45 protein-coding genes, 3 tRNA genes and 2 pseudogenes (1 of these 50 running past the window's edge) are annotated in these 57,671 nt (G+C 61.5%); 16 read left to right on the top strand and 34 right to left on the bottom strand.

The features are described from left to right. A protein-coding gene (locus R4P65_RS08415; RefSeq protein ID WP_317826172.1) for a valine--tRNA ligase crosses the window boundary here: on the bottom strand, window positions 1-616 show its 5' end (the start). 2,066 nt of this gene lie to the left of the window's left edge; 616 of the gene's 2,682 nt are visible here — the first part of the coding sequence; the start codon lies at window positions 614-616; the stop codon falls past the left edge of the window. Between the two features lie 174 nt (window positions 617-790). Between R4P65_RS08415 and R4P65_RS08410 the strand changes: the two are divergent. Continuing rightward, window positions 791-1,260, top strand: a pseudogene (locus tag R4P65_RS08410) (hypothetical protein); the annotation flags it as partial. Between the two features lie 74 nt (window positions 1,261-1,334). On the opposite strand, the gene R4P65_RS08405 reads toward R4P65_RS08410, so the two are convergent. From R4P65_RS08405 to R4P65_RS08395, 3 genes are all read right to left on the bottom strand, one after another. Beyond that, window positions 1,335-3,368, bottom strand: a complete 2,034-nt coding sequence (locus R4P65_RS08405) for a S9 family peptidase (RefSeq protein WP_317826171.1) — start codon at window positions 3,366-3,368, stop codon at window positions 1,335-1,337. Window positions 3,369-3,380: 12 nt separating this feature from the next. Continuing rightward, complete coding sequence (locus R4P65_RS08400; RefSeq protein WP_317826170.1) at window positions 3,381-3,995, bottom strand: GNAT family N-acetyltransferase; 615 nt, start codon at window positions 3,993-3,995, stop codon at window positions 3,381-3,383. Between the two features lie 95 nt (window positions 3,996-4,090). Next, a complete protein-coding gene (locus R4P65_RS08395; protein ID WP_317826169.1) occupies window positions 4,091-5,098 on the bottom strand; it encodes an iron-siderophore ABC transporter substrate-binding protein in 1,008 nt (335 codons plus the stop codon). 120 nt (window positions 5,099-5,218) lie between these two features. Here R4P65_RS08395 and R4P65_RS08390 point away from each other — a divergent pair, with 120 nt between their 5' ends. Continuing rightward, entirely contained in the window at window positions 5,219-7,528 is a 2,310-nt protein-coding gene (locus R4P65_RS08390) for an FdhF/YdeP family oxidoreductase (protein ID WP_317826168.1), read from the top strand. Between the two features lies 1 nt (window position 7,529). After that, complete coding sequence (gene fdhD, locus R4P65_RS08385) at window positions 7,530-8,399, top strand: formate dehydrogenase accessory sulfurtransferase FdhD (protein ID WP_317826167.1); 870 nt, start codon at window positions 7,530-7,532, stop codon at window positions 8,397-8,399. On the opposite strand, the gene R4P65_RS08380 is transcribed toward fdhD, so the two are convergent. From R4P65_RS08380 to aroQ, 3 genes are read right to left on the bottom strand one after another with little or no spacing between them, the layout of a single operon-like run. Next, the gene (locus tag R4P65_RS08380; RefSeq protein ID WP_317826166.1) at window positions 8,350-10,263 is read right to left on the bottom strand and encodes a sugar phosphate isomerase/epimerase and 4-hydroxyphenylpyruvate domain-containing protein; all 1,914 of its coding nucleotides are present in this window, start codon (window positions 10,261-10,263) and stop codon (window positions 8,350-8,352) included. The two genes, fdhD and R4P65_RS08380, sit on opposite strands and share 50 nt — an antisense overlap. Continuing rightward, window positions 10,260-11,138, bottom strand: a complete 879-nt coding sequence (locus R4P65_RS08375; RefSeq protein ID WP_317826165.1) for a shikimate dehydrogenase — start codon at window positions 11,136-11,138, stop codon at window positions 10,260-10,262. The genes R4P65_RS08380 and R4P65_RS08375 overlap by 4 nt, the downstream gene beginning before the upstream one ends. Next, window positions 11,138-11,587: a type II 3-dehydroquinate dehydratase gene (gene aroQ, locus R4P65_RS08370; protein ID WP_317826164.1), complete on the bottom strand. Its 450-nt coding sequence runs from the start codon at window positions 11,585-11,587 to the stop codon at window positions 11,138-11,140. The genes R4P65_RS08375 and aroQ overlap by 1 nt, the downstream gene beginning before the upstream one ends. A gap of 126 nt (window positions 11,588-11,713) precedes the next feature. Here aroQ and R4P65_RS08365 point away from each other — a divergent pair, with 126 nt between their 5' ends. The 3 genes from R4P65_RS08365 (at window position 11,714) to R4P65_RS08355 (ending at window position 16,210) form a co-directional block, all read left to right on the top strand. Beyond that, the gene (locus tag R4P65_RS08365) at window positions 11,714-12,388 is read left to right on the top strand and encodes a TetR family transcriptional regulator (RefSeq protein ID WP_230814001.1); all 675 of its coding nucleotides are present in this window, start codon (window positions 11,714-11,716) and stop codon (window positions 12,386-12,388) included. Window positions 12,389-12,459: 71 nt separating this feature from the next. Next, the gene (locus R4P65_RS08360; protein WP_317826163.1) at window positions 12,460-14,682 is read left to right on the top strand and encodes a glycoside hydrolase family 3 C-terminal domain-containing protein; all 2,223 of its coding nucleotides are present in this window, start codon (window positions 12,460-12,462) and stop codon (window positions 14,680-14,682) included. Between the two features lie 190 nt (window positions 14,683-14,872). Further along, window positions 14,873-16,210, top strand: coding sequence for an MFS transporter (locus tag R4P65_RS08355; protein WP_230814005.1), 1,338 nt, complete (start codon window positions 14,873-14,875; stop codon window positions 16,208-16,210). 100 nt (window positions 16,211-16,310) lie between these two features. Here R4P65_RS08355 and clpX read toward each other — a convergent pair whose 3' ends face one another. From clpX to R4P65_RS08330, 5 genes are all read right to left on the bottom strand, one after another. Continuing rightward, window positions 16,311-17,591 carry an ATP-dependent Clp protease ATP-binding subunit ClpX gene (gene clpX, locus R4P65_RS08350; RefSeq protein ID WP_003944582.1) on the bottom strand — a complete coding sequence of 427 codons (1,281 nt, stop codon included), beginning with the start codon at window positions 17,589-17,591 and terminating at the stop codon, window positions 16,311-16,313. Window positions 17,592-17,935: 344 nt separating this feature from the next. Continuing rightward, window positions 17,936-18,598 carry an ATP-dependent Clp protease proteolytic subunit gene (locus R4P65_RS08345; RefSeq protein ID WP_296555113.1) on the bottom strand — a complete coding sequence of 221 codons (663 nt, stop codon included), beginning with the start codon at window positions 18,596-18,598 and terminating at the stop codon, window positions 17,936-17,938. Between the two features lie 48 nt (window positions 18,599-18,646). Further along, on the bottom strand, window positions 18,647-19,234 hold the full coding sequence (locus R4P65_RS08340) for an ATP-dependent Clp protease proteolytic subunit (RefSeq protein WP_007730960.1): 588 nt from the start codon (window positions 19,232-19,234) through the stop codon (window positions 18,647-18,649). Window positions 19,235-19,450: 216 nt separating this feature from the next. Beyond that, complete coding sequence (gene tig, locus R4P65_RS08335; RefSeq protein WP_317826162.1) at window positions 19,451-20,824, bottom strand: trigger factor; 1,374 nt, start codon at window positions 20,822-20,824, stop codon at window positions 19,451-19,453. 115 nt (window positions 20,825-20,939) lie between these two features. After that, window positions 20,940-21,013, bottom strand: a tRNA-Pro gene (locus tag R4P65_RS08330). A gap of 411 nt (window positions 21,014-21,424) precedes the next feature. Between R4P65_RS08330 and R4P65_RS08325 the strand changes: the two genes are divergently transcribed. Together R4P65_RS08325 and R4P65_RS08320 are read left to right on the top strand one after the other, a co-directional pair. Next, a tRNA-Gly gene (locus tag R4P65_RS08325) sits at window positions 21,425-21,498 on the top strand. A gap of 192 nt (window positions 21,499-21,690) precedes the next feature. After that, the gene (locus R4P65_RS08320) at window positions 21,691-22,461 is read left to right on the top strand and encodes a DUF1542 domain-containing protein (protein WP_317826478.1); all 771 of its coding nucleotides are present in this window, start codon (window positions 21,691-21,693) and stop codon (window positions 22,459-22,461) included. Here R4P65_RS08320 and R4P65_RS08315 read toward each other — a convergent pair. Next, entirely contained in the window at window positions 22,458-23,255 is a 798-nt protein-coding gene (locus tag R4P65_RS08315) for an Fpg/Nei family DNA glycosylase (protein ID WP_317826161.1), read from the bottom strand. The genes R4P65_RS08320 and R4P65_RS08315 overlap by 4 nt on opposite strands. A gap of 15 nt (window positions 23,256-23,270) precedes the next feature. After that, entirely contained in the window at window positions 23,271-23,744 is a 474-nt protein-coding gene (locus tag R4P65_RS08310; protein WP_003944571.1) for a ribose-5-phosphate isomerase, read from the bottom strand. Between the two features lie 100 nt (window positions 23,745-23,844). On the opposite strand from R4P65_RS08310, the pseudogene R4P65_RS08305 reads away from it, so the two are divergent. Beyond that, a pseudogene (locus tag R4P65_RS08305) lies at window positions 23,845-24,683 on the top strand (M48 family metallopeptidase). Here the strand turns inward: R4P65_RS08305 and R4P65_RS08300 are convergent. After that, a complete protein-coding gene (locus tag R4P65_RS08300) occupies window positions 24,671-25,294 on the bottom strand; it encodes a DsbA family protein (RefSeq protein ID WP_007730951.1) in 624 nt (207 codons plus the stop codon). The pseudogene R4P65_RS08305 and the gene R4P65_RS08300 sit on opposite strands and share 13 nt — an antisense overlap. A gap of 167 nt (window positions 25,295-25,461) precedes the next feature. On the opposite strand from R4P65_RS08300, the gene R4P65_RS08295 reads away from it, so the two are divergent. Both R4P65_RS08295 and pepN read left to right on the top strand, forming a co-directional pair. Beyond that, complete coding sequence (locus R4P65_RS08295) at window positions 25,462-26,697, top strand: NAD(P)/FAD-dependent oxidoreductase (RefSeq protein WP_317826160.1); 1,236 nt, start codon at window positions 25,462-25,464, stop codon at window positions 26,695-26,697. A gap of 65 nt (window positions 26,698-26,762) precedes the next feature. Continuing rightward, a complete protein-coding gene (gene pepN, locus R4P65_RS08290; protein ID WP_317826159.1) occupies window positions 26,763-29,342 on the top strand; it encodes an aminopeptidase N in 2,580 nt (859 codons plus the stop codon). 68 nt (window positions 29,343-29,410) lie between these two features. Here the strand turns inward: pepN and R4P65_RS08285 are convergent, their stop codons facing one another. From R4P65_RS08285 to R4P65_RS08275, 3 genes are all read right to left on the bottom strand, one after another. Next, window positions 29,411-29,890, bottom strand: coding sequence for a DUF5130 domain-containing protein (locus R4P65_RS08285; protein ID WP_019749092.1), 480 nt, complete (start codon window positions 29,888-29,890; stop codon window positions 29,411-29,413). After that, on the bottom strand, window positions 29,877-30,140 hold the full coding sequence (locus tag R4P65_RS08280; RefSeq protein WP_007730943.1) for a hypothetical protein: 264 nt from the start codon (window positions 30,138-30,140) through the stop codon (window positions 29,877-29,879). Before R4P65_RS08280 ends, R4P65_RS08285 begins: the two co-directional genes overlap by 14 nt. Window positions 30,141-30,230: 90 nt before the next feature. Then, a complete protein-coding gene (locus R4P65_RS08275; RefSeq protein WP_172436519.1) occupies window positions 30,231-30,929 on the bottom strand; it encodes an HNH endonuclease in 699 nt (232 codons plus the stop codon). Between the two features lie 182 nt (window positions 30,930-31,111). Here R4P65_RS08275 and R4P65_RS08270 point away from each other — a divergent pair, with 182 nt between their 5' ends. Then, the gene (locus tag R4P65_RS08270) at window positions 31,112-31,519 is read left to right on the top strand and encodes a globin (RefSeq protein ID WP_317826158.1); all 408 of its coding nucleotides are present in this window, start codon (window positions 31,112-31,114) and stop codon (window positions 31,517-31,519) included. 4 nt (window positions 31,520-31,523) lie between these two features. Here the strand turns inward: R4P65_RS08270 and R4P65_RS08265 are convergent, their stop codons facing one another. Further along, complete coding sequence (locus tag R4P65_RS08265) at window positions 31,524-31,952, bottom strand: cupin domain-containing protein (RefSeq protein ID WP_411742525.1); 429 nt, start codon at window positions 31,950-31,952, stop codon at window positions 31,524-31,526. A gap of 170 nt (window positions 31,953-32,122) precedes the next feature. Between R4P65_RS08265 and R4P65_RS08260 the strand changes: the two genes are divergently transcribed. Continuing rightward, window positions 32,123-33,721, top strand: coding sequence for a glycoside hydrolase family 13 protein (locus R4P65_RS08260; protein ID WP_317826156.1), 1,599 nt, complete (start codon window positions 32,123-32,125; stop codon window positions 33,719-33,721). Between the two features lie 64 nt (window positions 33,722-33,785). Here R4P65_RS08260 and R4P65_RS08255 read toward each other — a convergent pair whose 3' ends face one another. The 7 genes from R4P65_RS08255 to R4P65_RS08225 form a co-directional block, all read right to left on the bottom strand. After that, on the bottom strand, window positions 33,786-34,472 hold the full coding sequence (locus tag R4P65_RS08255) for a hypothetical protein (protein ID WP_317826155.1): 687 nt from the start codon (window positions 34,470-34,472) through the stop codon (window positions 33,786-33,788). Beyond that, the gene (locus R4P65_RS08250; protein WP_003944573.1) at window positions 34,465-34,884 is read right to left on the bottom strand and encodes an acyl-CoA thioesterase; all 420 of its coding nucleotides are present in this window, start codon (window positions 34,882-34,884) and stop codon (window positions 34,465-34,467) included. Before R4P65_RS08250 ends, R4P65_RS08255 begins: the two co-directional genes overlap by 8 nt. Beyond that, complete coding sequence (locus R4P65_RS08245) at window positions 34,881-39,728, bottom strand: NAD-glutamate dehydrogenase (RefSeq protein ID WP_317826154.1); 4,848 nt, start codon at window positions 39,726-39,728, stop codon at window positions 34,881-34,883. The genes R4P65_RS08250 and R4P65_RS08245 overlap by 4 nt, the downstream gene beginning before the upstream one ends. A 99-nt stretch (window positions 39,729-39,827) precedes the next feature. Then, the gene (locus R4P65_RS08240; RefSeq protein WP_019749099.1) at window positions 39,828-40,247 is read right to left on the bottom strand and encodes an acyl-CoA thioesterase; all 420 of its coding nucleotides are present in this window, start codon (window positions 40,245-40,247) and stop codon (window positions 39,828-39,830) included. A gap of 4 nt (window positions 40,248-40,251) precedes the next feature. Then, the gene (gene ettA, locus R4P65_RS08235; protein ID WP_007730925.1) at window positions 40,252-41,931 is read right to left on the bottom strand and encodes an energy-dependent translational throttle protein EttA; all 1,680 of its coding nucleotides are present in this window, start codon (window positions 41,929-41,931) and stop codon (window positions 40,252-40,254) included. Between the two features lie 166 nt (window positions 41,932-42,097). After that, entirely contained in the window at window positions 42,098-43,276 is a 1,179-nt protein-coding gene (locus tag R4P65_RS08230; protein ID WP_317826153.1) for an acyl-CoA dehydrogenase family protein, read from the bottom strand. 95 nt (window positions 43,277-43,371) lie between these two features. Beyond that, on the bottom strand, window positions 43,372-45,189 hold the full coding sequence (locus R4P65_RS08225; RefSeq protein ID WP_317826477.1) for an ABC transporter ATP-binding protein: 1,818 nt from the start codon (window positions 45,187-45,189) through the stop codon (window positions 43,372-43,374). Window positions 45,190-45,294: 105 nt separating this feature from the next. Between R4P65_RS08225 and R4P65_RS08220 the strand changes: the two genes are divergently transcribed. Continuing rightward, window positions 45,295-45,756, top strand: a complete 462-nt coding sequence (locus R4P65_RS08220) for a MarR family winged helix-turn-helix transcriptional regulator (protein ID WP_230814024.1) — start codon at window positions 45,295-45,297, stop codon at window positions 45,754-45,756. Window positions 45,757-45,760: 4 nt separating this feature from the next. On the opposite strand, the gene ssb is transcribed toward R4P65_RS08220, so the two are convergent. Continuing rightward, window positions 45,761-46,183: a single-stranded DNA-binding protein gene (gene ssb / locus R4P65_RS08215; protein ID WP_230814026.1), complete on the bottom strand. Its 423-nt coding sequence runs from the start codon at window positions 46,181-46,183 to the stop codon at window positions 45,761-45,763. Window positions 46,184-46,363: 180 nt separating this feature from the next. Continuing rightward, window positions 46,364-48,499, bottom strand: a complete 2,136-nt coding sequence (locus R4P65_RS08210) for a cytochrome c oxidase assembly protein (protein ID WP_317826152.1) — start codon at window positions 48,497-48,499, stop codon at window positions 46,364-46,366. Between the two features lie 97 nt (window positions 48,500-48,596). Between R4P65_RS08210 and R4P65_RS08205 the strand changes: the two genes are divergently transcribed. Further along, window positions 48,597-48,672, top strand: a tRNA-Arg gene (locus R4P65_RS08205). A 144-nt stretch (window positions 48,673-48,816) separates the two neighbouring features. Here R4P65_RS08205 and R4P65_RS08200 read toward each other — a convergent pair. The 5 genes from R4P65_RS08200 to R4P65_RS08180 all read right to left on the bottom strand — a co-directional run bounded on the left by R4P65_RS08200 (window position 48,817) and on the right by R4P65_RS08180 (window position 52,912). After that, window positions 48,817-49,308: a hypothetical protein gene (locus R4P65_RS08200; protein WP_317826151.1), complete on the bottom strand. Its 492-nt coding sequence runs from the start codon at window positions 49,306-49,308 to the stop codon at window positions 48,817-48,819. A 242-nt stretch (window positions 49,309-49,550) separates the two neighbouring features. Further along, a complete protein-coding gene (locus R4P65_RS08195; protein WP_317826150.1) occupies window positions 49,551-49,724 on the bottom strand; it encodes a hypothetical protein in 174 nt (57 codons plus the stop codon). A 775-nt stretch (window positions 49,725-50,499) separates the two neighbouring features. Next, window positions 50,500-51,543 carry an HTTM domain-containing protein gene (locus tag R4P65_RS08190; protein WP_317826149.1) on the bottom strand — a complete coding sequence of 348 codons (1,044 nt, stop codon included), beginning with the start codon at window positions 51,541-51,543 and terminating at the stop codon, window positions 50,500-50,502. Between the two features lie 10 nt (window positions 51,544-51,553). Then, window positions 51,554-52,219, bottom strand: coding sequence for a DUF5819 family protein (locus R4P65_RS08185; protein ID WP_317826148.1), 666 nt, complete (start codon window positions 52,217-52,219; stop codon window positions 51,554-51,556). Between the two features lie 285 nt (window positions 52,220-52,504). Next, window positions 52,505-52,912 carry a hypothetical protein gene (locus tag R4P65_RS08180; RefSeq protein WP_317826147.1) on the bottom strand — a complete coding sequence of 136 codons (408 nt, stop codon included), beginning with the start codon at window positions 52,910-52,912 and terminating at the stop codon, window positions 52,505-52,507. A gap of 403 nt (window positions 52,913-53,315) precedes the next feature. Between R4P65_RS08180 and R4P65_RS08175 the strand changes: the two genes are divergently transcribed. Then, window positions 53,316-57,224, top strand: coding sequence for a hypothetical protein (locus tag R4P65_RS08175; protein ID WP_411742524.1), 3,909 nt, complete (start codon window positions 53,316-53,318; stop codon window positions 57,222-57,224). A gap of 246 nt (window positions 57,225-57,470) precedes the next feature. On the opposite strand, the gene R4P65_RS08170 is transcribed toward R4P65_RS08175, so the two are convergent. After that, the coding region (locus R4P65_RS08170) for an IS3 family transposase (RefSeq protein WP_317826145.1) at window positions 57,471-57,671 on the bottom strand (201 nt) is incomplete at its 5' end.

Here is a 57,671-nt window from a genome sequence, read left to right as displayed (position 1 = left end):
CCTCGAACTTCACCTCGATGTCGGAGATCGCGGTCTGCAACACCGGCGACCAGTTCACGAGGCGCTCGGCGCGGTAGATCAGGCCTTCATCGAACATGCGCTTGAAGACGGTCTGGACGGCGCGCGAGAGGCCCTCGTCCATCGTGAAACGATCGCGGCTCCAGTCGACGCCGTCACCGATGCGCCGCATCTGGCCACCGATGGTTCCGCCGGATTCGCGCTTCCAGTCCCAGACCTTGTCGATGAACAGCTCGCGGCCGAAATCTTCCTTGGTCTTGCCGTCGGCAGCAAGTTGCTTCTCGACGACGGACTGCGTGGCGATTCCGGCGTGGTCCATGCCCGGCAGCCACAGAACCTCGTAGCCCTGCATCCGCTTGCGGCGGCTGAGCACGTCCATGAGTGTGTGATCGAGGGCATGACCCATGTGCAGGCTGCCGGTTACGTTCGGGGGCGGCAGCACGATGGAGTAGCCGGGCTTGTCGCTGGTCGCGTCGGCCTGGAAGTACCCGGCGTCTACCCAGCCTTGATACAGATCGGCCTCTACCGCGCTGGGGTCCCAGCTCTTGGGTAGGGCGTCGGCGGGGGTCTGGGGGTTCTCTGGAGCTGCACTGGTCACCACTTGATCCTAATGACTCCCCCGTCGTGAACGAATTCGCCCGTCAGGCGTCGCGGTGGCCACGAACGACGGTCCTCGCAGTCCGGGGGTCAGCCGAACAAACGATATTCACCGATCCGCTCCGCTGACAGGATCGCTCTGAAGGACGACCGACTAACGACCGGTGGAGCAAATATGTTGAACAACTGGAGTTCTCGCCATCCCGGCGTTCGAACCTTGGCGGCTGCCGCTTCGTTCGGAGCGGGGGTTGCCCTGGTGCTTCCGGCGACTGCGTCCGCTGCACCCGGCATCGAAGGAAGCGTGCAGGGAAGCGTCGACAGCGGCAGCGCCACGATCAACGGGAGCGTGGGCGACATCGTCGGCGGTCTCCGGCGGCGCAGGAATCACCAGCACCAAGCACGAGCTCGGCCGCAGCGGCCCGACGTCTTTCGTACTCGGCTACGAGACCGAGGACATCCCGGACCTGATCGAGGTGTACTACGAAGGACGATTGATCCACAGCACCGGATACATCGGCGACGACATCAACGAGGGAACCGGTTCAGCGGTCGTCAACGTGCCCGCCGGCGGGGCCTCGTCCGTCCTGGTCCGCGTTACCGGCCCCGACCACAGCGTGGGCTTACACCGTTCGCTGCCCCGGCGCCCGATTCCTGTCCGGATCCGCGCGAAGAAGATCGTGCCTCGTTCGGCCATTTCGGCCGAACGAGGCATGCGCAGTTCAGCCCAGAATTTCCGGCAGCGCGACATCTTCCCCGAGAATGTGCTCGGAGAGGAACGCGGTGACCACCTCGTACCAGATCTTGGTGTGCTGAGGCTTGAGCACCCAGTGATTTTCGTCCGGGAAGTACAGGAAGCGATGGTCTGTTTTCCCGTCGTCGTCGGCGGGCAGGCCTGACTCTGCAAGCAGTTCGTACCAGAGCCGCAAGCCCTCACCGATCGGAACCCGATAGTCCTTGTCGCCGTGGATCACCAGCATCGGCGTCGTGATGTCTGCGACGTACAGATGCGGTGAGTTCTCGACGGCCATCTCGGGCGACATCTCGCGCTGCCAGTACCAGGCAGCGTCCGTGGTCGGGCCGAATTGGTCCAGTGCCCAGAGACTTGCGTGAGTGACGATCGCGTCGAAACGGTTGGTATGGCCGGCGATCCAGTTGGCCATGTAACCGCCGAACGAACCACCCATCGCGCCCGTTCGCTTGGGGTCGATCTCGGGCTGCGCGACGGCAGCATCGGTGATCGTCATCAGATCGGTGAAAGGCGCCTTGCCCCACTGCCCCCACCCGCGCTGAACGAAATCCTGGCCGTATCCGGTCGAGAGCGCGGGATCAGGCAGCAGTACTGCATAGCCCTTGGCGACGAGCAGCCACGGATTCCACCGCCAGGACCAGGTGTTCCACGAACCGAGGGGCCCGCCGTGGACCCAGAGAAGCAATGGCACCGGTGCATGCGGCGCGGCGCCGGTCGGCAGCGCCAACCAGCTGCGCACTGTCGAACCGTCCTCGGCGCGCGCGGTGATCTCGGTCAGCGTTCCCGGCAGCTCCGGCAACGGGTCGGGTCCACGAAGTGCGGTGATCTCACCTGATCGAAGATCCACCCGCACCACGTGCGGGGGCGCTTCGTACGAAGCCCGCAACGCGTAAATCGACTCGCTGTCCGGCGCCACTCGAACGTCGGTGTACGCCGCGTCGTCGGCTGTCAGGCGAACCGGTTGGCCCCACAGGTCGATCGTGAAGATCGGACCCCGGCCGCCGTCGTCAGCGGTGACCACCAGCCCGGATCCGTCGGGTAGCCAGGCCAGGGAGGTAGGCCAGCGATCCCAGCCGTCGGCGACGCCGGTCACGGCACCGGATCCGAAGTCGTAGAGCTTCAGAGTCATTCGCGGCGCGAACTCCGGCGTGGTGAGAGTCTCCCGGATGAACGCGAGCTTGGTTCCGTCCGGCGAGAGCACCGGGTTGTAGACGTCCGCGTCAGCCTCGTCGACAAGCGTGGTTCGGTCGCCGGTCACCGTGTCGATCCGAACCAACGTCGATCGGCGGGCGGCACTCGGATCGCCGACAGTCCACGTCGTCACTACGAAGAGACCGTCGTCGGAGATCGTGGTCGACGTCTCTCGCAGCGCCGCGCCTGCAGTTGGCGTGATGTCCCGCAATTCGACGGGTTCCTTCGAATCCGTCTCAGCCACAACCAGATGCGGATGATCGGGGCCCAGGTCGTGGTCCCAGTGCCGCACCGGATACCCGGTGTGCAGCATCGCCGTGACCTTCTTGTCCTTGCGCGCCGATCGCACCTGATCGTCCTGGTCGAGACTGATCGCCGAAGCCATGACCGACGTCTGGGCCACGAACGTCGGCGCCGCCTTGGCCGCTGATACCGACGAGACGCCACCGGGACGTGAGATCAGCAGCTGAGCTTCTCCGCCCGCCGCAGGTAGACGCCACAGTGCGGGTTGCGGATCACTCTCGCCCGGCACCGCTCGCGTGGCGGTGAAGAGCACGTCGCCGTCGAACGCGAAGGCAGCACCGGACTCGCTGGTCGAACCCCAGGTCAACCGACGCGCAGGACGTCGACCTTCCGGGTCGATCTCCCACAACGAAGACACGTATTCGGCGCTCTTGTCGTCGAGAACTGCGCGCGCGCAGATGAGCAGCGAGCCGTCGGGTGACAACACCAGGCCGGACAACCTGGCCAGAGCGACGTAGTCGTCGAGTTCGTCGAACGGTGTGCCTGCGTGGAGCTCGGGAATCTGGGTCACCACTAGTTGGTATCACGCGCCCCGCGGTTGACGCATCATTGCGTAGATCGTCGGCCCGCCGCCTGGCATGACGATGTCGCGGGTCACTTCGAAACCGAAGCGGTTGTAGTACGGGATGTTCGATTCCTTGCTGCTCTCGAGGTAAGCGTCGACGTGTTCACGATCGCAACGATCCAACCGGGAGTTCAGTAGGGCTTTGCCGTATCCCCCACCGCGAGCCGCGCTGCCGGTCCCGACCGTCGCGAGATACCAGTGCGGCGAATTCGGATGTGCTCCTTCGAGAACGGAGCTGACCTCGGCCGCATGTCGCAGCCCGCTGCCGAAGACACGCACCATTGCCGGCAGGCTCATGAGCCCGGAGATCCACGACTGCTTCCATCGCCCTGGCGGATCCCACAGAGTTGCCCCGCCGATCACGCCGGAGTCATCGGCGGCCACCTCGACACCGCCACCGGCGAGGTGGTGGTAACGAGCTTCTGCGGCAAACAGTTTCGTCAGGCGATCAGCCCTGGTGACCTCGTCCGGCAACATCCACGCCATCAGGGGATCGTCCTCGAACGCCTCGGCCAACACTGCCGACAGTGCCGGGACATCGGATCGGACAGCCGGCCGCACGTGTACACCCATGAGGCGAGAGTACCGCCGACTGTCCGAATTCTTGGACCTTGAACAGCGCTGTCCTTGAACCCACCTGTCCGTGAACCGACCTGTCGGTGAACCGATCAGACGAGCAAGCCCGCAATCCGCGGCGGAATCTGTTCGAGCGCGTACGGCAGGCTCAGTACGGTGCTCCACGTCATGGCTTCGGCAGCAGCGTCTTCCAGAATGATCGCGCGGCCGTCCTTCACGACGTCGAGTTCCTGGTAGATCGGGGTCTTGTCCAATTCCGCGCGAAGCTTGTCACCGTAACCACCACCGGCGTACCAGACGAGTACGTCGACGTCGGCAAGAGAGAGTTGCTCGGTGCTGATCTCGGCGAAGTTACCCGTGATCTGATCGGTGACAGGCGGATTCACGAATCCGAGTTCGGTGAAGAACCGCACCTTGGGGTCTTCCGGTCCGTAGACCCCGAACTGCCCCGGCCCCTTCAACGCGCCGACCAGAACAGTCTTGCCGGCAAACGCTGGATTGGCCGTCTTCACGTCGGCGAACTTCTCCTCGACGCCGGCGATCAGTTCGGTGGCCTTTCCCTGCTGCCCCAATGCCTCGCCGATGATGGTCGTCTGGTTCTGCCAGGGGATTCCGTAATCCGCGAATTCCTTCGGCTGTGCCACTGTCGGCGCGATGGCACTGAGTTTGTCGTACTGCGCCTGAGTGAGCCCGGAGTAGGTCCCCACAATGAGGTCGGGTGTCACGGAGGCGACCTTCTCGATCTGAATGGTGGTGCCCGCGGTTCCGATGATCTCCGGAGTCGACCCGTTCAGCAGGGGTTGCGCCCACGGCCACACACCCGAGGGGTAGTCGCCGTACCAGTCGAAGGTTCCGACCAAGGTCCCGCCGAGCGCGAGAATCGCATCCTGATCGTTGTACCCGACACTGACGATCCGCTGCGGATCCTTGGGCAGTTCGGTGGTACCGAACTTGTGGGTGATCGACCCCGCAGTGTCGCCGCTCGAGGGTGTGTCCTCGTCGTTCGAACTGGAGCAGGCTGCGGCGAATGCCAGCAACGCTCCCGACGTGCCGATCAGAAATCCGCGCCGGGTCAGCCGACCTGCGTCCGTTCGATCCATGTTCTTACCCCTTAAGTCCGCTAGTTCGGTAGGTAAGGCTAGCCGATGATTGTCGCATTCCGGCGACTTCGACCGGCCCGTTCGATGGCAGTACCGGCTCGTTCGGGCCACTATGGAGACATGACGCGCCAGGGCCCCTCGAAAGACATCGACGAATCGGATCTCGAAGTCACGCACCCCAAGGACTACGCCGCCGGAGTGCCGGCCGTTCTGGTGTCGCTGCAACGAGGAATCGAGCAGATGGGAGCCTTGCGGACTGCCCGAACGCTCACCAGGCTCAACCAGCGTCACGGCTTCGACTGCCCGGGGTGTGCGTGGCCGGAGACTCCCGGACATCGCAAGCCCGCCGAGTTCTGCGAGAACGGAGCGAAAGCCGTTGCCGAGGAAGCAACGCTTCGCACGGTCACACCCGAATTCTTCGCGGAGCACTCGATCGCCGACCTCGAAGGCAAGACCGATTACTGGCTCGGCCAACAGGGCCGACTGACGCACCCGATGGTCCTGACCCCGGGAGCAACCCATTACCAGCCGATCGACTGGGACGGCGCGTACGCTCTGATCGCCGAACATCTCAACGGCCTCGCGTCGCCGGACGAAGCGGTGTTCTACACCTCGGGTCGCACGTCCAACGAAGCGGCGTTTCTCTACCAGCTGATGATTCGTAGCTACGGCACCAACAACATGCCCGACTGTTCCAACATGTGTCACGAGTCGTCCGGAAGCGCACTGACTGAATCCATCGGCATCGGCAAAGGCTCGGTGACGGTTCCCGACCTCGAGAACGCCGATCTCATCCTCATCGCCGGACAGAATCCCGGCACCAACCACCCTCGAATGCTCTCGACACTCGAGAAGGCAAAGGGCAACGGCGCCAAGATCATTGCCATCAATCCCCTACCCGAGGCTGGATTGCGACGGTTCAAGGATCCGCAGAAGGTGTCCGGCGTGATCGGGCACGGAGTCGAGATCGCGGACGAGTTCCTGCAGATCCGGCTGGGCGGAGACATGGCGCTGTTCCAGGGCCTGGGGAAGCTGCTGCTCGAGCAGGAAGATCGCGCTCCCGGCACCGTCGTCGATCGCGCATTCGTCGACCGGTACTGCGCCGGTTGGGACGAATACGAGAAGCACATCCGCGCGGTCGATCTCGGCACTGTACTCGAGGCGACGGGCCTGTCGATGGCGCAGCTCGAGGAAACGGCTGCCGCGCTTGCCCGATCCGAGCGAACCGTCACTTGCTGGGCCATGGGCATCACTCAGCACACACACGGAGTCGCCACCATCGAAGAAGCGGTCAACCTGCTGCTCATGCGTGGAATGATGGGCAAACCCGGTGCCGGGGTCTGTCCGGTGCGAGGACACTCCAATGTCCAGGGTGACCGCACGATGGGCATCTGGGAGAAGATGCCGGAAGAGTTCCTGGCCGCGCTCGACACCGAGTTCTCGATCTCGAGTCCCCGCAAGCACGGATGGGACACCGTCGACGCGATCCGCGCCATGAACGCCGGCAAGGCAAGCTTCTTCATGGCGATGGGAGGCAACTTCATCCAGGCCAGCCCGGACACCGCAGCCACCGAAACCGCGCTGCGCCAATGCGAACTCACCGTTCAGGTTTCCACCAAACTGAACCGAAGCCACGTCGTTCACGGGCAGACTGCAATCATCCTCCCCACCCTCGGACGCACCGACCTCGACGTCCAGGCCGGCGGAAAGCAGCTTGTCTCCGTGGAGGATTCGATGTCCATGGTGCACCTGTCGCGCGGACGCCTCACGCCGGTCAGCCCCTACCTGCGTAGCGAAGTCGCCATCATCTGCCAACTCGCCCGCGAACTACTCGGCAGCGATCACACCGTCCGCTGGCCGGCCTTCGAGGGCAGCTACGACCTGATTCGCGACTCCATCTCACGAGTGGTGCCCGGATGCGAAAACTACAACACCCGGGTTCGCCAGCCGGATGGATTCCAGCTCCCACACCCACCACGCGACTCGCGCGAATTCCGCACGCACACCGGCAAAGCCAACTTCGGCGTGAACGAACTGCACTGGATACCCACTCCCCGTGGCCGTCTGATTCTGCAGACCATGCGAAGCCACGACCAGTACAACACCACGATCTACGGCCTCGACGACAGATACCGCGGCATCAAGGGTGGACGCAAAGTCATCCTCGTCAATGCCGAAGACATCACCGCACTCGGATTCCGCGATGGCGATCTGGTCGACATCGTGTCCGAGTGGACAACCCCAGACGGCACTCTCGAAGAGCGTCGGGTCACGGAGTTCCGCATCGTCTCCTACGACACCCCCCGCGGTAATGCGGCGGCTTACTACCCCGAGACAAATCCCCTCGTTCCCCTCGAACACGTTGCAGCCAAGTCGAACACACCGGTCTCGAAGGCCGTCACCGTTCGACTCGAAGCATCAGGCGCCTGAGATGGGACGAGTCACCGCACGAACACCGGTCGTTCGAATCTCGGGTGATCGGGTCGTCACACGCCCCGACACCCTGGCCGTCGAGGAACCACTCGAAATGAGGGTCGGCGGCCAGGTGCTGGCCGTGACGATGCGAACACCCGGCAACGACGTCGACCTCGCACACGGATTCCTTCTCAGCGAAGGCGTCATCGCCACCCGCGACGACGTGAGCGTCGTCCGCTACTGCGACGGCGTCGACGAAACCGGCGCGAACACGTACAACGTCCTCGACATCGCTCTCGCTCCCGGAGTGCCGGTGCCCGATCACACTACCGACCGCAACACCGTGGTCAGTTCCGCGTGCGGAGTGTGCGGCAAGACCTCACTCGACGCCGTCCGGACCACGACGCGTCATCCGTTGGTCGGTGACACCACTTCCGTCACGTCAACCATCCTGGCGGCCATGCCGATCACACTGCGGGAGAGCCAACGGATCTTCGAGCGCACCGGCGGCCTGCACGCGGCCGGATTGTTCACTGCCACCGGCGAACTCTTGGCACTGCGCGAGGACGTCGGCCGTCACAACGCCGTCGACAAGGTGATCGGGTGGGCAATCACCGACGGCCGAGTGCCCCTCTACGACACGATCTTGATCGTCAGTGGACGGGCATCGTTCGAACTCGTCCAGAAGGCCGTCATGGCCGGCATTCCGATCCTCGGAGCCGTCTCCGCGCCGTCCTCCTTGGCCGTGGAACTAGCGCAGGAGTCCGGGCTGACTCTCGCCGGTTTCATCCGCGGCGATTCGATGAACGTCTACTCGCACCCGCACCGTGTCGAGGTCACGTCGAACTCGCACGCAGCTGAGCCGACAGTCGCACAGCGGAGTTGACCTCCCCGTAACCCTCGTACCCACCCACTCGCTGCACGACCTCGAAGAACAGGTCTCCCCCGACGGTCGGGGTGAACAGGTGGAAGAACTCACCGTGAGCATCCGCGTCGTAAAGGATTCCGGCGCCACGCATACGGTCGAGCAGTTCGGCATTCAGTCCGAAACGCGCGTCGAGATCGTCGTAGTAATTCGGGGAAATGGGTAGCGGCACAAAGCCCCAGTCCTGCATAGACGCCGCAGCACCGAAGATGTTCTCACACGCGAAGGCGACGTGACTGACGCCGCCGCGGCGAACCGTCGGCAGCCCGCTTCGACTGCCCTCCACCATGTTCAGCGAGATGCGCAGGGCATGTCCGTCGCCGTCTTGAACGAGCGTGAGCGCCTGGCTCCGCATGAGGCCGACGGAATCGGTGACGTCCTGCCCCTCGTGCGGTTGCATCTCGAACACCGACCGCAGGAGCAGCATGATGCCGTCCCAGCTCTCGGCCGGAACTGCAAGCGCCACATGGTCGATCCCGGTGAACACTACGCCCTGTTCACGATTGCGCTCGGCGGGTAGCGGATAGATCTCGAAAGCCGATTCCCACGCCGCAGCACTGCCGGGGCCCCGCAGATCGATCGACGTCGCGTCGGTGACCTTCAGACGTACGACGTCCGGTACCTCGGAGTTCTCGTCGCTCGATCCCGGCAACTGCACTCGCGTCGCCGGTACTTCGAGAGCCAGCGCTCGCTCACCCCACACTTCGGGTTCGGTTGCGCGGATGCCGATCTGAGTGAGAACCGGTAAATCCGCAGGCAGCCCGGGCGCCGTCCACACCGTGCCCGCAGTCGCGTCCACGGCAACGGTGAGCGATCCGTGCCGCCACAACTGTAAATCGTGGTCGTGGTGCCGTCCGAGAAGATGAAAACCGACGCGGGAGAGCATCGTGTGCACCTGGTCCTGCTTAGCTGGTCCCGCCGCGATTCGCAGAGACACGATTCCTTCGAGCGGCGTGCGCTCCGGGGCGGTGAACAGCGTGGGTCCACCGGCGGCCGGGTTCGCGGCAGCGACCTGTTCTTCGAGGTGGAGCAGCGACCGATGAGCGTCGATTGCCGTTCGCTGGGTGTCGGCGCGACGGAATACGTCATTGAAGATCTCGAGCGACCATGGTCCGTCGTAGCCCGTGGCGTAGACGTGCTGAGCGAAAGCACTCAGATCGAAACTGCCCTGCCCCGGGAAGTTTCGGTGGTGCCGGCTCCACTGCAGGATGTCCATCGCCAAGAACGGTGCGTCCGCCAACTGGAGGAAGAAAATCTTCTCGCCCGGAATCTCGCGAATTCCGGCGGGATCGTCACCGCGCGAGAGGATGTGGAAGCTGTCCAGACAGGTTCCGAGTGAAGGATGGTCGACCCCTTCGACGATCTTCCATGCGTGGCTGTAGGTGTTGACGTGGGCACCCCACGCGAGTGCCTCGTACGCAACTTTCTTGCCGTGCTCGGACGCCAATTCGGCGAGGGCTCCGAACTGCTCCGTCAACTGACCGTCGTCGTGACTCGCGGTCGGTAGAGGCGAGGAGCACACCAGGAGCGTCTCGCATCCCAGCTGTTCCATCAGCTCGAATTTGCGTTGCACTCGAACAAGATTCCGAACAAATTGACGTTCCTCCACCGTGTCGAAGTCACGGAACGGCTGATACAGATCGAGGGTGAGCCCCAGATCCACTGCCCTCGTTCGTAATTCCTTCGGGGACCACGGCGAAGCAACAAAATCCGGCTCGAACACCTCGAAGCCGTCGAAGCCAGCGGCCGCGATGGCGTTGAGCTTCTCCTCGAGAGTGCCGCTCAGCGATACCGTCGCGATCGACGTCCGAACCGGGGCACTCACAGCGCTGCCGCAGCCTGTTCGCCGTGCACCAGTTCGGTCATGTGAGCGAGCATCCGCTTGCTGTCGGGCTCGATGCCCGTGAAGATACGGAATGCGTCGACGGCCTGGAAGACAGTCATTCCGCCTCCGCTGAGCGTCGGCGCGCCGATCAACCTGGCCTGACGCAACAGTTCCGTTTCGAGCGGGCGGTAGACGATTTCCGCCACCCACAGATCGGGGCGGAGCAGATCCGGGGAGAAGGCCATTCCGGGATGGGCCGCCATTCCCATCGGTGTCGCGTGGATCAATCCGTTCGCGTTGCCGAGCGCTTCTGCGAGGTCGCTCGTGTGCCGCGCCTCGACTACCTGCGCGGGAAACTGCCGCGAGAAGGCATGCGCGAGTTCTTCCGCGCGAGCCAGGCTCGAATCGACCAACGTCAGCGTCCCGACGCCGCGGGTGAGCGCGGCATAGGCAACCGCCGCGCCTGCTCCGCCCGCACCGAGCTGCACGACGCGAGCGAGCTGCGCACCGGGTAGCCCCTCGTCGAAATTCCGGCCGAAGCCCGACCAATCGGTGTTGTGTCCGATCGCCTTGCCGGAGTCGAAGAGGACCGTGTTCACTGCGCCGAGCTTGTCTGCGTCCGGCGAAAGCTCGTCGAGGTGCTCGATCACCAACTGCTTGCACGGGTGAGTGATGTTGAGGCCGCGGAACCCGAAACGTCGTGCATACGTCAGAAGTTCACCGATGTCCGAAGGCGCCATCCCCATCGCGTCGAGATCGAGGATGCGGTAAACGTACGGCAGGCCCTGTCTGCGGCCTTCTTCCTCGTGCATGATCGGAGTCAAGGAGGCTCCGATGCCGGTGCCGATCAGACCGCAGAGGATCGAATCACTCATCAGTTCTTCCCTTCTCGAATGCAGACGAATTCGACTGCGGCGCTGTAACCGCCGATCCCTAACCCGCAGATGACCGCGTCGGCGATCCCGGAAACGTAGGAGTGGTGACGGAATTCTTCGCGGCCGTGGATGTTGCTGATGTGCACCTCCACCACGGGGGCGTCGAGTGTGACCAGTGCGTCTCGCAAGGCAACGGAGGTATGCGAATACCCACCGGGATTGATGACGATGCCCGCGACTCTTCCCCTGGCCTCGTGGATCCAATCGATCAGTTGACCCTCGTGGTTCGACTGCTTTGCTTCGACCACCGCTCCGAACTTCTCGGCCGCAACTTCGCAGCGGGAAATGACGTCGTCCAGAGTGCCTCTCCCGTAGAACTCCGGTTGGCGCTGGCCCAACAAATTCAAGTTGGGCCCGTTGAGAACCAGAACCGGTAGAGATGGAGTCATCAGGGCACCTCGGTGTCGACGTTCGAAGTTAATGTACGAACTAGTGAGTTAGTTCACTGGACGTTACTCCCCCGACGCGAACTCGACAAGCAAAGTCGACAAACTGCTGACAGATAGAGTGAGCACATGGTTTCCGAGCAGTCAGTGAACTCTGTGGCGTCGAAGCCGGAGAAGCGACGCCGAAACAGTGACCTGACCAGGGTGAACATCATCGCCGTCGCCACCGAAGAGTTTGCCGACAAGGGCTTCGCCGGCGCCCGGGTGGACGAGATTGCAACCAAGACGCACACCACCAAACGGATGATCTACTACTACTTCACCGACAAGGAAGGGCTGTACAAATCAGTCCTCGAACACGCGTACAGCGTGATTCGTGCGCAGGAGCGCGAACTCGACCTCGAGGGATTGAACCCCACCGCAGCAGTGCGCGCCTTGGCCGAACTGACCTTCGACCACCACGAACAGCACCCGAACTTCATTCGGCTGGTGGCAAACGAGAACATGCTCCGCGGCGAGCACATCGAGAAATCCGAACTACTCAGCGGCCTCGGCGCACCCGCCGCCGACCTGGTCTCCCAGATCCTCCACGACGGGCAGCAGGCGGGGGTATTCCGCTCCGACGTCGATGCCCTCGATATTCACATGTTGATCAGCAGTTACTGCGTCTTCCGCATCGCCAACCGGTACACGTTCAAAGCGCTCTTCGACCGCGATCTGACCGACTCGACTCATCGCGAACATCTACGAACGATGCTCGGCGACATGGTTGTTGCGTTCCTGACCTCACCGACGCCGTCCTGACCCACCCCGAAGTCCTAAAAATCCCCCTACGGTGGTGAGTAGAACTCACAGCTGCCACCGGGAGGAATGACGTGACCGAGAATTACGTAGACGGGCTTTCACTCGAGGAGAAAGCGTCGTTGACGTCCGGCTCGGATTTCTGGCACAGCCAGTCCGTTGCCGGAATCGAATCGATATTACTGACCGACGGTCCGCACGGAGTCCGGAAACAACCCGAGGGTGGCGACGCACTCGGACTCGGCCACAGCATTCCCGCGACGTGTTTTCCGCCGGCAGTCGGGTTGGGCTCGTCGTGGAACCTCGACCTCATCCGCCAGGTCGGTGAGGCTCTGGGCGACGAAGCCAAAGCCGAACAGGTCTCGGTTCTCCTCGGTCCCGGTATCAACATCAAACGATCCCCGTTGTGCGGCCGGAATTTCGAATACGTCTCCGAGGACCCATTCCTCTCCGGCCGCGTCGCGGCAGCACTGATCACCGGCATCCAGTCTCGCGGCGTCGGAACCTCGCTCAAGCACTTCGCTGCCAACAACCAAGAGCACGACCGGATGAGAGTCAGCGCCGACGTCGACGAACGGACGCTGCGCGAGATCTATCTGGCCGGATTCGAGTACGCCGTCAAGACCGCGGTCCCGACGACGGTCATGTGCTCGTACAACAAGATCAACGGTGTGTACTCGAGCCAGAACCGTTGGCTGCTCACCGAGGTACTCCGCGAGCAGTGGGGCTTCGACGGCCTCGTCGTTTCGGACTGGGGAGCGGTCAACGATCGCGTGGCGGCACTCGCCGCCGGCCTCGATCTGGAAATGCCGTCGACCGGAACCGACACCCAGATCGTCGACGCCGTGCGCGGCGGAGACCTTGACGAATCCGTACTCAACACTGCAGCCGAACGACTGTCGACGCTGGTGAAACGCACCGCCGCCGCGCGCACCGAAGGCCACACGTACGACGTCGAGCGTCACCACGAACTGGCTCGGATCGCGGCAACGGAGTCCGCTGTATTGCTGGCCAACGACGGAGAACTACTGCCGCTGACCCCCGGCGGGCAAACTGTCGCGGTGATCGGAGAATTCGCGTGCAGCCCGCGGTACCAGGGGGCCGGCAGTTCACAGGTGGTTCCAACCAAGCTCGACAATGCTTTGGACGCGATCCTCGACCTCGAAGGCGCCGACCGCGTCACCTTCGCACCGGGCTTCACCTTCGACAGCACTCCGGACGACGACATGGTCACCGAGGCTGTCGACGCTGCGCGCCGCGCTGACGTCGCTGTGCTCTTCCTCGGACTACCGTCCGCCACCGAATCCGAAGGGTTCGACCGAACCCACATCGATCTGCCCGCCGATCAGATTGCCCTGCTGGAAGCGGTGCACGGTGCGAACCCGAACACCGTGGTCGTGCTCTCCAACGGTGGCGTGATTTCGATCGAGCCTTGGAAGGATCATGCCGCCGCAATCCTCGAGGGTTGGCTACTCGGCCAGGCCGGCGGCTCGGCGATTGCCGACCTTCTGTTCGGCATCACGAATCCGTCCGGGCGTCTGACGGAGACCATTCCGCTTCGCCTCCAAGACAATCCGTCGTATCTGCATTTCCCGGGAGCCCAGCAGCACGTCCGCTACGGCGAAGGCCTGTACGTGGGATACCGCTACTACGACTCCGTGCTGCGCGAAGTGGCGTACCCGTTCGGGTTCGGGCTGAGCTACACCACCTTCGACATCACCGATACGTCTGTCGAGGCCGGTGAGAATTCCGCCGAAGTGACCGTCACCGTGCGCAACAGCGGTGACCGATCGGGCAGCACCGTCATTCAGGTCTACGTCCACGACGCCTCGGAAAGCATCGACCGTCCCGTGCAGGAATTGAAGGGCTTTGCCAAGGTCCACCTCCACCCCGACGAATCTGAGACCGTGAACATCACGCTCGACACCAGGGCATTTGCCTATTGGTCCGTCGCGGCGCAGGACTGGGCGATCGAACCTGGCGACTACGAGATCCGCGTCGGTTTCTCGTCTCGGGACATCGCGAGAACCGACACGATCACCCTGGCCGGGAACGTCGGCGTCGGCACACTCGACGCAATGTCGACCATCGGTGAATGGCTCGCCCATCCCGTCGGTAGTGCCGTTCTCGGCGCCGCCATGTCCGCCGCAGCAGGCGAAGGTGCGCAGTCGGTCAGTCCCGAGATGATGGCGCTCGCCGGTTCTATGCCGCTCGGAAAACTCGCCACCTTCGGCCTCGGCATCACCGAGGAACAGGTGGAGCAGTTGGTGGCGGCCGCAGCACAGCCGGCCTACTAGCTCACTGAACTGCGGTTTCGACGAGTGGTGTGACCGCCAGTAGATTTTTATGAACTATTTGGTTAATAATCTTGTGTAGTTGCTGTGACGTCGGTTACATTCCTTGTATCGCTCTCCGCACAGACGTTCTCAATACGAACACAATCAGCGGATGTAGAGCCTCCACGACGCTTCCACCCAGGAGATGAGCATGTCAGCTAGTACGGTTACACCGTCCGGCCCCGAGGCGGGATCCTTGGCCAGGCCGGACACGACCAAGGTCAAGCGCGCCGCAACGTCGTCGTTTCTCGGCAGCATGCTCGAGTACTACGACTTCTACATCTACGCCTCTGCCGCTGCGCTCATCTTCCCCACCGTGTTCTTCCCGGACAGCGGACATGCGGCTCTGCTTTCGCTGGCCACTTTCGGTGTCGCGTACGTCGCGCGCCCCCTCGGCGCTGTAGTCCTCGGCCATTTCGGTGACCGCGTCGGCCGCAAGAAGATCATGCTGCTCACGCTCATTCTGATGGGCGCAGCCACCTTCCTCATCGGATGTATTCCCAGCGCCGATTCGATCGGAGTTTTTGCACCGATACTTCTTGTCCTGATGAGAATCGCCCAGGGCATCTCCGCCGCCGGTGAACAGAGCGGTGCCAGCTCACTGACGCTCGAACACGCCCCCGAAGGCCGACGCGCGTTCTTCTGCAGTTGGACCCTCAACGGCACCCAGGCCGGCTTCATCCTCGCCAGCCTCGTATTCCTGCCCATTGCCGCACTCCCCGACGACATCCTTTACACGTGGGGCTGGCGAATCCCGTTCTGGGGCAGCCTGATCGTTCTGGTCGCGGCATACATCATGCGTCTCAAGCTCGAAGAACCCGAAGAGTTCACCGAGCAGCAGGAATCCAAGACCGTCGCCAAATTGCCTGTTGCCGATCTTCTTCGCACCCACAGCGCAAATCTGATTCGCGTGATCTGCTGCGCTTTCATCGCCGTCGTCTCGACCATCTTCTCCGTCTTCGGTCTCGCTTTCGCCACCACCGAAGAAGTGGGGATTCCGAAGTCGACCATGCTCTGGGTTGCCATCGCAGCCAACGCCGTAGCCCTGCTCAGTCAGCCCGCCTGGGCGATGCTCTCCGACCGGATCGGTCGCAGGCCGCTGTTCATCGGTGGCGCCCTCGGTAGCGCGGTGTTCATCTACGTGTACTTCGGCGCAATCGCCAGCGGCAACGTTCCCCTGATCTTCCTCGCCGCAATCGGATTGATGTCCGTCTTCTACGCTGCCCCGAATGCCATCTGGCCGTCGTTCTACTCCGAGATGTTCAACACCAAGGTCCGCTACTCGGGCATTGCGATCGGCACCCAGGTCGGCTTCGCCCTCGCAGGCTTTGCCCCCGCCATCGGCAACGCCCTCATGGGAGGCGACAAGACACACTGGATGCCCGTTGCCATTCTGACTTCGGTGGCCTGCGTCATCTGCGCGATCTCGGCGTTCACCGCCAAGGAGACGTTCCGCACTCCCCTCAAGGAGCTCGGCAACCCGATCTAGCCGACCACCCCACAGACACCCTGCACGAACGACTGTGTTGCGCGAACGACTGTGGCCCGGCATCTCGCGAGAGATGCCGGGCCACAGTCGTTTTGAAGTTCTACGCCGTCTTGTCGCGACGCTCGCCACGTTCCGGCTTACGCGGAACGATGGTCGGAAGTACGTTGTCGTTGACGGTCTCCGCGGTGACGACCACCTTTTCGACGTCGTCACGGCTGGGGATGTCGTACATCACGGGAAGAAGAACTTCTTCCATGATGGCGCGCAGGCCACGCGCACCGGTTCCACGCAAGATCGCCTGATCGGCAATAGCGTCGAGCGCTTCTTCGGTGAACTCGAGTTCGACGCCGTCCATGTCGAACAGACGACGATACTGCTTGACGAGAGCATTCTTGGGCTCCGACAAGATCTGAACGAGCGATTCCTTGTCGAGGTTGGTCACCGACGCGATCATCGGCAGTCGGCCGATGAACTCCGGAATCAGACCGAACTTGATCAAATCCTCCGGCATGACCTCGGCGAAACGATCGACCGTATCCAGTTCGGCCTTCGACCGAACCTCGGCACCGAAACCGATACCGCGCTTGCCGACACGATCGGAGACGATCCGCTCGAGACCTGCGAACGCGCCGGCGACGATGAACAGCACGTTCGTGGTGTCGATCTGGATGAATTCCTGGTGTGGATGCTTGCGGCCACCCTGCGGCGGGACACTCGCCTGCGTGCCTTCGAGAATCTTCAGCAACGCCTGCTGAACGCCTTCGCCGGACACGTCACGCGTGATCGACGGGTTCTCGCTCTTACGCGCGATCTTGTCGACCTCGTCGATGTAGATGATTCCGGTCTCGGCGCGCTTGACGTCGTAGTCGGCAGCCTGAATCAGCTTGAGCAGAATGTTCTCGACGTCCTCACCGACGTAGCCGGCCTCGGTCAACGCCGTCGCATCGGCGATGGCGAACGGGACGTTGAGCATCTTCGCAAGTGTCTGGGCGAGATACGTCTTGCCACAACCGGTGGGGCCGAGCATCAAGATGTTGGATTTTGCGAGCTCAACCGTCTCACCCCGCGCATCACGGCCCTTGTCGCCGGCCTGAATGCGCTTGTAGTGGTTGTAGACGGCCACGGCCAACGTCCGCTTCGCGGAGTCCTGACCGATGACGTAGTTCTCGAGGAATTCTCGGATCTCCGCAGGCTTGGGAAGCTCGTCGAGCTTGACCTCGCTCGATTCGGCCAATTCCTCTTCGATGATCTCGTTGCAGAGGTCGATGCACTCGTCGCAGATGTACACCCCGGGTCCTGCAATGAGCTTTTTGACCTGCTTCTGACTCTTACCGCAGAAAGAGCACTTGAGCAGATCCCCGCCGTCGCCGATGCGTGCCATCTCGTGAGGTCCCTACTTTCCATCATGTACGTGCACTCGCCGCCACTCGATCGGTCGAGACGCTCCGCAGTACGTCGGTAGTTGTCAGATCAGACAAACTGATCAACAAACTGATCGAACAAATCTGGTCGAACAAACGCAGAACGCCGGTCGAGAACCAGCCCGTGAAGTGACGGTACCCGCAGATCCCGAACGGGGTCGACCTGTTCTCGGCGTTTCGCCTGCGGATAAAAAAGAAAAGAGTCGAGATTTCAGCCTGGCGAGCGCTCCACCAGGCACTTCTCGACGTGTCCGCCTCGTGTCGGGAATCGGGATACCGATCCTCGACACGAGGCGGAAATCGACTACTTCTGTGCGCTGAGCTTCCGGTAAGCGAGCACGTCGTCGATGATGCCGTATTCCTTGGCCTGCTCGGCCGTGAGGATCTTGTCGCGATCGGTGTCGACTCGGATGGTCTCCGGATCCTTGCCCGTGTGCAGCGACAGCGTGCTCTCCATGAGCCGACGCATACGCTCGATCTCCGCAGCCTGGATCTCCAGATCGGAAACCTGACCCTGGATGCCGCCCGTGGCCGGCTGGTGGATCAGAATGCGCGAGTTGGGGAGCGCGAAGCGCTTGCCCGGCGTACCACCGGCGAGAAGCACGGCAGCTGCCGAAGCAGCCTGACCGAGGCAGACGGTGGAAATGTCGGCACGGACGTACTGCATCGTGTCGTAGATCGCCATCAGCGCGGTGAACGAACCACCGGGCGAGTTGATGTACATGGTGATGTCGCGGTCCGGATCCTGCGATTCGAGAACCAACAACTGCGCCATGAGGTCATTGGCGGAGACGTCGTCGACCTGCGAGCCGAGGAAGATGATGCGCTCCTCGAACAGCTTGTTGTACGGGTCGGACGTCTTGACGCCGTAGCTGGTCTGCTCCGTGAACTGGGGCAGGATGTAGCGCGATTGGGGGCCTGACGGCGTCTGGCCGCCCAGCGAGTTAGCTCCGAAAAGATTGGTCATCAGTTCTCCAAAGTATGAATTGGGCAGCGAAGGGATGGACGAACCGGCTCAGTTGCCGGTGCCGCCGGCCTGATTCGCACGGGAGACGACGTGGTCGACGAAGCCGTACTCGAGAGCTTCCTTCGCCGTGAACCAACGGTCACGGTCGGAGTCCGCGGTGATCTGCTCGACCGTCTGACCGGTGTGCTGAGCGATCAGCTCGGCCATTTCGCGCTTGGTGTGCTTGAACTGCTCAGCCATGATCGCGATGTCGCTGGCGGAACCACCGATACCGGCGGACGGCTGGTGCATCATGATGCGGGCGTGAGGCAGTGCGTATCGCTTGCCTTTGGTGCCGGCCGAGAGGAGGAACTGACCCATCGACGCTGCAAGGCCCATGCCGAAGGTTGCGATGTCGCACTCGGCGAACTGCATGGTGTCGAAGATCGCCATACCTGCGGTCACGGATCCACCGGGCGAGTTGATGTAGAGCGAGATGTCTCGCGTCGGGTCCTCGGCCGAGAGCAGCAGGATCTGTGCGCACAGCTTGTTGGCGATGTCGTCGTCGACCTGGGTACCGAGGAAAATGATGCGCTCTCGCAGCAAGCGCTCGTACACCGAGTCGCTGAGGTTCAACCCAGCGGTCGCTGAAGTCATGGCGGGACTCTGCAAAGTCTCCAGGTGATTGGAAGTCACGGTACCTGCCTTCTATGTGGATCTACTTGTGCGGTGGATCGTCTGTGCGAAACACTTCTACTGACACAGACAGTAACGAAGTAGGGCGGCACCGGAGTCCCGGTGCCGCCCTACTTCGCTCAAAGCGGAAAACTCAGTGCAGTCGATCGTGGTGAAAACACCCGTCCGCCTGCGTTTTTACTTGTCTTCGCTCTCGGCGGAATCAGACGCATCCGCTGCGGTTTCGTCTTCGCTGCTGCCGAACAGCTCTGCGGTGTCGACAACGGCACCGGAGGTGTCCTTGACACCGGCCGACTCGACGACGGACGCGAGAGCCTTGCCGCGACGAACGTCTGCGAAGACGGCGCCGAGCTGGTTGGCCTGCTGGATCTGCTGGATGAACTGCTCCGGAGCCATGCCGTAACGCTGCGCCTGGAACAGGATGCGCTCAGTGAGCTCGTCCTGACCGACGGTGACGTTGCCCGCATCGGCGATCGAGTCGAGCAAGAGCTGCGTCTTGACGGAGCGCTCAGCGGCTTCCTGTGCATCCTTGTCGAACTCTTCGCGGCTGCTGCCCTGCTCTTCGAGGAGCTTGTTCAGTGCCTCTTCATCGTGATCGAGACCGTGAACGGCGTCGTGCAGTGCAGCGTCGATCTCAGCCTTGACGACGGCCTCCGGCAACGGAACCTCGACGGTCTCGAGCAGCTGCTCGAGAACCTTGTCGCGGATCTGACCGGCCTGCTCGACCTTCCGGACGCGTGCGACGCGCTCACGAAGGTCTGCCTTCAGTTCTTCAAGGGTGTCGAACTCGCTGGCGAGCTGAGCGAACTCGTCGTCCTCAGCCGGAAGCTCGCGCTCCTTGACCGTCTGCACGGTCACGGTGACAACAGCTTCCTTGCCCGCGTACTCGCCGGCGACCAGCGTCGACGTGAAGTCCTTGGACTCCCCCGCCTTGAGGCCGATGATGGCTTCGTCGAGGCCCTCGATGAGCTGGCCCGATCCGACCTCGTGCGACAGTCCGCTCGCGGTTGCCTCGGCAACGTTCTCGCCGTCGACGGTGGCCGACAGGTCGATCGAGACGAAGTCGCCGTCCTCGACTGCGCGGTCGACGCCGGTGAGGGTGCCGAAACGCTGACGCAGCGAAAGCATCTGCTCTTCGATGGCTTCGTCGGTGATCTCGATCGGATCGACCTCGACGTTGATGGAGCTGAAGTCGGGAAGCTCGATCTCGGGGCGCACGTCGACCTCGGCGGTGAACTCGAGGAGCTCGCCGTCTTCGATCTTGGTGACCTCGATCTCGGGCTGGCCGATGGCCTTCACGCCGGCGCTGGTGACAGCCTCGGAGTAACGCGACGGCAGAGCGTCGTTAACGACCTGCTCGAGCACAGCGCCGCGACCGACACGTGCTTCGAGAAGGCGGGCCGGAGCCTTGCCGGGACGGAAGCCGGGGAGACGAATCTGCTGCGCGAGGGCCTTGTAGGCCTTGTCGAAATCAGACTTGAGTTCCGCGAAGGGCACCTCAACGTTGATACGGACTCGCGTCGGGCTGAGCTGCTCGACGGTGCTCTTCACGAAACTTCGCTCCTTCGTCTGGTCTTGCTCACAACTTGTGTTGAATCGGTACTGCTGTCTGGCGCGGCACTTCACTCCCGTACGAGCTGGAGGTGAAGTGCCATGTACGTACTTGTCGGGATGACAGGATTTGAACCTGCGACCCTCCGCTCCCAAAGCGGATGCGCTACCAAGCTGCGCTACATCCCGTTTCCGATCACATGAAACACCGAACACATGAAACACACGATACGGCCATCCGAGGCCACTAAGACAGCGGGCCACAAAGGCAGCCACCATCGGTGACCGCGCACAACCCTATCGCGCTCACTACTCTCTCACGAACCCGACCGCCATTTGTACACGGCCCGGCTGTCGACCCCGTCAGTATGTCATCCGACGGCAGCCACATACAGCCTTGCCTCAATTGCCATTCAGAGCCGGAATCAGAAGCCGCGCCTGCGGCCGAGACACCCCGACTCGCCGAGCAATTCGGCAATTCCCCAGGTGAACGCCGGTATCGAACTTCTCCGACCCCCCGATTATGAAATCCGGTGGGGCATTGGGTACAGTTTCGTATCGCAGACGACGAACACGGCGATCCCGAGTTGTCGTATGCACGGGGATGTAGCTCAATGGTAGAGCCTCAGTCTTCCAAACTGATCACGCGGGTTCGATTCCCGTCATCCCCTCCATCAGGAGGGAAACTCCGCAAAAATCCGCACCGGCCCAGCCGGTGCGGATTTTTGCGTTAAGACTTTGTGTACTCCGACCACTCCCCGGCGGTCCGTATCCTGGAGTTGTCCGGATCGATTCTGCTCGGGAGGCCACTCGTGACCACGATTCTTCTCATACTCGTCGTTCTGGCCGTAGTCGTATTTCTGGTCATGAAAAGCCAGCAACGCGGTTCCGGCCACAGCGCAACACAACTCGACGATGCGAAAGCCGATGCCCGGCAGGCGATCGAACGCCTCGGCGGTCAGGTCTACAACCTGACCGGCAGTGACGACGCGTCGCGCCAAGCCCTCGCCGACGCAGGCGAACGGTACAACGCCGCAGGATCGCAGATCGACCAGGCCGCAACGCCGGTTCAGGCTCGTCTCGCGAAACAGACTGCCCTGGAAGGGCTTTACTACATCCGCGCGGCACGGGTGGCGATGGGCATGGATCCGGGGCCGGAAGTCCCTTCCATCGACGGACAGAAGGCTGCCGGTTCGGTCACCGAAGACCGTGAGGTCGAATTCGAGGGCCGCAAGGTCGCGGCATCACCCAATCCGTCGTCGCACACACCCAACTACTACCCCGGTGGCCGAGTCGCCGGACGCCCGGTCCCGGCCGGCTGGTACTCCGAACCCTGGTGGAAGCCTGCACTCGTCGCCGGCGCCTGGGGCCTGGGTTCGATGATGCTGTTCTCGACCATGTTCTCCGGCATGGCCGGGGTTCCTTACGGCGCAGAGGCTTTCGCCCAGGGTGGCGATACCGGAGCCGGCGACTCGGGAGACCAGGGCGACTCGGGAGATCTGGGCGACTCGGGAGATCAGGGCATGGACGCCGGCGCGGATCAAGGAAGTATCGACAACACCGATTTCACCGCAGACGGTGGAGGCAGCGACTACGGGGACTTCGGTGGCGGAGACTTCGGAGGCTTCGACTTCTAAGCCGACTGACACACCGGGCACCAGAACAAGTTTCGTGCCTTCATAACGGAATGCAGGATCGGTGTGCCGCACACGCGGCACGGCGATCCTGCTCTTCTGTAGACATAGGTACGCGGACGATCCTTCGCATACGCCGGATCTCCGTTGTCGTGCTCGGCGCGAACGACGTGCATCTTCCCGCGTCTGACGCCGACTTTCATCAATTCGACAAGGTCTGCCCACATGGCGGTCCACTCGCCGTGGGAGACGAGATTCCCCGGTCGTTCAGGGTTGATTCCGTGACGAAAGAGAAGTTCGGCGCGATAAACGTTGCCGACACCCGCCAGGACCGCCTGGTCCATCAGCAGGGCGCCGATTGCCGTCTTGGACTTGGAGATTCGCATCCAAGCCTTCTGCGGATCCGCGTCGCGGCGCAGTGGGTCCGGCCCGAGCCGGGCTTCTATCGCGGCGACCTGAGGCGGTAGCAGGACTTCGCAGGCGGTGGGACCACGAAGGTCGGTGCCGAAATCGGCACCGACCATTCGCATCCGGACCTGGCCTACCGGTTCTTCCATCGGCAGGGTGGCGTCGGTGAACTTTCCGTACAAACCGAGGTGTACGTGAACTGTCAATCCATTGTCGTACGTGTGCCAGAGGTGCTTTCCCCAGGCATCCGAGGACGTGAGTACGTGTCCGTCCACCAGGCGCGCGTCCTCGGCGAATCTGCCTTGCGGACTGAGCACGCGGACCGGTGAACCGACGAACTTGCGGGCATGCAACCGTGCCAGCCGGTGCAGGGTATGACCTTCAGGCACGGAACAACTTTCGGATCAGGCTTGCGGCAGAGCCGGTGCGACGCCGGTCTTCTCGTACTCGGACAAGATGTCGATACGACGCTGGTGGCGCTCTTCACCCGACCATGCGGTGGCGAGGAAAGCGTCGACGATGGCAAGCGACTCCTCGAGGGAATGCATACGTCCGCCGATGCCGATCAGCTGAGCGTTGTTGTGCTCGCGGGCCAGCTTCGCCGTTTCGACGCTCCAGGCGAGGGCGCACCGTGCGCCGGGAACCTTGTTCGCTGCGATCTGCTCGCCGTTGCCACTGCCACCGAGGACGATTCCCAGGCTGCCCTCGTCGGCGACGACACGCTTTGCGGCTTCGATGCAGAAGGCCGGGTAGTCGTCCACGGCGTCGTACTCGTGAGCACCACAGTCGATGGCCTCGTGGCCGTTCGCTTTCAGGTGTTCGATGATCTCGTTCTTACGTTCGAATCCGGCATGGTCGGCACCCAGGTATACGCGCATGGCGACAATTCTCTCAGGCCCGACCAGCCGGGCGCACCCGGGTCGACGTCACACTTTCAGGAGCGCGCATCACCGTGCGAGCGCACCTATCGTGGTGCCCATGTACCCCGCCAACGCTCAGGCCGCTGCACCCGCCATTCGCGTGTCACCGGGCAGTGACGCGGTTCGCCACCCGTGGGAAATCCCGCTACTCGTGCTCGCGGTTCTGACGACGGTCGTCACTTATGTGGTGGCGATCGTTCTGATCGCTGCGGGTGATCTGTCGACGTGGATCCTCGTGGTGCTCGCGGCTCCGATCTTGCTGTTCCTCGCGCGAGGTCAGCTGTACGGATCGCAGCAGGTCAACGGAATCAAGATGACGCCTTCACAATTTCCGGAGGGGTATCAGCTGGTTGCCGAGGCTGCCGCACGGTTCGGCATGAAAACTCCGCCGGATGCCTACGTCGTGCTGGGGAACGGGCGGATCAACGCGTTTGCGTCAGGGCACGGATTTCGCCGTTTTGTCGTCGTCTACAGCGACCTGTTCGAAGTCGGTGGGCAGGCACGCGAGCCCGATGCGCTCGCATTCATCATCGGCCACGAGGTCGGCCACATCGCTGCTGGGCATGCGTCGTACTGGCGCCAGTGGGGACAGTTCGCGTCGAACTACATTCCGGTGATCGGATCTTCGCTGTCGCGTTCCATGGAGTACACGGCAGACAACTTCGGTTTTCACATGCCGGAAAGTATCTCGTGGGTCTGGTCGGGTTCGACGAACTCGCCGATCGCGCGACACTCGAATCCGGTTTCTTCCCGTGGTTCGTCAACATCTTGTCGTCGCATCCGGTGCTGACCTGGCGTGCGGCCGCGCTTCGCAACCGCACGCACTCAGGGCATCTGTTCTTCCGGCCGGGTCAGCTCTACCGAAATCCGGCGCTCACTGCCGCTCAGTCGAACTGAGGATCCTCGTTGCGGGTCCGCTTGAGCTCGAAGAAGTGGGGGTAGCCGGCCAGCGCGACGGCGCCGTCCCACACCTTGCCTGCGTCCTCGCCTCGCGGGATGCGCGAAAGCACGGGACCGAAGAAAGCCACACCGTTGACATGGATCGTCGGGGTTCCGACGTCGGGTCCGACGGCGTCCATGCCCTTGTGATGGCTCTCGCGCAGAGCCTCGTCGTACTTGTCGGTGTCGGCGGCCTCGGCCAGTTCAGGTGGCAGGCCGACCTCGGCGAGGGACGACTTGATGACGTCGGCGAAGTCCTTGTTTCCCTCGTTATGAATCTTCGTGCCCATCGCCGTGTACAGCGGCAGGAGGATATCGTCACCCTTCAGCTGCGCTGCAGCGATAGCGACGCGGACCGGTCCCCAGGCCTTGGTCATCATCTCGCGGTACTCGTCTGGCAGGTCGCGGCCCTCGTTGAGAACCGCAAGGCTCATCACGTGGAACTTGGCCTCGATGTCGCGTACCTGCTGGGCCTCGAGAATCCAGCGCGAGGTGATCCAGCACCACGGGCAGAGCGGGTCGAACCAGAAGTCAGCAGTGTCCGTGGTCTTGCTCGAGGTTGCGCTCACGAAGAAACTCCCTATCAGTTCATGTCGGTCAGGTCATATCAGTTCGGGGACATATCTCCCGTCCTGCCAACAATCATGAACCCGCAATCCTTCCCGCGCTTTCCCTCGAACCACCTTCCGATCGCAGTAGTGTCGAAAAGAAACGAGTGCGAAGGAGTGGTTCGGTAATGAGCACCAACCGGAGATTCGTGATCGTCGGCGGCGGGCTCGCGGGCGCAAAGATGGCAGAAGCCCTGCGTGACAGAGATTTCGACGGTGAAATCACCGTCTTGAGCGAAGAAGACCACCTTCCGTACGAGCGTCCGCCGCTGTCGAAAGAGTTCTTCGCGGGAAAGAAAACACTCCCCGAATTCACCGTCCACGACGGCGAGTGGTTCCGCGACCATCGCGTCGATCTTCGACCGGGAACCACGGCAACGGCGATCGACACCGCTGCGCACACCGTCTCACTTCCGGACGGTTCCACGATCGGCTACGACAAGCTCGCCCTGGCCACCGGTTCACGTTCGCGGCGCCTCGACATCCCGGGGGCCGACGCCGAAGGCGTTCACTACGTGCGAACAGTCGATCAAGCCGCTGCGCTGCTGCGCACCCTGGCCGCCGACAAGAAACTCGTCGTGATCGGTGCCGGCTGGATCGGTCTCGAAATTGCCGCGTCGGCTCGCGGTTTCGACGTCGACGTCACCGTGCTCGAACATGCCGACCTCCCGCTCGAATCGACGCTCGGCCCGGAAATGGGTGAGGTCTTCGCCGCACTGCACCGCCAGAACGGCGTCGACTTGCGCACCGGCACGGACGTCAGCGCAATCTCCGTCGACGGCGATCAAGCCTCGGGTGTCACCTTGAGCGATGGAACCGTGATTCCCGCCGACGCCGTGTTGATCGCTGTCGGAGCATTGCCCAACACCGAGTTGGCGTCGGAGGCGGGTATCGACGTCGACAACGGAGTTCTCGTCGACGCCGGTCTGCAGAGCAGCGACGCCGACGTCGTCGCGGTAGGAGACATCGCGGCCGCACAGCATCCGATTCTGAATGCACGAATTCGGGTGGAGCACTGGGCAAACGCGCTCAACCAACCCGAGACGGCTGCAGACACCATGTTGGGGCGGCCCGCCGAGTACGTGCGCATGCCGTATTTCTTCACCGATCAGTACGACCTCGGTATGGAATACGTGGGCCACGCACCGCATGGCGCTTATTCCCGTGTGGTCACTCGCGGTGACGTCGACAAGCGCGAGTTCCTGGCGTTCTGGCTCGATTCCGCGAACAAGGTACTCGCCGGCATGAACGTGAACATCTGGGATGCCGGTGACGCCATCAAGGAACTGGTCGCATCTTCGCGCCCCGTCGATCCGGATCGGTTGGCCGATCCACAGATTCCGCTGGCAGAAGCGTCCGCTTGAGTAAAGCCGTTCTCTTCGTGATGGGATGGACGTAATAGATCCGCACCATCAACGAGGAGATCTTTGTGGTCGCACCGAACCTGACACGCGAAACCGCAGCGCAACGGTCAGCAATCCTGAGCGTCGAGAACTACCTGATCGAACTCGATCTCACCGACGGCAACGACGCACCCGGCGAGGAGACGTTCTCTTCGAAGACCACTGTCACGTTCACGGCTACGGCCGGGGCAAGCAGCTTCATCGACATCGTCGCTGCCCGAGTCCATTCCGCAGTCCTCAACGGAACGGCACTCGACGTCACCGGTTACGACGAGTCGACAGGCATCAGCCTGCCCGACCTCGCTGCCGACAACGAGTTGGTCATCGAGGCCGATTGCATCTACTCCCACACCGGCGAAGGACTGCACCGATTCGTCGACCCGACCGATGACGCCGTCTACCTCTATTCACAATTCGAGACGGCTGACGCCAAGCGCATGTTCGCGTGCTTCGATCAGCCCGATCTGAAGGCCACGTTCGACGTCCGCGTCACCGCCCCCACGTCGTGGAAGGTCATCTCCAACTCCGCGGTCGTCGAGACCCTCGCCGCTGATCCCGGCCAGCACGTCTTCCGGACCACCCCGAAGATGAGCACGTACCTGGTGGCGCTCATCGCCGGTCCGTACACCCAGTGGACCGACATCTACTCCGACGAGCACGGCGACATCCCCCTCGGAATCTTCTGCCGCGCTTCGCTGGCCGAGTTCATGGACGAGGAGCGGCTCTTCACCGAGACCAAGCAGGGATTCGACTTCTACCACCGCAACTTCGGTGTTCCCTATGCCTTCGGCAAGTACGACCAGCTCTTCGTCCCCGAATTCAATGCGGGCGCGATGGAGAATGCCGGCGCCGTGACCTTCGTCGAGGACTACGTCTTCCGCTCCAAAGTGACCCGCTACTCGTACGAGCGTCGTGCCGAGACGGTGCTGCACGAAATGGCGCACATGTGGTTCGGCGACCTCGTCACGATGGCGTGGTGGGACGACCTGTGGCTCAACGAGTCGTTCGCGACCTTCGCTTCGGTCCTGTGCCAGACCGAGGCCACGGAGTACACGAATGCCTGGACGACGTTCGCCAACGTCGAGAAGTCGTGGGCATACCGCCAGGATCAGTTGCCGTCGACGCACCCGATTGCCGCGGACATTCCGGACCTGGCCGCAGTCGAGGTCAACTTCGACGGCATCACCTACGCCAAGGGCGCCAGCGTCCTCAAGCAGTTGGTCGCCTACGTCGGACTCGAGCCGTTCCTCGCCGGACTGCGTGAGTACTTCCGTGAGCACGCATTCGGAAACGCAACCTTCGACGATCTGCTGGGTTCACTCGAAAAGTCTTCGGGCCGTGACCTTTCCGACTGGGGCCGGCAGTGGCTCAAGACCACCGGTTTGAACATCCTGCGCCCCGACTTCGACGTCGACGCAGACGGAAAGTTCACCCGCTTCGCCGTCCTGCAGGACGGTGCTGCACCAGGCGCCGGCGAGCGGCGAATCCACCGGATCGCCATCGGCATCTACGACGACGTCGACGGCAAGTTGGTGCGAAGCCATCGCGTCGAACTCGACCTCGATGCTGTGGAAAGCACGGATGTCCCCGAACTTGTCGGCGTCGCCCGCGGTGCACTCGTGTTGGTCAACGACGACGATCTCACCTACGGCTCCGTGCGACTCGATCCCGAATCGTTGGCGACGGCGATCGAGCGGGTCGGCGACATCACCGACTCACTCCCCCGCACCCTGGTCTGGTCGGCGGCGTGGGAAATGACCCGTCAGGCCGAACTGAAGGCACGCGACTTCGTCGCACTGGTCGAGCGCGGTATCAGTTCGGAGACCGAAGTCGGTGTGGTGCAACGTCTCTTGCTCCAAGCCCAAACCGCCATCGGCTCCTACGCAGATCCGGCCTGGGCCGAGGCCGAAGGCGCGGCGAGCTTCGCCAATCGGTTGCTCGAACTCGCACGTGAGGCAGAGGCCGGGTCCGACCACCAGCTGGCATTCGTCAACGCACTCACCGGTGCAGCACTCTCCCCGTGGCACACCGAGGTACTGCGCGAATTGCTCGACGCCGATCCCTCCACAGTTGGGCTCGACGGCCTGATCGTCGACACGGACCTGCGCTGGCGCATCGTCGGGGCACTCGCAGCTGCCGGTGAGATCGACGCCGAAGGAACTGCAACTCCGTTCATCGACGCCGAAGCCCAGCATGACCCGACCGCTGCGGGCGCTCGTCAAGCCGCCGCGGCCGCGGCCGGACGTCCGCAGGCCGCTGTCAAGGAAGAGGTCTGGGCGAAGGTCGTCGGCGACGACTCGCTGCCCAACATCACCGCGCGATCGATCATCGGCGGGTTCGCTCGCGAAGGCCAGGACGAATTGCTCGAACCCTTCGTCTCCCGCTACTTTGCCGACATCGCGGCAGTGTGGGAACGACGCTCGAGCGAAGTGGCACAGACGGTTGTCATCGGGCTGTACCCGTCGTGGTCGATCTCTGCAGAATCCGTCGCGGCCGCAGACCGATTCCTCGAAGGCGACATCCCTCCCGCGTTGCGCCGTCTGGTCGTCGAAGGCCAGGCCGGTGTGGTTCGTTCACTCGCAGCACGAAAGTTCGACGCGAGCTGACATGCGAAAGGCCGGTGCCCGCGTCGATTCTCACGAATCGACGCGGGCACCGGCCTGTGTCTTGCAAGTCAGGGCGCTGAAATTGCGGCTGCCATAACGCGGATTGCGCTGATCAGTCCGTCGATCAGATTGCCTTCGCTGAACGATGCAACAGCTGCCGTTGCGCCGAGCTGGGTAACGCGATCAGTGACCCGATCGGCGATTGCCCGCCCGCTGCGTACCTCGACGGTGCGCTGGTTGGGCGAGACGGCGATCAGCACGGAACGCTCGGCTTCGGGCGTGGTCGGGAACAGTGCGTCGGCACCCGCTGCCGGATCGGAACCGAGATCACCGATGTACGCGTTGAATCGCACCTTGGTGGCCCGCGTCGCTTCGGTCATCGCGACGTCGAGCGCGACCAGATCCATGGTCTCGAACGGAAGATCGTCGGTGAACGGCTCGCCGATGCGATGCACACCGGATACGCGTCCACTGGACGTGACGACGCTGCCGACGGGCAGGTCCTCGGGCGCTACTGCGAGCGCGGTCGAATGATCACCACTTGCCACTTGCGGACCCTCCGATCAGATCAGCCGAACCGGCTTCGATTGCGTGTGCACTGCCGTGATGGCCACCGCGAACGGTGACCTCGTCGACAGCACTCCACAGCACGGGAGCGTGATCCCACGACTCACCGAGATGGAACGCCGGCGGAACCGGTCCCGGCGTCTTCTTCCCGAGGAAGGACGCAGCCGCGAAGAACGCGGTGATCAAGGCCGGAATCCCAACGTATATCAGTACTACCTCGAGAATGCTCACACCAGATAACGTAGCCCAGAACGCCAGGAAGGAAAGCGTCAGGGCCACAAATTCTCGGGCAATTTCGTTTCGGTGAAGACAGAACGCGCCTCAGGCTGCGCCCACGCCGAGATAAGGCATCCACGCCGGATGCAATTCCTTGGTCGCCGCGAGTAGACGCCAGTGCGGGCCGGACGGCGGAACCAGTTCCGCACGGAGCGTCCATCCGAGTTCGCTGAGCATCTTGTCGGCCTTGCGGTGATTGCAGGGGGCACAGCACGCGACGCAGTTCTCCCACGAATGCCCGCCACCTCTGCTGCGAGGAACGACGTGGTCGATGGTTTCGGCTTTGGCTCCGCAGTACGCACATCGGAAGTGGTCACGATGCATCAGTGCGGCACGAGTCATGGGGATACGGGCGCGATACGGAACGCGCACGTAGGTGCGCAATCGAATGACCGAGGGAACCTGCACCGACCAGTCCGCAGAATGGACTACCGGGCCTTGTTCGTCCTCGTGGACGGTATCGGCCTTGCCGCAGGCCATCAGTACGACCGCGCGCCGGGCAGGAAGGGCGGTCAGCGGTTCGTACGTGACGTTGAGCAGTAGCACCCGACGTTTCACCCACTCGGGCACGACGCGATCGGGAGGGAACATCTCGAGGTGAGAACGTTCTTCGGAAAAGAGTGGGTCGGCAGTGTGCGCGAACCCGTCAGGAACAACTTCCAGAACAGCCCCTAACGCGTGGTCGTTCCGCGCGCTAGTGGGCTGGAGTTGTCGGTGATTGCGTGCAGCATGTCGGTTCTTCATACGACCTCCGGGAGACTGCCCCCAAGTTGACCACGGATGATCGCGTTACGCACTCCCATTTCGAACAAAATTGCCAGGACGGCCGGTGAATTTCCGGTGAATGGGTACGCAGTCCGACCCGATACCACCGTCGTCGACCCGGAAACCGACCACTACGGCCGTCAGGCACAATGGAAGTTGCCATGAATGACGTACAGCACGACGTGCAGCAGACCTTCTACGACGCCATCGGCGGAGCCGAGACGTTTCACAAGCTCACCGCGCGATTCTACGAAGAAGTCGCGAAGGACGAGGTTGTGCGCCCGCTCTACCCCGAGGCCGATCTCGGCCCGGCCGAGCGGCGGATGCGGATGTTCCTCGAGCAGTACTGGGGCGGGCCGCACACGTACTCGGAAGAGCGTGGGCACCCGCGTCTGCGGATGCGCCACAATCCGTTCGTGATCGGCCCGATCGAGCGCGATGCGTGGCTTCGGTGCATGCACGTCGCCATCGCGTCCATCGACGATAAGACTCTGAGCCCGGTGCACCGCAAGCAGTTGATCGACTACATGGAGATGGCAGCTGCGTCCATGGTGAACTCCGCCATCTGACCGTTTACTTCGCCTTCGGCCTGAACACGCGCGCGACCCGGCGGGCTGCGCGCACCCCGAACGACACCGTGGGATGCAGGGGCGAGCTCAGGATTGCATGCTTGCGCACGTACTCTTCGACCTCCCACTCCGACCAGCTGCCCGCACGGAAGAGTGCGGCATCGCCGACGCCCAGGGTTCGCTTGGCGATTCCGTCGGCCTGAACGGTGACCGACCCTTCGATGATGTGCACGATTTCGTCCGCGTGGAAGTACCAGCGGAAGCGCCCCTTCGTGCAATCCCAGACGTGTGTAGTCGTGGTCCCGTCTTTACTCGCCGACCATTGCGCCGAGCGCGCAACCGGTGTGCCGAAGATTATCCAGTCGCGGTTGATCGGATCATCGTCGAGCAGTACATGATCCAAACTGACCGCTTCGATTGCCGACAAAGTCAAGGCCAAGCCCCCTTGGTTGAATTCCCAATAGTTCTCCCCCCCGCAGTAACACCAAAGTTGCCACATGGTGTCACCGCGTGAATGCAAAGTACACCAAGGCTAGGTAAAGAGTCACGCTTTGGCCGTGTCCAAGTCGTGAGATTGCCAGACGTTTGGCACTATGAACTGCTGTGAGCACCCCCGCGGATTCGTCCTCTGTAAGCCGGCCCGAAGCCCCGTGGTGGAACGAGGCGGTCTTCTATCAGATCTATCCGCGTTCCTTTGCCGATTCGGGCAGCGACGGTATCGGTGACCTCGGCGGAGTCGAGGAGAAACTCGGCTACCTCGAACTGCTCGGCATCGACGCAATCTGGTTGAGCCCGGTGATGAAGTCACCGATGGCAGACCACGGCTACGACGTCGCGGATCCTCGCGACATCGATCCCTTGTTCGGTGATCTGGCAACGATGGATTCGCTGATCACGTCAGCCCACGAACGCGGAATCAAGGTCACGATGGACCTGGTGCCGAACCACACGAGTGATCAGCACGAGTGGTTCAAGGCAGCCCTGGCGTCGGCGCCCGGTTCGGCAGAGCGATCCCGTTACATCTTCCGAGACGGCAAAGGTGAGAACGGCAACGAACCGCCGAACAACTGGCCGAGCATCTTCGGCGGCCCGGCGTGGACCCGCGTCACCGAAGAAGACGGAACACCTGGCCAGTGGTACCTGCACATCTTCGCCAAGGAACAGCCCGACCTGAACTGGGACAACCCGGAGGTCTTCGACGACCTCGCCAAGACTCTGCGCTTCTGGCTCGAGCGCGGAATCGACGGATTCCGCATCGACGTGGCCCACGGAATGGCCAAGCCCGACGGTTTGCCGGACCACGACTGGGAGCTCAACGAGCTCATGCGCAATTCCGACGACGACCCGCGATTCAACAACCCGGCCGTTCACGAAATCCACCGCGGGATCCGCAAGGTCATGGACGAGTTCCCGGAGGCCATGACCGTCGGAGAGATCTGGGTGAAGGACAACCAGAAGTTCGGCGAATACATCCGGCCAGACGAACTGCATCTCGGATTCAACTTCCGGCTTGCAGAAACCGAATTCTCCGCCGAGTCCGTCCGAGAGGCCGTGGAGAACTCCCTCGCGGCCGTCGCCGAGGTCGGGGGTGTGCCCACGTGGACATTGTCGAATCACGACGTCGAACGTGAAGTCACGCGCTACGGCGGGGGCGAGATCGGAACGCAACGCGCACGGGCGATGATCCTCGTCGAGTTGGCGCTTCCGGGCGCGAGCTTCATATACAACGGAGCCGAACTCGGCCTGCCGAACGTCGACCTGCCCGACGAGGCACTACAGGACCCGGTCTGGGAACGATCCGGACATGCCGAGCGAGGACGCGACGGCTGCCGAGTGCCCCTTCCCTGGGAAGGAACCGAGCCGCCCTTCGGATTCACCACCGGTGCGAGCACCTGGTTGCCGATGCCAAGCGAGTGGTCGGCGCTCACGGTGGAGGCGCAGATCGAGGACGTGGACTCGATGCTCTCGCTTTATCGCGCCGCCCTCGAACTTCGTAGCGCCAGGCCGGAGTTTTCCGGCACCGACATCGATTGGTACGGCAGTCCCCCCGGCTGCCTCGCTTTCCGTCGACGCGGTGGTCTGATCTGTGCTCTCAACACCACGGAGGTGCCGATCGCACTGCCGAGCGGGCAGCTGCTGTTGAGCAGCGCACCACTCGTCGACGGTCAGCTGCCCGTCAACGCTGCGGCGTGGCTGATCTGACAGAACACTCGCACGTCGTCAGGCGGCGGCCCCATCGCGCTGGTGGTGCCCGTCGCCTGAACTCCTACCGCGCAACCATCAGCGGTATCGAACCACCGCGGTGACGGTAGATCGAACCAAACCGTGCATCGAGGCGCACCCACGATCTACTCGCCCGCACCCGAACCAGTTCCGACGCGTCGATCTGTTCGAGATCGATGTCCGCAGTCATCGCTTCGGATCCGGCGTGCGGAACGAATCCCATTGCGGTTAAGGCAAAAATAACTCGCATCGAGATCCCGACCGTGCCTGACGGACCACTGACTTCGAGCACGTCCTGATCGAGCAACGACGCCGGCGGGCCGTGGCTACTTCCATGCTCGAGCGCCAAGGCGTTGCCCCGCTGCGCCAGTTCGATCAGCACCCGGGCGGGTACGTCGTCCAGGTGCTCGAAGCCGTCCATCGGCGGCAACGCCCCACGCCACGCCGAATCCATGGCGAACCCCGGATCGATCAGCTCACCCGCTGCCTGCTCCACCGCAGAAAGCAACTGATCGCCGGCTGCCGAGGTGTCGTCAGGGTTGATGGTGCCCGCCACGGTTCGCGTAGCGAGAGCGTCGAAACCCGTTGACGCCCAGACGCTCAGGTGCGCATCGCCGCGTCGACGCATTCGGATGACCGCGGACTCGTCCAAACGCAAGGCGTGACCGATGAAGCCGGCCAAGTTCTTGCGCTCGGCCTCCTCGGGCACGGTCAGCACACGTTCATGCACGTTGCCAGCTCTCCAGGTACTCGCGCTCGGGCCCGCTGAGGCGACGCAGACGTTGAGTGTCGATATCGAAGGCCGCAATCTGAGTCGATGCCACGATGGACGGCGGGACACTGAGATCCGCGCCGCGCGGGCGAACCTCGTACGCGATCGTGAAGTCCACCGCGCGAACCTTTTCCACCCACATGAAGACATCGAGAGGTGAATCGTCATGCCGCAGTTGCCCGCGGTACCGCACATGCAGATCGGCAATCACAGCCCCGTCACGCAAAGTGACCGTCGGACGCGAGTCTTCGAACAACCAAGGAATCCGCGCCTCTTCGAGCAACGTCACCATCCGTGCGTGGTTGATGTGCTGGAAGGCATCCATGTCGGACCACCGAACCACAACTTCGGCGTGGAATCCTTCGCTCAACGTCCTACCTCCGATCGGGTGCCCATGCTGCGCACCATGCTGCGAACCTGACGCGCCGCCACCGAGAGCGTCGCGAGGTCAAGCGTCCCAGACTCGAAGATCTCGACGAGCGCTGCCCTCGCCCGGCTCAGCCGCGAGGCGTTGGTCGATTCCCATTCGTCGATCTTTTCCTGCGGTGACTCCCCCGGCTCTCCGCCGGCCAGAACCTCCATCGTCAGCTGCCGAAGCGAACTGTAGAGGTCGTCTCGCAACGCGAGCCGCGCGAGCGAGTGCCAGCGATCGCCGCGCTCGAGTCCCGAAACGGCGCTCAGCAACCAGTCGATTCCCAGATGCGCATCCAAGGCGTAGTACAGCTCCGCAACTTCGGTGATGTCGTGATCTGCGATGTCGGCGATATCCGCGATGTCCAGTAGGCAGTAGACGTCGAGCAGCCGGAACACGTCCAGCGCCAACGCTTCCGGAGCCCCACGGTCGATCACGGATTGAGCCCGCACCAGCAGATCGTCGAGCTGATGGCCGGCAAGCAGTCCGGGAACCAGAGGTGCTGTCGCCCGATACGCCGCCGAGTAGCGCGCTACCTCGGCGCCGACGGCGATCGGCTGGGGCCGATTGGCCAGGAACCACCGTGACGCGCGGTCGAGCAAGCGGCAGGACTCCACGATCAGTTCGTTTTCGATCTCCGCACTGACGCCGGCCGAGCGGATTCGCGACCACACCTCGTCCAGCGCAAAGACCTCTCGCACAGCGGCGTAGGCACGGATCGAGTCCGTACTGCTCGCTCCGGTCTCCTCGGCCAAGCGGTAGGCGTAGGTGATTCCGCCGTTGTCGATCACTTCGTTGACGAGCATCGTCGCGACGATCTGCCGCCGCAATGGGTGTGCTTTGATCTCCGTTTCGAACCGATCACGAACAGCGGTCGGGAAGTACTGCGGGATCTGCTGGGCGAAGAAATCGTTGTCCGGCAACTCGGTTGCGAGCAGATCGTCCTTGAGTGAAAGCTTGACGTGCGCCGTCAACGTCGCCAATTCCGGCGATGTCAGACCCACACCGGACTCGAGTCGACGCTCGATCTCCTTGTCGGTCGGCAACGCCTCCAGCTTGCGGTCCAGGCCACGTGCCTTGGTCAGATCCGTCAACTGACGGCGGTGAACACCGAGCATCTGCGACGCGGTCACGCGGGAGATTCCGAGCAGCGCATTCTGGGCGATGTTGTCCGCCAACACCAGCGCAGCCACGTCGTCGGTCATCGACGCCAGCAACGGATTCCGTTCCTGCGTCGGCAGCAACTGTGAGCGCACGAGCGAATCGAGAAGAATCTTGATGTTCACTTCGTGATCGGAGCAGTCGACGCCTGCCGAGTTGTCGATGGCGTCGGTGTTGATGTGACCACCGTTGGCGCTGAACTCGATTCGTCCCAGAGCAGTCACGCCGAGGTTGCCGCCCTCACCGATCACCTTGACTCGTAGGTCTTGACCGTCGACTCGCACCGCGTCGTTGCTCTTGTCTCCGACCTGCGCGTTAGTCTCGGTCGAAGCCTTCACGTATGTACCGATTCCGCCGTTCCACAGCAGATCCACCGGCGCCGACAGAATCGCCTGCATCAACTCCGGCGGCGACAGCTTCGTGACACCCTCGGCGAGACCCAGTGCAATCCGGACGCTTTCGGCGATCGGAACCGACTTGACCGTGCGATCCCAGACTCCGCCGCCTTCACTGATCAGGCTGGTGTCATAGTCGGCCCACGACGACCGAGGCAACTCGAAGAGCCGTTGACGTTCCACGAACGAACTCGCTGCGTCCGGGTTCGGGTCGAGGAAAATATGTCGATGGTCGAACGCGCCCACCAGTCGGATGTGCCGACTGAGGAGCATTCCGTTGCCGAACACGTCACCGCTCATATCGCCGACGCCTACCGTCGTGAAATCCTCGGTCTGCGTGTCGACACCGAGTTCGCGGAAGTGCCGCTTGACGCTTTCCCAGGCGCCGCGAGCGGTGATACCCATGCCCTTGTGGTCGTATCCCACGGAGCCGCCGGAGGCAAACGCGTCTCCGAGCCAGAAGTCGTACTTGGCGGCAACCGAATTCGCGAGATCGGAGAACGTCGCCGTGCCCTTGTCTGCGGCGACCACCAGATAGCGATCCTGATCGTCCTTGCGCACCACGCGATCCGGCGTCACAACTTCGCCGGTGTCTGCGTGCACATTGTCGGTGATGTCGAGCAATCCGGAGATGAACGTGGTGTAGCAGGCCTTGCCGGTTTCCAGCGTCGCCGTTCGATCAGCGGCTGGATCACCCGTCGGCAGAGGCGGATTCTTCACGACGAAGCCGCCCTTGGCGCCGACCGGGACGATCACCGCGTTCTTGACGGCCTGAGCCTTCACCAAGCCGAGCACCTCGGTGCGGAAATCCTCGCGCCGGTCGGACCAGCGGAGTCCGCCGCGCGCGACTGCGCCGAATCGTAGGTGGACGCCTTCAACCTCGGGTGAGTACACGTAGATCTCGAAAGCCGGCCGCGGCTTGGGCAACTCGCTGATCCTCGAGGGATCGAGCTTGACCGACAGGTAGTCGCGAGAGCGGCCGTCGGCGTCGACGACGTAGAAATTGGTACGCAAGGTCGCCTTGACCAAGGAGAACATTCCACGCAGAATGCGATCGGCATCCAAGCTGAGTACCTCGTCGATGGACGCACGCAACTGCTCGTCCAATTCGGCGACGCGGATGTCGTCCTGCTTCTCGGGGTCGAACATCGCCTCGAACAACTGCACCAATGCAAACGCGGTCTGCGGGTGTGTAAGCGCGATTCCTTCGATGTGGAACTGACTGTACGGAAATGTGGCCTGGCGCAAATACTTTGCGTAAGCACGCAGCACCACTGCTTGCCGCCAGGACATTCCGGCCCGCAGCACCAGCTCGTTGAATCGGTCCGCCTCTGCCCGGCCGAACCAGACTGCACCGAATGCAGCCGTGAATCGCTTCTGGACCTCGGTCAGCGGGGCGGTACTGGTCTCGAGTGGCACCTGCGCATCGAGGTCGATCTCGACCGACGCCCGAAGATCCGCCGGTACCGACAATCCGAAATCGTAGATCCAGCACTGAACGCCGTCGAGTCGCTGCACGACGTGCGGCCGCTCGTCGAGAACTTCGACGCCGAGTGACTGCAGCACCGGTAGCACCTGACTCAACGAGATACCGTCGCCGCCGACGAAGAGCGTGAAGCGCCAGGCACCGGGCGCGGAGTCCACGGCGCGATAGAGCAGTACGTCGATCGCGCCCGGTGCCAACGCCTCGAGCCTGGCGATGTCGGCCAACGCGCGTGACGGTTCGAAGTCCTCCTTGTATCCATCGGGTAGTACCCGCGAATACCGTTGCACCAGTTCCGGATCCACACCCGGAATGTCGCGAACAAGGTCGTTGATGCGGTCGTCCCAGCTACGACTGACTTCGGTCAGCAGGCCCTGAACTCGCTCGCGGTTGGCCTCGGAGACATCCAGATGAACCGGCTCACTGTCCGGGTCGCGCCGGATCGTCACGTGCAACAGTGCAAGATCGTTCTCGGTAACGCGGGCGGTGTAATCGACTGTACCTGGGCCGAATTCGCGCCACAACAGGTTTTGCATCGCCAGTCGCACCCGCGTCGTATACCGGTCGCGAGGCAGATACACCAGGCAGGATACGAAGCGGCCGAACGTGTCCTCACGAACGAAGAGTCGCACCTGGCGGCGGAGCCCGATGCTGTGCACGGCGTGCACGGTCTCGAACAGGGTCTCTGCATCGCTCGAGAACAACTCGGTGCGCGGGAAGGACTGGATGACCTCGAGCATCGCCTGCCCGGAGTACGAATGCAGGTCGACACCGGCACGCGCGATGACTTCGCGGACGCGGCGCTCGATCAGGGGAATCGCGAGCACGTTCTCGTGGAGTGCGACCACGGTGAACACTCCCAGGAATCTGTGCTCCCCCACGATGTTTCCGTTGTCGTCGAGGATCGAGACGCCCACGAAGTACGGGTAGACAGCGCGGTGCACCGTGGCGGGGAACGATCCCTGTGTCAGGACCAGAAGCGGTCGATCCGGGAGATCTGCGACGGGAGGCAAGCTCATCGGGCCTTCGGTGATCGCGTCGGAACGCAGCACGCCGAGTCCGCTGCCGGCGACCGTGCGTGAGCCGTCCTTCGTGCCCTCGAATCGCCGGTATCCGAGTACGGCGTAGTTCCCGTCCGCCATCCACCGGAGCAGTCGAGCGGTATCGAAGAATTCTTCGGGGGTGATCCTCCCGGAGGCAATTTCTGCAGCACTCTCCAACTCGTCGGCAACGCGCAGTTGCAGTGCCTTCATATCCGGGGTGTCACCAACGACCTGACGGACGTCCGCGAGCACTTTGCCGAGGTGGGCTTCGATCGCGTCGAGCGCGGAATCCTCGACTTCGAAATCCAACTGGACGTGCATCCAGGATTCTTGGATACCACTGTCGCCCAAGGAAATCAGATTGCCCGTGTCGTCGCGTTCGACCGTCAGAATCGGGTGGGCGAATTGACTGATTCCCACACCTTGTCGGTTGAGCATCGCGGTGACGGACTCGACGAGCAACGACATGTCGTCGGTGACGATCTGGACGGCAGCGCCGAGACCCTCGGATCCTGACGGGCGGTACACACGCCATACGGCCGTGCCTGGCGTCCGCTGCCTCCCGAGCGCGAGATGTGCGAGCAGGACTCGATCCGATCGACCGTTGATGACGTCGTCGCTGTCACCCTCGTCGATGTGCGTGAAAAAGGCCTCGCGAAGACGCGTCAACAACGTCGCTTCGTCGAGGCCTGTGCCCTGCTGCCGTACACGGTCTGTCATTCCTGGCTCACATCCTTGTGGGTTCTGATCGCCGCGACCAATCTCTGACTCGAGACTAGCCGCGGCAACCAGTACCTAGGGTGAACTGAGAAACGAAATCTACGATGTCGTCATCTGAACAAGCGATGCTTCGAGCACCGCACGTTCGCTGTCTGCCAGCGGTCTGGACTTTTCGGACACGGTGTCGAATCCGACCATCAACGCGTCGCCGAAGGCGCATTCGACACCCGCGTTGTCACGGATGACGTGCCGAACCGTGAACGAGGAAGTCCCGACGTGAGTCGTGAAGATCTCCACGTTCAAGGGACCGGAACGATCGGTGACCGGCTTGAGGAACTCGATGGTCATCTTTCGAACCACGAGGTATCCCGGCCGGCCGCCGAGCGGCGCCAGTTTCGCTTCCAGGAACTGGATGCGAGCTTCCTGCATGTACTCGACGTATCGCGTGTTGTTGACGTGACCCAACCGGTCGGAATCGCCCCACCGGACCTGGATCTGCGCTGTGTATACGTCGGACACCGGATCAGTCCCTGGTGAGCTTGCGGTGAGTGACGCGGTGCGGGCGGGCGGCGTCGGGGCCGAGTCGCTCGACCTTGTTCGCCTCGTAGCCCTCGAAGTTGCCTTCGTACCAGTACCAAGCAGCCTCGTTGTCGCCGAAGCCACCTTCCCACGCGAGGATGTGGGTACAGGTGCGGTCCAGGAACCAGCGATCGTGCGAGATCACGACGGCGCAGCCGGGGAACTCTTCGAGAGCGTTCTCCAGCGAGCCGAGGGTTTCGACGTCGAGGTCGTTGGTGGGCTCATCGAGCAGGATCAGGTTGCCGCCCTGCTTGAGCGTCATCGCTAGGTTCAGGCGGTTGCGCTCACCACCGGAGAGAACGCCGGCCGGCTTCTGCTGATCGTGGCCCTTGAAACCGAACGAGCTGATGTACGCGCGCGACGGGAACTCGGTCTGGCCGACGACGATGAAATCGAGCCCGTCGGACACGGTCTCCCAGACCGTCTTCTTGGGGTCGATGCCGGAACGGTTCTGGTCGACGTAGCTCAGCTTGACCGTCTGACCGATCTTGACCTCACCGGCATCAGGCTCCTCGAGACCGACGATGGTCTTGAACAGCGTCGTCTTACCGACACCGTTGGGGCCGATGACGCCGACAATTCCGTTGCGCGGCAACGTGAACGAGAGGTCCTTGATCAGAACGCGACCGTCGAAGCCCTTGTCGAGGTTCGAGACCTCCACGACCACGTCACCCAGACGCGGCGGTGCCGGGATCTGGATCTCGTCGAAGTCGAGCTTGCGGGTCTTCTCGGCTTCGTTCGCCATTTCTTCATAGCGATCGAGACGAGCCTTGTTCTTGGCCTGACGGGCCTTGGCGCCGGAACGAACCCAGGCGAGTTCGTCCTTGAGACGCTTCTGCAGCTTCTGATCCTTCTTGCCTGCAACTTCGAGGCGTGCAGCCTTCTGCTCCAGGTAGGTGGAGTAGTTGCCCTCGTACGGGTACAGGCGTCCGCGGTCGACTTCACAGATCCATTGCGCGACGTGATCGAGGAAGTAACGATCGTGGGTCACGGCGAGGATTGCGCCGGGGTAAGCAGCGAGGTGCTGCTCGAGCCACAGAACCGATTCTGCGTCGAGGTGGTTGGTGGGCTCATCGAGGAGCAGGAGATCGGGCTTGCTCAGCAGCAGCTTGCAGAGTGCAACGCGTCGCTTCTCACCACCGGAGAGATGGGTGACCATCTCTTCCGGCGGGGGGCAGCGCAGGGCATCCATAGCCTGCTCGAGCTGCGAGTCGATCTCCCACGCGTCTGCGTGATCGAGCTTCTCCTGCAGTTCGCCCATCTCTTCCATGAGCTCGTCGGAGTAATCCGTGGCCATCAGCTCGGCGATCTCGTTGTACCGCTTGAGCTGGACCATCGTCTCACCGAGGCCGTCCTCGACGTTCTCGCGAACGGTCTTGGTCTCGTCGAGCTCCGGCTCCTGCATGAGGATGCCGACGGTCGCGCCCGGAGCCAGGAATGCCTCGCCGTTGCCCGGCTGGTCCAGTCCGGCCATGATCTTGAGGATGCTGGATTTACCAGCGCCGTTCGGTCCGACGACACCGATCTTCGCGCCGGGGTAAAAGCTCATCGTGACGTCATCGAGGATGACCTTGTCACCGTGCGCCTTGCGCACCTTCTTCATCGTGTAAATGAACTCAGCCATGGCCGCCAGCCTATCGGTGTTTGTCCTATAACCCACATTGCGCGTTGGCGCTCACACCGATGCGGGTTCTGCGGACAGTCCGAGGTCATCGACCAGATTCGTCGACATGCTTCTCGACCCCCATCAAAACCGCGATTGGGCGACTTCCGAGTGCCCCGCGGACGGCTCAGATCATTGCCCGGTGGATGCCCTTTGGTTCGCCGCCAAGCTGCGAGAGCGTCGACGAATGGAAAATCGAACCGGGTACGTGGATCGCATGCGCCAAACCGGCATGCGCATCACGCCAGAACCGCTGCATCGGCGTGTTCAACTGCAAAGCGCCACCACCGGAACGAGCAAAGATCTCATCCACCGCCCGCACCGCCCGCCACGCAGCAGCAGTCTGCGTACGCCGACCGATCGCACGAAGCTCGAACGAAACCTCCTGCCCCTTCTCGGTCATGTCCCAGAAACGATCCACCGTCTCCAAGATCGCAGCCCGAGAAGCAGCGATCTCGGCCGCCGCCTCACCGATCGCGAACAGCACGTACGGATCTTCCTTGATCGGAACACCACTGACCGTCACACGCTCACGCTGCGCAGCCATGTTGCACGCCAACGCACCTTCGGCGATACCGATCAACGACGAGGTAATACCCAGCGGGAAAATGCACGAGAACGGGAACTTGTACAACGTCTCCGTACGGCCCGCTTCCTTCCACGCCGTCCCGTCGAACACCTTTCCGGCGTCGATCGTGCGGTAGGTGGGCAAGAACGCGTCCTTGACGATCAGGTCCTTCGACCCGGTTCCGCGCAGACCCACGACATTCCAGCTGTCCTGGTCGATGTCGTAATCGGAGCGCGGCAGCAGTACGTGCAGAATCTTCGGGGGCATCAACGGCTTACCGGACTCGTCACCGACCATCGCGCCGATCATGATCCAGTCACAATGATCGGTACCCGAGGAGAACGACCAGCGACCATTGAGGATGTAGCCACCCTCGACCGGCCTCGCCACGCCCATCGGCGCATACGGTGACGCCATCCACGTATCGGGATCGGTTCCCCACACCTCTTCCTGAGCCTTGCGGTCGAAGAACGCAAGCTCCCACGGATGAACACCGACGATGCCGCTGACCCAGCCGGTGGCACCGTCCATCGCGCCGATAGCCATTGCCGTCTCGGCGAATTCACGCGGATGCGCCTCGAGGCCTCCGAACTCCTTCGGCTGGAACATCCGGATGACGCCGGAGTCGCGCAGGCGCTTCGCGCTGCCGTCCGTCAAGCGCATCAGCTTGTCGCCCTCGACTCCGTCGGCGCGGATCTCGTCGGCGAACTGTGAGATGTTGTCCAGAACCTGACCCATGATTTTTCCGCCTCCACTGATAGTCGACCCACGACCATTAAAGTAGAACACGTTCTAGAAATTTGCGGAAGTGAAATGGCCGATATTTCTTGCACTCACACGGTCTGCAGTTCCGACGGGAGTTCGACTGCGTCATTACCCGAGGCCGCAAGCAGCTGTGCGTACCGCCCGCCTTGTTGCACCAGTTCGTCGTGAGTGCCCTTTTCCACAACCACGCCCCGGTCGAGGACCGCAATGAGGTCCGCATCTCGAACCGTGGAAAGCCTGTGCGCTACAACAAGAGTGGTGCGTCCGACCATCAGCTCGTCGAGCGCGTCCTGCAACGCACGTTCGGTGCGATTGTCCAGGGCGCTCGTCGCCTCGTCGAGGACGAGGATCGGCGGATTCCGCAGAACTGTGCGCGCGATCGCGATGCGCTGTTTCTCACCGCCGGAGAATCGGTAGCCGCGCTCGCCGACCATGGTGTCGTACCCGTCGTCGAGACCGGAAATGAACTCGTGAATCTGAGCGATGCGCGCTGCCAGCTCGATCTCGGCGTCGGTGGCGTCGGGTTTCGCGAACCGCAGGTTCTCACGAATCGTCGTGTGGAAGAGGTATGTCTCCTGCGACACCACGCCCACCAGGTCGGAGACCGTCGCCAGATCGAGGTCCCGCAGATCGACGTCGTCGATTCTCACCGATCCCGCAGTCGGGTCGTACAGACGTGCGGCCAAGTATCCGAGAGTGGTCTTGCCCGAACCGGTGGAGCCGACCAGCGCCAAGGTTCCGCCGGCTGGGACCGTGAGGTCGATGTTGTCGAGAGTCTTGCTGTCGGTTCCTGGATACGAGAAGTCGACGTGGTCGAACCGAAGTTCGCCGGACATCTTGGTGCGATCGAAGCTCTTCGGCTCTTCCGGATCCGCGATGTCGATCGGCAGATCCAGGTACTCGAACACGCGACTGAACAGTGCCATCGAGCTCTGCACCTCGACACCCGTGTTGAGCAGCATCATGGTGGGTCGGAACAATTGTGTTTGCAGTGTGGTGAATGCGACGAGGGTGCCGACGGTGATGGTATTGCCGTGATCGAGAGTGAAACCGGCAAACCAGTAGACCAGTGCGGGCATGGCCGCGAAGGTGATCGACATGGTCGCCATGCGCCACTTGCCGGCCATCATGGCCCGGAGTTCGACGTCCGCGACTTCCACTGAACGCTCGGTGAATCGATCCGTCAGAGCCGACTTCGCGCCGGTCGTCTTGCCGAGGAGAATGCCGCTGACGGAGAGAGATTCCTCAACCTGGACCGACAAATCACTGAGCAGCTTCTGCCGCTTGCCCGAGATCTTGCGACGCTCGTCACCGATCTTGCGTGCGATACGGATGAACACCGGCAAGATCGCCAGCGAGAAGATGGCGAGTCGCCAATCCAGAAGGAACAGAGCAACAATCGTGGCCGCTACTGTCGTAGCATTCTGCGCGATGGACGTTGCCGTGTTGGTGACCACCGACTGCATACCGCCGATGTCGTTGGCAATGCGCGACTGAACTTCGCCGGTTCGGGTTCGAGCGAAGAATCCGAGGGACTGATTCTGCAGGTGCGAGTAGACCCGCACGCGCAGTTGGTGCATCAGTTTCTGGCCGATGCTGTTGGACATCCAGGTTTGCGCCACGCCGAGACAGCTCGTGATCACGGCAATGGCGATCATGCCGATGGCCAGAACACTGACGAGTCCGAGGTTCTTGTCCGGGATCGCCTTGTCGAGCATTTCGCGTAGGAGCAGCGGACTGCCCAACGCGACGATCGCGCTGAGTGTGATGACCGCGGTGACGATGGCGATCTGAGTTCGGTACGGCGCGAACAGTCCGAGTACGCGCTTTGCCGGTACGGATTCCGCCGGAGCGATCTCGACAGCGGTTCGCTCGATGTTTCGCATGTGATCTGGTTTCACGTTTACCTCCTGGAGGCTTTCTCACCCTAGTTTCATATTGATGAGGTTACCTCACTATGAGGCTGACACCAATAACGCTAGACTGGCGCCATGCATTCCCGAGAGCGCGAACTCACCGACGTCGTGATGTCCGTGGCACGGCTCATCCGCCGACGCCAAGTGGCAGCGCTGGAACCATTCAGCCTCTCGCCGTCGCAAAGCCGAGCGCTGCGAGTGCTGACCCGAGTGGGCGAACCGGTTCGACTCGGTTTTCTTGCCGAGCGATTGCGCATAGTTCCGCGGTCGGCGACCGACGTCGTGGATTCCCTCGAAGATGCCGGATGGGTGCGCCGCACTCCCGACCCGAACGATCGGCGAGCAGTGCTGCTCGAGTTGACCGACGCCGGCGCTGCCCTGGCTGCGGACGTCGCGAAAGCTCAACGACGCGAATCCTCGGATGTGTTCGACGACCTCGACGAGTCGGAGCGAGCCACTCTCACAGAACTCCTCGAGCGAGTGGACGCGGGGCACGATTGCTCTCGGCCCCGCGACTGCCCGACACCCTCGGCCTGAGTCCTCACGCAGCGACGGTGTCGACTGCGTCCTCCGTGTTCTCCGTGTTCTCCGCTGACGTCGACTTGCTCTGACGCTCGATCTTCGAGATGCAACGAGCAAGGTCGGCGCCTACTGCCGTCGCCCGCAGTTCGAGATCGGAACGAGGCACACCCTCCTTGGTCGTGTACTCGTTGGTGCGCAACTCCCCCGCCACCATTACCGGATCACCCTTCATGATCGATGCGCCGACGCCGGTGACCAACCGTCGCCAGCAGCTGACTGTGAGATACAGGGTCGCTCCGTCCGTCCACTCTCCCGTCACCGCGTCTTTGCGGCGTGTGTTGCTCGCCATCCGAAAGCTCAGCACTTCTTCACCATTGGTGGTCTGCCGCTTCACCGGATTCGTGATGACGGTTCCGACAACGGTTGCATGCGTTTCGTACATATCCGATCCCCCTTCGAACTCCAGAACCCGCCAACTGCCACGGGGCCGATCATTGCGTCGGCAGCTTCGATTGTGGAACGGCAAAGGCGTAGAGCGAGAGATCGACTTCGACCTGTGTACAGGCGGGACAGCTGTGGAAAACAGCACTACCCGGACCGAATGGCCCGGGCAGTGTCGGAGCTAAGTGCTAGTGGTGGATTCGTCGGATTTCTTCTCGCTAGACGCCCCGTCGGCAGTGTCCTCGCCGGCAGTCTCCGCGTCAGCAGCCTCACGGGGTTTCCACCCTTCGCGGTCTCGCCTGGCCAATTCGGCGAACATCGCGTTGTGTGCGGCGAGGTCGGCGTCGTGGTCACGTTCAGCCGCACGGTCGGTTCGGCGCGCCGTCCTGCCGTCACTGCGCGACCACTGAACCAGAAGCGCGAGCATGACCACCATGAGCGGGATCTCGCCGGTCGCCCAGGCGATGCTGCCGCCCAACTGCTGATCGCCGATCAGGTCGTTGTTCCAGCCCAGGCCGAGCGAACGGAAGTACGCACCGCCCATTACGGCCGTGGTGCTCATCAATGCCACACCGAAGAAAGCATGGAACGGAAGTGAGCCGAAGACCATTGCCAGCTTGGTCACCGGCTGCAATTGACGCGGTGACGGGTCGATTCCGATCGCCACCCAGTAGAAGAGATAGCCACTGAGGATGAAGTGCAGGTTCATCAGCAGGTGAGCGCTGTGCGAGTCGACCGTCGCACCGTAGATTCCGCCGAGGTACAGCGCGTAGAAACCGCCGACAAAGAGAACTGCCGCCACGATCGGGTGGGTGATGAAACGCGAGAACGGGCTGTGCAGCGCGGTCAGAATCCACTCGCGAATGCCTGGCACGCCGTCCTTGCCTGCCGGATCGAGGGCCCGCAGAGCTAAAGTGATCGGCGCACCCAGAACCAGCAGGACTGGGCCCAACATCGACAGCGCCATATGCGCGCCCATGTGAACGCTGAAGACTGCCGGCGCGTACTTGCCGACACCGGACGACGTAGCGATCAGGAGCACCGCGCAACCGCTCATCCAGGCGATGGTTCGGCCGACGGGCCAGGAATCTCCACGCTTGGCCAGCTTGCGCAGGCCGATGCCGTACAGAATCGCCGCAGCAACGGCGGCGGTGCCGAACATGAGGTCGAATCGCCAGTCCGTCACGAACGCCATGAACGACGGCGGGTCCGGAAGGTTGTAGCCGAGTTCGACCTCAGGGATCGAGGGAATCGAGAGCGGCGGGGGCGGCGGAGTACGACCGAGGCCGATCGCGAGACCGATGGTCGCGGCCATCACAATGCCTTCAGCGCCGGCAAATCGAATCAGAGCAGAGCGGCTCTTCGGGTTCTCGGCCAATGCCGGCAGCGCCCGACTCCGTTGAGCCCAACCGAAGAACCCGAGGATGATCAGTGCAACGGTTTTGGCGACGATCAGTCGTCCGTACGTCGTGGTGAATACGTCGTCGAGAGGCAGGCGGACGATCGCATTGATCACGCCACTGAATCCCATGACGACGAAGCAGATGGATGCGACCGTCGAAAAGCGTCGGGCTGCTACGTCGGTGTAATCTCCGCGGCGCCTGGCGTGGGCCAGTAGCGCGAACAAGCCGCCGGCCCAGAGCGAAGCCGCCACGAGGTGCAGGATCAGGCTGTTGGTAGCGATGTCATGCGATCCGCCCGAAGACGAGTGACCGGTGAGAGCGAGCGGCATGAGGCCGAGGAGACCGACCAGCAGCAGGAGCGGAGTCCACCACCAGCGCAGTGTCAGCCGGGCCAGGATCGCGAGAACAACCGCGATGATTGCCGTCCAGCGCCAGGCGCCGGCGATCTCGACCTGATCGAGTCCCGACCAGAGGTTTGCCGGTTTGATGGCTTCGGCAAACGGCTGACCCGACGTGTCTGAGAGCGTCAGAGGCACCATCATGAACGAACAGATTGCCCACACGATCGCGGCGTGCGATGCGGTTCGGACTGCTCGATAGCCGTCGACGTCGAGGACGCCCGACTTCTGCGGTGGCACGAAGAACGCGGCCAGCAGCAGTGACCCGATCGCGATGACCGCGGCGATTTCCCCCAATGCGCGCATCGCGGGCAGGCCGTATGTGGTGATCGGCCCTGGATCCGGGATACCCAGAAGAGTCAATGCCTGCGACGCGGAGAATCCCACCACAACGGCTGCGGTGAGCCCTGCGATGAGTCCACTGACCACGAATATGGCAGTCGAAGAAGCGGGTGCACCGCTGTGCGGAGTGGACTCCGGTGGGGAATCTGTCGGCGCGAGGTCGGGTGTAGCCATACCTCAAGGGTAGGACCTTCGCGAACCGACTACGACAATGCGTCGGAGTTGGGCGGCGCGCGTCACATCCCGAACCCTCGAGTATGATGTTCCACGCGCCTCCGTAGCTCAGGGGATAGAGCAAGAGCCTTCTAATCTCTTGGTCGCAGGTTCGAATCCTGCCGGGGGCACCAAAGTAGCCAATTTCAAACCTACGACACGAGTCGTAGGTTTTTCGTTTTCGCTTTCGTCCGTTGCGGACGGGGCAGATTCGGGCGCCGCGTCGACGACATCCACTTCGTTATCTACTGCTGCCACTTGGGCGTGACGTCGCGCTGCTATCGCCGCTTCGGCTCCGAGTAGCGTCCGGAACGGTTCAGCCAACTCGACACGAACCGTATCCTCGTCGACCAATATTTTGACGAAAACGCCTGATTGAAGAGTCGCCGCACCTGTAAGCATCCCGGCACAGTACCGGCATGTCGATAACCGACCGAGCAGTTGACGGCGTAGTCAATGGCTCGTCGTAGAGACGCGTCAAACGCGTCGAACTGCAGGGCCGACGCGACGAGGCGTTGCTCGATTCCAGCAAGACCACGCGCGATCCGATCCTGCTCTTGCTTCAGAAGATCGACGGGCACGGCCCCCGCGTAGTGAGCCTGCAGAAGTCGCATTCGCTCATTTTCCAAGCGCTCCTTCTGAGTGCCCAGCGTGCGCCGCTCGGCGTCTGCCGCTTGTCGGAATGCCTGCACATCATCGCGCACCATGGCTTCGATTTGATCCGCAAGTCTCCGGTCCAACTGCACGGTACGGTAGTGATCCTCGACCAATTCCTCGACGACCCGAATGAGGACAGCTTTCTGTTGGCAGTTGTTGGTCTTCTGACGCCGCCCGGCCCGAATAGGTTTCCGCCTGCAGCATCAGGTGACTTTCCGCGCCTGATCATTGCGGCTTTGAGGCCGACCTCCGCACGTGGTGTGACGACTCCACCTCCAGTCGAGGCAGCGCCTGCTCGACGGTGGGGTCGTCAAGAAGATCGGTGACGACCTCCGAATACTGGTGTCGGCACCCACTACCGCCAACTCGTAGTGTGTCGACCGGTGCCGACAGCTTTTCGTTTGCCGAGAAATTGGACGTTGTACTGGATCGCGTCGTACGCCGCTGCGCGATCCTTGTCGTCTCCTAACAGCAGCACCCGGGCCATGTATCCGAGAACGTCGCTGGTGCTGACTTCAGTCAACGGCACGTTCAGGTCACTCAGTTCGACCCCGAGCTCTGAGCCACGCTGCCGTGGTAGAGCGCCATCACGATAGGGTGCGGCGGCCGCAAGAAATAGAAGGAGCGGACTCGTGACAACAACCCCGATTGTCAAGCCTGGTCCAGCAATCCACCGCATCGTGTACCAACGAGGTTCGAACTTTCCTCCACCGCGAAGGTCAAGGAGTTGTGCTGCTAACGCAAACGCCGCTGTGATCCCAAGGAACCACAAACATGTGGTAAGCGGGGTCCTGATGCACGCCGCAAAGATGAGTGCGCCCCAGGTGATCGTGGCCGTGGATGAGCGAGTGACTAGTTCGCGCCCTGCTGCGTATGTGGCCGCCGCGATCGCGACCCAGAATAGGATTGGCCGGTCAACGAGCCATATTTGAGCAGTTTCCGGCCAGGCCGTGGTTATTCCAAGATCCGAGAGCAAATTGTGGAGCCACTCAAGTGGGGACGGAAGCTCATCGAGGGTTTGGCCGGTCAGAAAGGACATCCATATCCAAGCGGACGCAACCGCTGGCCCCAGCCAAGCGCCGATGTCAACAATGTTGACGCCTAGCGCATGCTGAATACTGTCCATCACGTTTCGGGACGCCTCAGACGGCTTAGATGTCACGATCAGGCTCCTTCGCCGATGTGTAATTCATAAAGTACGGGAGCCTGATTGGCCCTGGTGATCGCGAAGGGCGGCGACCGAGCCAGAAGATGGCAATAGCGCTATGTCGCGCGACCAAGATTACGAAAAGGACACCGGGGCGTCAGGCCTGGGCTGATTCGCGCAGTCTCGCAGGCGAGGGGCTATCGTTCCCCGAGTTCTCGGGCGTGGAATCATGCATGGTTGAGGGTTGTTTCTGGACTGCGTGTATTCGGCTTTGCAGTTTGCGCCAAAAGGAATCGGGCAAGAAAATCATCTCTGTACCAATCATTACAAGTGCAAATACTGGGAGGCCCATAAAGATTCCAATTCCAGCATGCATTCCCACCAACACTGCGATAGTGGGGACCTTCAGGTGTCGATTAAATATCAGGAATGGAAAGAAGACTTGAACCAGTACCGTCATGTATGACGCTGTAGTTGTCAAATATCCGTTTCCGATAATTAGATCCGACAACGCGGGCCACGTGGAAAATTCTGCGGTCCGCAGTATGTAGTAGACCGCGGTTCCGTCCTGCCATAAAGTGCCTTGAACTTTGGCCAATCCTGATGTGGTGTACAGGATGCACACCTGAACAAGTAAAGCCATCCATGCCAGATTTCCCAATATTACCGAAAATGACTCAAATTTCGAGAGAGAGCCATTTTTCCTTTCGGGGTTTCCATTGGCGGTCCGGCGCGACTTCAGTAGGTTATCGACCGACATCCAATCTGCTGTTTTTGCAAAACAGAGTAGAAGTAGCACGATGGCCATTAGGTTGTCGCCGCCATCGGAGATGAAGGGGTTGCGTGCGGTGAGCGACCAGCAAAGCAAAAAGAGCAAGATCGTAGAAATGCGGGTTCTGAAGCCAATCATAAAGCTGAAACCAACGACCGCAGAGAGGATCAGAAGGAATATGACCCAGGAATCGGAATTGAAAGCCATAAATAAATTCAAGCTCCGGGCGCGATTCTGATCCGTTACCATTTCGTGAAATGAGTAGATCGAGTCGCTGCCCCACAATGTCTTCCACTGAGGTGCATTGCTTGCAAGAATAATCAGAAAGCACACCCCGTATGCTATTCGGAGCAGAGACATCCCTATTGCAGGGTACCTGCGCACCGAAAGCCAACTGGTCAGTGCATCAATCGCCGCAGTGGGAGACATCTTCAACACTCTAAGCCTCTTTCCACCAGGGTAGGGTGCGGAAGTCAAATTTCTCCGACTCTGGTAAGTTCTTTTCTTCAAATCTCGGGTAAATGTAATTTACGAGACGGAGCTGAACAGCCCGGCTGCCGTCGATCGGATTGGACGCAGTTTTCTGATAGAAGTGCTTTACGGCTTCAATCATCATTTGGCGTGCGCGGAGATAGGCACTCTTTGTTTCTTCAGGGGTTTCATTACTCGCCATTACCTCGTTGACGAGCCTTTCCCGATCGACCAGCCGACTCCCGAAGTCCCGGGCATCGGCATGGAAGGAGACTACACTGTCCTCAGCCGAGAGGAAATTGTCCAGTGACGAAGTGAGCATTCGATACTCCCGTGGTGGGATTATCTTTTCCTTCGTAGATGCGAGCCCTGGCGTTGTCACATCAACGAAGGGCTGTGATTCATCACCTTCAGGGAGATCTGAAAATCGCACCAGGATGCCGATATCAGAACTCGGCGGATCTGGTGCGAACAGGCTCCAGTTCTGAGTTAGCCATGGGTCCATGTATTTGACAACAGAATTTGCTTTCTCACGCAGAGGTCCCTGCGGAATGTTGTAAAGAAAAGTCCCCATGGAAAACACAGTAAGCAGAAAAACGCCGCAGAGTGCGACGATCGCGTGTCCCTTCTTCATTTCTTCGGAGAAATTCCGATGAATGATAGTAATCGGTCGAGAATTGAAGTTGTGGAGATTTCTCCATCAACCCATTGATCGATTGGAGCCTTCTTTGGCGTCTCATCATTTTCGTGCGACGGGTTCGTGTTCGACTCATCATTGGGCATGGTGGTTCCTTTCGGATCTAAATAGAGTGAAAATTGAATGTAGCGCACGTTCTCGGTGTTGGCAGTTTGAGATTTCGTGCGAAGCTGGGCTAGCTCGCCCTGAATCACTTCGCGGCAATTCAGGGCGAGCCTACAGCTAGTTCCAGATGCCAATTACTTTCTTGCCGACATTCTTGGCACCGTTGTAAGCGTCTTTGCCCAGCTCGGCGCCCGCCGAAGCGACCGCTGCGGCACCGCCCGCGACGGCGGCCCGCTTGCCCCATACCTTGGCTGCGGCCGGAACACCGACTCGGACCGCCGGTGCCGCCAGTGCCGCAGCGGGAACCGCGCGCGGTTCAATAGCGGCGTCACCTTGGAGATTCGGATTCGATGCTTCACCCAGAGCTCTTTCGAATCCAGTCAGCTTTGGGCTCGAAAGAGGTGCGCTGGCGACGTACTCCACCTTTTGGGGGGTGGTTTCGTTTGCGCTGGCGATCGGCACCGTGACCAGGCTCAAGGCCACCAGGCTCGTGCTGACAACGGCCACTCGGCGTGCTGCTTTCATATCAATCTCCTCATGTGGGGCGGTATGCCCTCTTGCTTGAATCTGGCAATCGTTATCGCTGTCGTCTTGTCTATATCGACAGCGCTTGAGCTACTCATCGCCTCCACCACTCACGAGTGACGGGTTGGTAAAAGTGAGCGCTCGCCGTCAGTTGCTTGTGGTGGCCTCCTTACAGGAAGCGTGAGCCTTGCGCAGGGTTCGAAGAGCCATTGATGCCTTTCGTTTTTCCGCGATTGGCGGGGATCGGGTGATCGCCTACGTAGATCGTCGGTGAGCCCGCACCTCTGTGGCTTATTCCGCAGCGACCGAGCCGTGTATCCTCGCAGCTAGATTCAATTTGTAGGATTTTCCGCACGCGGAGGGATTCAGTGCGGAATTCCAAACGAGGGGGCAGTTCGAGGTTGTGGGCGGGCGCGAGGTTTTTGCAACGAGGTTCAAGGCGCTCATTGAGTGCGCGGGTTCGCCAACTCTCCAGTCCGTAGCTACCCGCGCGACTGCTCGATATGCGCAAGCGCCAGGGTTTCGGCGAATTAGCGAATGGAAGCGGGGTTCACGCGTACCGCAGAGGTGGGAGCCGCTTGAAGCAGTCCTGATTGTTCTAATCACGCTTGCACGGGAGAGGCAAGAGCCGGATATCACAGGTCTTTACAGCTTGGCGGGCTGGAAAGAACTCTGGCGAGCTGCACAAGCTGATGTAGAACCTGTATCGGCCGAGCTACCAACGCCCGCGCCACGGCAATGCCCCTATCTGGGTCTTTCCCCATTTACTCGCTCAGACGGGCCGAGGTTCTTCGGTCGTGAGCGAAGCCTTCGTGATCTTGTGGCACGGCTATCCGACACGAACGCTCCGCCAGGACTGTTCGTGCTGTTTGCCCCATCAGGATCGGGAAAGTCCTCCTTGCTGCACGCTGGATTGGCGTACAGGGCCTCCACCTCTGGACTCGACTGTGGGTATGGACTCACGACTGATTGGGCAGTCGAATCGCTGATACCGACAAGCCATCCCAATAGTGCGTTGGATCGACTTTTCCCAGGACTTGGTGCGGAACCCGATCTGAACAGCGCGGATACTGCGCTTGGCGAGCATTTAATAGGACGTGAGTCCGGGTCGCTTCTGCTCATCGTCGATCAGTTCGAGCAGATTTTCACTGCATGTACAGATGCCGCGGAACGAGAGCTTTTCGTCCGCCGGCTACATCTGATTGCCCAAACGTCGACGCCTACCAGGCTGGTCCGGGTTGTAGTCGGACTCCGCGCCGACTTCATTCCGGAATGTTTGCACTACCCTCAGCTTCAGGACGCTCTCCAAAACCGGCAGTGCGTGTTGGCTCCGATGCTTCACGACGAACTCGTTGCCGCGATTGAAAAGCCCGCAGCAGCAGCCGGTGTGATCCTGGAAACCGGACTTCCTACACGGATAATTCAAGATCTCGACGCCGCCCGTTCCGATCGCGGACAGAGTCCGCTACCGCTGATGTCGCACGTTCTGGAGACCATGTGGGTTTCTGGCACGAAAGCAAAGAAGTTGACTGTCGCTAGGTACGAAGCAGCTGGTGCATTGGCTGGTTCAGTGGATGCCGCAGCTGAACGTGCATGGCTCCGGTTGACAGCGAGTGAGCGCAATGCCGCGCCGGCACTGCTCGTCCGTTTGGTTCAAGTGGGGAACGGAGCCAGAGATACTCGTCAGCTGGTTGCAAAAACCGAACTGTTGCTTGTGGGCGGGAGGGTCTATTTCGAACGCAATCAGCGAGTGATTGAAGCTCTGATCGAATCTAGGTTGTTAAATGTCTTTGACGACGGAACGATCACATTCGCGCATGAGGCTGTTATCTCTTCCTGGGGTCGGTTAAGTCAGTGGATTAACAATGATCGCGAAAGATCAATTCTGCGACAGAGTTTCGAAACTGCAGCGCGCGAATGGAGCAACCGAGGGTCTCCGGGCGAAGAATTGTGGCGCGGCGCTAGATTAGAAGATGTCAGGGAACTGGATTCCGAAACCCTCACAGAACCTGCGCAACAGTTCTTGCGTACCGCCGTCTGGCACCACCGTGCTGCCAGCGTTAAGCGGCGTATTGGCGTTGCGCTGGCATCTGCGCTCGTCCTGCTGCTCACATTTGTCACTATCCTGGCTGTAATCTCGCGAGCTGAATCCCAGAAGCTTGCTGCCGACGCTGAGTATCGCGCCGTATTATCGAACGCTGACCGCACACAACACACCGAACCATCGATCTCTTCTCAACTTGACTTGGTCGCTCGACAGCTGAGGCCAGAAGATCCTGCATCAACGTCGCGGATAATCGGGTCGCAGAACTCTGCGCTACCCACCCTCGCTGCAGGGCATACGAATGCTATCTATACAACTAGATTCAGGCCTGATGGAAAGGTGTTGGTGAGTGCGAGTGCAGATCACACCGCAATACTATGGGACGTATCGGAGCCGATGTCACCAAAGCGAATTGGGAACCCCATTGAGGGGCATTCGACCTTCCTGACGGCTGCGATATGGTCACCGGACGGCGATCTGCTCATCACCGCCAGCGGTGATGGAACCCTGAGGATCTGGGACGCTACCGACCCGGAACGTGTCTCTGCGATCGGATCATCCCTCAAACCAAGGGTAAACGCGAGCGCTGTCTATGAGCCTTCCGTCAGCCCAGATGGAAGAATACTGGCGGCACCTGTAGACGACGGCACGATCGCTCTCTGGGACATCAGCGACCCTCAACTCCCCCTAGAATTGCCGAGTCTCCGTGGACCGAGTTCATCGGTCCGCACAACCGCTTTCAGCCCCGTCGGCCGGATTTTGGCGGCTGGCAGCGACGATCGTTCTGTCTGGCTATGGGATCTTTCGAATCCGAATCAGCCAGTTCTCAAGTCGACTCCGTCGACTGGATTTCAAAGATCAGCGCACAGTGTCGCATTCAGCCCGGACGGAAGCAGACTCGCTGCAGCAAGTGATGATCGATCGATTCGACTGTGGAACGTCCTTGATCCTGGTCAACCCGTTGCGCTTGGCGACCCTATTACCGGGCATGCGGGGGCGCTTTGGTCCATTGCGTTCAGTCCGGACAGTTCGGAGATTCTGAGTGGCAGCTGGGACGGTACAGCGAGAATCTGGAGCTTGGCCGACCCCTCTAATCCTCGAACATTGGGCCAACCCCTCGCTGGAAACAACGGTGGCGTCATTACTGCCGCCTACTCGCCGGATGGTCGGACAGTTGCGACAGGAGGGCAAGATGGCATGCTTCGCCTTTGGAATCGTCCATCCTCGGTTATCGACGCCCACACCGATAGAGTGATGACGCCTCGCTTCAGTAAGGACGGATCCCGGATGGTTACGGGGAGTGTGGATGGGACGCTCCAAGTTTGGAATACGTCTTCCCCCCGGTGGCCGGTGAAACTCGGCAGGGCCAATGCTCCAAATCGCCAGATTGACAATCTGGCGATCACTCCGGACGGCCAAACTGTATATACCGCCGGGGGGAGTTCAAGGTCTGTCTATATCTGGGACATCTCGGATCCGGAAAAACCGGCTCTGTCGGGCGAGTTGTCCCTCGAAACGAGGTTCACCTACGCACTGGCGATTAGCCCCGATGGCTCGACCCTCATTACGGGTTCGGACGATACCTCTGTCAAACTTTGGGGCTTATCGAATCCACGCGCGCCTCATGCGATCAGTCAACGTGTGCCCATCGCTGGAGATCTAATTGCCGATGCCGAATTCTCACCGGACGGCCAAACTGTTGCAGTTGCGGCATCAGGGAGCAACGACGTCACGTTGCTTGACGTCAGAGACCCGTCAAACCCTGAAGCGCTCCCCTTACTCGTCGGCCACGAAAAGCAGTCCAGCACAGTGGACTTCAGTCCCGACGGGCGTCTACTTGCGAGTACTGGCGAAGATCGGACTGTCCGTTTATGGAATGTAGAAGACCCCGGCCATGCCGCACTTGTCTCAACACTGCGAGCCTCTTCCAGCACCCTTCGTGCCGTGTCTTTCTCGTCCACCGACAGCGCAATGCTCGCAACTGGCAGCGACGACGGCACGGTTCAACTCTGGAATATCAGCAGTCCACAAATTCCGATTCGACTCGGTGGATCAATCATTAACCTGGGTGCCTCTCGGTGGTACGTGTCGTTCCATCCAGATTCGGCCTTTCTCGCCGGAGGCGGGGAAGGGGGCGCAGTGCGACTCTGGGACTTGGACCCGGACGTACAAGCAAATCGGATATGCACCATTACTGCCCCGATCATGACCCATGAAGTGTGGGCCGAATATCTGCCAGAACTCCCTTACGATCCACCCTGCCGGTGACGGTGTAGGAAATTCGGAGGGATTACCAACTCTCACGGCTTGCAGCTCGTCGACCACTTTCTTCCGGATCTGTTCGGCTTCGTACTTGCCGAGTTGGAGGCGACGGTAAAAGTCGACTACGCCATCCTCGATGGCGCTCAGCCTCGTGAACTTACGAGGGCACGGGTTGTGAGCGTCTCGTCGGCCGATGCAAAAAAGTACTCGTAATGGAGTGTGTCAAGGTTCTTGGACAGCGACTCGGTGGTTTCAGGCAGCTGATGCTGCGTTTGGATACTCGGCGAGGGCTTCCGAGGGGGTGCGATAGCCCAGCGTCGAATGCAGACGTTGTCGGTTGTAGAACACCTCGATGTACTCGGCGACCGCGAACCGTGCCCGGCTCCGGGTGCCGAACGTTCGCCGGTAGTACATCTCGTTCTTCAGGGTCGCGAAGAACGACTCGGCCGCCGC

The sequence above is a fragment of the Rhodococcus sp. IEGM 1318 genome (genome assembly GCF_033142465.1).
Taxonomy (GTDB): Bacteria; Actinomycetota; Actinomycetes; order Mycobacteriales; family Mycobacteriaceae; genus Rhodococcus_F; species Rhodococcus_F qingshengii_B.
The sequence above is the reverse complement of the archived record's forward strand: the minus strand, read 5'-3'. Positions and strand labels throughout refer to the sequence as shown.

What these genes read in the sequence shown, in the direction of transcription:
- R4P65_RS08400 (WP_317826170.1), bottom strand. Translation starts at nt 3,995, where the DNA reads ATGGGTGTACACGTGCGGCCGGCTGTCCGATCCGATGTCCCGGCACTG.
- R4P65_RS08395 (WP_317826169.1), bottom strand. Translation starts at nt 5,098, where the DNA reads ATGGATCGAACGGACGCAGGTCGGCTGACCCGGCGCGGATTTCTGATC.
- R4P65_RS08390 (WP_317826168.1), top strand. Translation starts at nt 5,219, where the DNA reads ATGACGCGCCAGGGCCCCTCGAAAGACATCGACGAATCGGATCTCGAA.
- fdhD (WP_317826167.1), top strand. Translation starts at nt 7,530, where the DNA reads ATGGGACGAGTCACCGCACGAACACCGGTCGTTCGAATCTCGGGTGAT.
- R4P65_RS08375 (WP_317826165.1), bottom strand. Translation starts at nt 11,138, where the DNA reads ATGAGTGATTCGATCCTCTGCGGTCTGATCGGCACCGGCATCGGAGCC.
- aroQ (WP_317826164.1), bottom strand. Translation starts at nt 11,587, where the DNA reads ATGACTCCATCTCTACCGGTTCTGGTTCTCAACGGGCCCAACTTGAAT.
- R4P65_RS08365 (WP_230814001.1), top strand. Translation starts at nt 11,714, where the DNA reads ATGGTTTCCGAGCAGTCAGTGAACTCTGTGGCGTCGAAGCCGGAGAAG.
- R4P65_RS08355 (WP_230814005.1), top strand. Translation starts at nt 14,873, where the DNA reads ATGTCAGCTAGTACGGTTACACCGTCCGGCCCCGAGGCGGGATCCTTG.
- clpX (WP_003944582.1), bottom strand. Translation starts at nt 17,591, where the DNA reads ATGGCACGCATCGGCGACGGCGGGGATCTGCTCAAGTGCTCTTTCTGC.
- R4P65_RS08345 (WP_296555113.1), bottom strand. Translation starts at nt 18,598, where the DNA reads ATGACCAATCTTTTCGGAGCTAACTCGCTGGGCGGCCAGACGCCGTCA.
- R4P65_RS08340 (WP_007730960.1), bottom strand. Translation starts at nt 19,234, where the DNA reads ATGACTTCAGCGACCGCTGGGTTGAACCTCAGCGACTCGGTGTACGAG.
- R4P65_RS08320 (WP_317826478.1), top strand. Translation starts at nt 21,691, where the DNA reads ATGAAAAGCCAGCAACGCGGTTCCGGCCACAGCGCAACACAACTCGAC.
- R4P65_RS08310 (WP_003944571.1), bottom strand. Translation starts at nt 23,744, where the DNA reads ATGCGCGTATACCTGGGTGCCGACCATGCCGGATTCGAACGTAAGAAC.
- R4P65_RS08295 (WP_317826160.1), top strand. Translation starts at nt 25,462, where the DNA reads ATGAGCACCAACCGGAGATTCGTGATCGTCGGCGGCGGGCTCGCGGGC.
- R4P65_RS08275 (WP_172436519.1), bottom strand. Translation starts at nt 30,929, where the DNA reads ATGAAGAACCGACATGCTGCACGCAATCACCGACAACTCCAGCCCACT.
- R4P65_RS08270 (WP_317826158.1), top strand. Translation starts at nt 31,112, where the DNA reads ATGAATGACGTACAGCACGACGTGCAGCAGACCTTCTACGACGCCATC.
- R4P65_RS08245 (WP_317826154.1), bottom strand. Translation starts at nt 39,728, where the DNA reads ATGACAGACCGTGTACGGCAGCAGGGCACAGGCCTCGACGAAGCGACG.
- ettA (WP_007730925.1), bottom strand. Translation starts at nt 41,931, where the DNA reads ATGGCTGAGTTCATTTACACGATGAAGAAGGTGCGCAAGGCGCACGGT.
- R4P65_RS08230 (WP_317826153.1), bottom strand. Translation starts at nt 43,276, where the DNA reads ATGGGTCAGGTTCTGGACAACATCTCACAGTTCGCCGACGAGATCCGC.
- R4P65_RS08225 (WP_317826477.1), bottom strand. Translation starts at nt 45,189, where the DNA reads ATGCGAAACATCGAGCGAACCGCTGTCGAGATCGCTCCGGCGGAATCC.
- R4P65_RS08220 (WP_230814024.1), top strand. Translation starts at nt 45,295, where the DNA reads ATGCATTCCCGAGAGCGCGAACTCACCGACGTCGTGATGTCCGTGGCA.
- ssb (WP_230814026.1), bottom strand. Translation starts at nt 46,183, where the DNA reads ATGTACGAAACGCATGCAACCGTTGTCGGAACCGTCATCACGAATCCG.
- R4P65_RS08210 (WP_317826152.1), bottom strand. Translation starts at nt 48,499, where the DNA reads ATGGCTACACCCGACCTCGCGCCGACAGATTCCCCACCGGAGTCCACT.
- R4P65_RS08190 (WP_317826149.1), bottom strand. Translation starts at nt 51,543, where the DNA reads ATGTCTCCCACTGCGGCGATTGATGCACTGACCAGTTGGCTTTCGGTG.
- R4P65_RS08185 (WP_317826148.1), bottom strand. Translation starts at nt 52,219, where the DNA reads ATGAAGAAGGGACACGCGATCGTCGCACTCTGCGGCGTTTTTCTGCTT.
- R4P65_RS08180 (WP_317826147.1), bottom strand. Translation starts at nt 52,912, where the DNA reads ATGAAAGCAGCACGCCGAGTGGCCGTTGTCAGCACGAGCCTGGTGGCC.